Raw genomic sequence first — 57,671 nt, 5'->3', positions numbered from 1 at the left:
GCGTGATGATGGCGAGCTTCGAGTTTTCCGTTCCGCGACTGATCCTTGCGGGCGCTTTCACGGCCGCGGTGGCCGCCGCCCCGCTGGTCGCCGTCCTCGCGATTCCCGGCCCGGCCGACATCACGGTGTCCGCCTGCCCGTCCGGTGAGGAAGAAGACATGTTCACCGGCAGTTGCCTGCCGCACACCGTGCCCAATTCCCCGGCCTCGCCATTCAGCGCGATTCCGGGCAACCCCGACCTGCCCGCCATCAACGGCATCCCCTGCACCGGCCACAATTCGGGCGAGTGCATCGGCCTGGCCGAGGATGCACCGCAGTTCGAACAGCCCCAGAGCAGCGTCAGCTCCAGCCCGTAACGGTGGCTGGTGACCGGAGCCGGGCCCGTCACCTAGAGTTGAGGGATGCCTGCAAAATCTGATACCGCCGAAATCGGCGAAGTCGAGCCGGTCGCCGACGACACCGCCAGCCAGGCGCGCCGAGTGGTGGCCGCCTATGCGACCGACGCCGACGAGTGCCGGACGTTTCTCGCCATGCTCGGTATTGGTCCGGCGAAGCAAGAGGCGTAGGTGGCATCCGGAGACGGAAAACTGACCGACTCCGAACCCATCGCGGGCGCCTCGGACTTCGTCGTGGTAGCCAACCGGCTACCGGTCGACCAGGTGCGACTGCCCGACGGCACCACCACGTGGAAGCGCAGCCCGGGCGGTCTGGTGACCGCCCTGGAGCCGCTGCTGCGCAAACAGCGTGGCGCCTGGATCGGGTGGCCGGGCGTTCCCGACGGTGACGAGGAACCCATCGTCCAGGAAGATCTGCACCTGTTCCCGGTGCGGTTGTCCGCCGAGGACGTGGCTGAGTACTACGAGGGATTCTCCAACGCCACCCTGTGGCCGCTGTATCACGACGTCATCGTCAAACCCATCTATCGGCGCGAGTGGTGGGACCGCTACGTCGAGGTGAACCGCCGGTTCGCCGAGGCCACCTCGAAAGCCGCGGCGCACGGGGCCACGGTGTGGGTGCAGGACTACCAGCTGCAGCTGGTCCCGAAGATGTTGCGGATGTTGCGTCCCGACCTCACCATCGGCTTCTTCCTGCACATCCCGTTTCCCCCGGTCGAGCTGTTCATGCAGATGCCCTGGCGTACCGAGATCATCGAAGGCCTACTGGGCGCGGACCTGGTGGGTTTCCACCTGCCCGGCGGCGCACAGAACTTCCTCATCCTGGCCCGCCGGTTGGTCGGGGCGAACACCTCACGCGGGACGGTGGGTGTGCGGTCCCGGTTCGGCGAGGTGCAGGTCGGGTTCCGGACCGTGAAGGTTGGCGCCTTTCCGATCTCCATCGACTCGGCCGAACTCGACACCAAGGCGCGTGACCGCGGGATCCGCCAGCGCGCCAAGGAGATCCGCGCCGAGCTGGGCAGCCCACGCAAGATCATGCTGGGCGTCGACCGGCTCGACTACACCAAGGGCATCGATGTGCGCCTGCGGGCGTTCTCCGCACTGCTCGCCGAGAAGCGCGCCGACCGCACCGACACCGTGCTGGTGCAACTGGCCACCCCCAGCCGGGAGCGGGTGGAGAGCTACATCGAGATGCGCGAGGACATCGAGCGTCAGGTCGGGCACATCAACGGCGAGTACGGCGAAGTCGGCCGGCCGGTGGTGCACTACGTACACCGCCCGGTGCCACGGGATGACCTCATCGCGTTCTTCGTCGCCGCCGACATCATGCTCGTCACGCCGTTGCGCGACGGGATGAACCTGGTGGCCAAGGAATATGTGGCGTGTCGCAGCGATCTGGGCGGGGCGCTGGTGCTATCCGAATTCACCGGTGCCGCAGCCGAATTGCGCCAGGCCTACCTGTGCAATCCGCACCACACCGACGGGGTGAAAGAAGCCATCGAGCAGGCGCTCGGCCAGACGCCCGACGAGGGCAAGCGCCGGATGCGAGCCATGCGCCGGCAGGTGCTGGCCCACGACGTGGACCGCTGGGCGCGCTCGTTCCTGGACGCGCTGGCCGGAGCGCGCGAGAGCTGACCGGCTACACCGGCTGGATGTACTTGATCAGCCAGTTCCCGTCGATCTTCTGATAGTCGACGCGAAGCCGGCTGCCGTCGTAGACGGGTTGTTTGGACTTGTCGGTGACCGTGCGATTCATGAACACCAGCACCGACGCCGAATCCCGTTGCGCGTCCAGCATTCCCGCCCCGACGACGTGTGCCTGGCTGACCACCTGCCGATCGCGCGCCTGCGGGATGATGTCCTTGTTTGCCCGGTCCTCGAACTCGCGCCGGTAGTCCGGCGTCAGCAGTGTCGCCGCCTCGGTCAGCGTGCGTTCCACCGTCTGGTAGTCGTAGCCGAATATCTTGGGTATCTCATCGGTGGCCCGCGACGGAAGATCTGAGCTGGCGGCCTGCACGGCGCGCATCTGCACCCGATCCCAGTACAGGGCGCCACCGACGGCGGACAAGCCGACCAACCCCAGTGCGAACACCAGCACCACGAGTGCAATGAGTTTGCCGCGCATCAGTTGCCACCCTCGGGGTACTTCAGGTCGTATCCGGTCATGTGTCCGTTGTCGTCCTCGTGCACCACAACCCGCATCCGGTAGGCCTGCGACGGCTTGTTGACCCCGTCGATATCGGTGACGGTGACCCGCACCGCCACCAGGACAGCGGCGTTGCGCCCCACCTCGTCGATCTTCTCCAGCGCCGCCCCACTGACGACGGCCTCGGAACTGGCCTGGGTATCGCGGAAGATGGCCTTCAAGTTGTCGACGTTCTTGCCCTGGCTCATCATGTCCCGCAACGGCCCGCTCGTGCCGTCGACGAACCGGTTCACGCTCTCGTCGATGTTGTTCTGGTTGTAACTGAACATGTTCAGCACCGTCTGCTCACCGGTGTCGACGAAGCGCTGCTGCCGCGCCGTCGCGGCCTCCGCATGCCGGTACTGCGTGAGTAGCGCCAGCACCACCGTCACGAGCACCGCCGCCGCAACCACCGCGGCCACGGCGGAAACCAGCGCCACCCGGCCACGGTTGGGCTGCCGGCGCGGCAGCACCGTCACCTTCGATTTTGCGGTGCGTGACGCGGTGGGTGCGCTCACCACAATCGCTTCAGGCACGTTCAGGGGCTTACCGCCCGCCGGGCCGGCCGCGCGCGACGCACGCCTGCGGCCCAGCTTCGGCTCGCCGGCTCCCGAAGCTTGTTCCTCAACCATCTAAGACCTGCCTAAACCTGCTTTGGCGCCATCATCAAATCCACCCAGTTCTCCGCCGGTGAGAACTTGTCGGAACCGGAGGCGAACACGCCGGTGCCGCCCGACGGATCGGCGAACACCCCGGTCCTCGGATCGTAGGTGGTGCTCGCCGGAGCGCTGGCTTGGGGTTGGGGTGCTTCGGCAGGCAACGGCGCGGGTGCCTCGGGCGCAGGCGCGCCGGGCGGGGGTGGCGGGATGCGTCCGTATGGGGGCACCACCTGGTCCGGTGGCGCGTAGAAGGTGCCGGGCGGCGCGGGCGGATTGTCATTGGGCGGCACCGGCAGCGGGAACGGAGCGTTCGGCGCCGGTCCGGGCCCCGGTTGCACGCCGGGCGGTAGCTGCACCGACGGTGGGCCCGGGTCGTAATCCGCGCTGGGCGGAATCATCGGAAATTTGTTGGGCGGCAGAATGTTACGGCCGTCCTCGACCGGGGTGCCGTACGGCACCGGCGGGCCGCGCCAGGGATTGCTGCCGATCGGCACATACCCGCGCGGGTCCCGGCAGAGCTGGATCGTCGGTGCCCGCTTGCCGGGGAACTCCTGGCAGGGATAGTTGCGGGCGCCGCGTACCACGGAGGGATCGCTCTGCGCGGTCTTGCAGTACAGATCGTTGGGCAGGTCACGCAACGTGGTGTCCGCCGGTGAGCGGACCTGGGTCGCGGGCAGGAAGCCGGTCAGGCATGGCGGCGCATCGCCGAGGTCGACCTTGAAGTCGAGCTTGCCGCCCTCGTCGAACGGCAGTCCACCGCCGACCGTGTTGAGCGCCGCGATCAACGCCGGGAAGATCACCAGCGCCTGCTCGATGGCCTTGTTGTAGATGACGCCGATCCGGCCGAAGTCGGCCAGGTTCGCCGCCAGCATCGGGAACGTCGGCCGGATCCCGGCGAAGGTGGTGTTGGCTTCGGCGACCGCACCCGGCACCGTCTGCAGCACCGAACGCAGCTGCGGGTCGGCCTTGTTCACCTCGGAGGTGAACCGGGCCAGGCCATCGACGGAGGATTTGATGTCGTCGCCGGCGCGGATTTGCGCATCCAGGAACGGCCCGGCCTGGTCGATCAGCTGGGTCGTCTGCCCGTAATTGGCGTTGGCCTCGTCGATCAGCTGGCGGGAGGACTGGATGAGCCGTGACAGCTCCGGCCCGGACCCGTTGAACGCTTTGAACGTTTCCTTGAGCAATTCCTGGATGCGGCTGTCTCCGACGCTGCTGACCAGATCATCGGCCTGCTTGAGCAGCCCGGCGATGTCCTGGCCGATCGCGGTGTGCGCGACACCGATGTTCGAACCATCCCGCAGCAGCCCCTTCGCCGGAGCTTCGTCTCCGGCAGGTGGCACCAGATCGATGTATTGCTCGCCCACTGCGGACACGCTCTTGACCGTCGCGGTCACGTTCTCGGGCACATCGATGTCGGTGTTCAACCGCATATGGGCAACGACACCGTTGTCGGTGAGGCCCACGTCTTCGACCCGACCGATGGTGACGCCCCGATAGGTCACGTTGGCGTTCTTGTACAGGCCGCCGCCCGCCACGAAATTGGCGGTGATGTTGTAACTGCCGATACCCAGCGCCGACGGCACATGCAGATAGAACATCGAGATCGCGGTCACGGTCAGCACGGTGACCACCGCGAAGATCGACAGCTGAAGTCGGGTCAACCTGTCCAGCATTACGGCGTACCTCCGTGCTGGGTGGCCGTACCCGGCGGAATCTTGAACGGATCCGCGGCTTGCCCGGACAGGTTCGCCAGCGCGCCGGTCAGGAAGTCCGGCGGGTTGATGACCTCGTTCAGGTGCTTCATGTTCGGGTCGAAGAACGATGTGGTGAAGATCGATTCGCCGAACCGCCGCACGGTGAGGTCGAACGTCACGAACGTGTTCAGATAGTCACCGCGTACCGCGTTGCGCAGGTACTTGTAGTGGAACGGGAAGGTCGGCAAGAGTTCCAGATCGACGATGACGTCGTCGGCGTTGTCGTTGAACGCCTTGATCACCGGGAACAGATCTTTCATGTCGGCGGCGAAGTCGGTCTTGGTCTCCGAGAGAACGCGGGCGCCCACCGTGGCGAACTTCCGCAGCGCGCCGAACGCGTCGACGATGTTGGACCGATTGTCGTTGAGCACCTTCAGCGCGTTGGGCAAAGTGTCCAGCGTCCGGCCCAGATTGTCCTTGCTCTGGGCCAGCATCGACGCGAACCGATTCAGACCGTCGGCCGCGGAGATGATGTCGTTGGTCTGCTGGTCGAGCGACGAGGTCAGTTCCGCCAGCCGCGGCAGCAACTCGGCGAAGCTACCCGCACGCCCGGCCACCGCCGCGTACGCCTCGTCGGTGATGTCCTGCAGCGCACCGAGATTGCCCTTGTTGACCACCACGCCGAGCGAGGACAGCACCTCTTCGGTGGTCGGATAGCGGCCGATGCGCCCGAGCGGGATGTTGGAACCCTCAGCGAGCTTGCCGACACCCTTGCCCTCCGGGGCCGTCAGTTGGACGTGCTGCGAGCCCAGCAGGGAGGTCTGCGCCACGGTCGCCGTCGAGTTGGCCGGCAGCTTGACGTCACCGTCCAGTGACAACTTCACCGCGGCGAAGAAGGTGCCGTCCGGCCGCTGGACCGCTTCGATACCGGACACGCTGCCGACGGTCACATCGTCGACCATCACCGGTGAGTTCTGCGGCAGGGTCGCCACATCCGGCAGTTCGACGGTGATCGTGTAGGAGCCGCTTCCGTGCCCGGCAGTACCCGGCATGTCCAGCGAGTTCAGCCCGCCGAACTGACAGCCGGCCAGCACCAGTGTGCCGGACGCCAGGGCGGTGCCCCGCAACAAGATACGCCTCATCCGCCCGCTCCCGCAGGTGTGACAGCCGGCGGTGGTCCGGGAAGCGGTCCCGCACCCATGGGCGGCGCCGGGTGCACCGGTCCGGCCGGCGAGATCTGCCCGGTGACCGCCGGCGGCGGCAGGATCAGATCACTGAGGTTTCCATCCGGAGTGGTGGTGGGCGGAGTGACGCCGGGCGCGGGCTGCCACTGCAGGTACGGCACCGGCGTCTGCGCCTTGGCCTCGGTCGCGGGCGTGTCGTAGATGATCTGCCCCTTGTAGGCGGTGATGCTGTCGATCGGATGGAACAGCACAGGCGGGTAGTTCATCGCGATGCGCTTGAATACCGGCCCCATTCGCTGACGGCACAACTCGGCCCGTTTGTAATTGTCCGGCGAGGCGCCGACGTCGAAGGTGCCACCGCAGATGAACTGCACCGGGTTGCCGAAGTTGGGTAGTGACAACAACCCGCCGACGGTGCCCTGGGCCGGGTTGTAGATGTTGTAGAAGTTGGCCAGGCCATTCGGCGTGACGTGCAGGATCTGCTCGATGTCATCGCTGTGGTCGTTGAGGATCTGGGTGAAGTCGGCCAGCTTGCCCACCGAGTCGATCAGCGATTTGTTCGAATCGTGCAGCAGCCCTTTGATATCGCCGAGCGCCTGGTTGAGCGCACCCAACGTGGTGTCCAGATCGGCCGAACTGGCGGCCAGCACCTGGGACACCGATGCCACGTGGCCGGTGAACTGCACCAGCTGCTCATTGCTGTTGGACAGGGCGTTCACCAACACCTGCAGATTGCGCACGGTACCGAACAGGTCGGTGCGCGAGTCACCCAATCGGCCCGCGGTCTGCGACAGCTCGCGCAGCGCCGCCCGGAACGAGTCGCCGTTGCCGTCGAAGGTGTCGGCGGCCTGATTGACCGCAGCCACCAGCGGCCCCTGCAGGCCGTTCTGCTTCGGCCCCAGCTGGGCGGACAGCGCGGTGAGCTGCTCCTTGACCTCGTCCCACTCGACCGGCACGCCAGTGCGGTCCAACCCGATCTGGGCGTTGTCAGCCAGAGCGTCACCACCGGTGTACGCCGGGGTCAGCTGAATGAACCTGGCCGACACCAGGTTCGGGGCGATGATCAGCGCACGGGCATCGGCGGGAACCTTGATGCCGTCGTCGAGGGTCATGGTGATCTTGACATCCGTCGCGCGCGGCTGGACCGAGTCGATCCGGCCGACCGGTACCCCGACCACCCGGATTTCGTCACCGGGGTAGAGCCCGACCGCGGTGGTGAAGTACGCGACCACTTTCTGACCGCCACGGTTCGGCCACACCAGGTAGACACCCACAGCAAGCAGGGCCACCAGCGCCACGGCGAGGCCGCCACGCAGCCACTTTCCGCGGGTCGAATTCGAATCGGGTTGTGTCATGGCGACTTCGGCCTCACGATCAGGCGTTCGGAGATGTATCCGCGCAGCATGTCGGCGAGGCTGTCGGGCAACTTGCCCGGCTGGAAGTAGGTGTCCAGGAGCACTTCGGACATGCTTGCCGGCGGCAGGCCGTAGAGGTTGATGTTGAAGCCGGGGCCGTTGCCGACCACCTCGGCCAGCGCGGTGGCATAGCCAGGCAGCCGCTTGAGCGCCTCGCCGATGTGCTCCCGCCGTTCCAGCAAGTTGGCCATCACCGCGTTGAGGCGCCTCAGCAAGGGCTCGAATTCGCGCTTGTTGTCGGCCACGAAACCGGAAAGCTGGTGTGACACATCGTCGATACCGGCGATCAGCGAACTCAGCGCCTGTCTGCGCTCGTCCAGCGCGGCAAAGAGCAGATTGCCATCGGTGACCAGCTTGTTGACCTGATCGGCGCGTTGCGCCAGCGTGTCGGACACCCGCTTTGCGTGGCCGAGCAGTTCCTCAAGGGCCTGGTCACGCTTGTTGAGGCTGCGGCTCAGGTTCGCGACACCGTCGAGCGCACCGCGCAGCTGGGGAGTGGCGTCGTGCAGGGTATCGGTGAGGGTCTGCAGTGCCTGCTCGAACTTCGGTTTGTCCAGGGCACTGACGTTCCCGCCGAGATCCTGCAGCGCGGTGTTCAACGTGTAGGGAGTCGTGGTGCGCCCCACCGGAATCACCGTCGAATCCCCACCGCCCTTGGGTGTCACCGACAGCGACTTCTGGCCCAGCACGGTGTCGGTCTTGATGGCCACCAGCGTCTGGTTACCGACCTTGATGTTCCGGTCGACGGTGAAGCCGACTTTGGCCTGATCCCCAGCCAGCGCCACCGAGGTGACCTTGCCGACCTTGATTCCGGACACCGCGACGTCGTTACCCGGCGAGATCCCACCGGCATCGGTGAAATAGGCCTCGTAGTTGCGGCCCTGGGGCCACCACGGCAGACCGGTGTAGCCGAAGGAGATCAACACCAGGCAGGCCACCACGAAGATGCCCAGGATGCCCGTCCGCAACGGGTTGTTGCCGTCAGGTTTAGCCATCGGTTGAGCACCTCCCCTTGGTCGGGTCCGGCGGACCGCCGAACGGGATCAGGATGTCACTTCCGGCAGGACCGTTGATCTTCATCCGGATGGAGCAGTAGTAGATGTTGAAGAACGACCCGTAGGCGCCCAACGCGTTGAGGCGCAGGTAATTCTCGGCGAGCGGCTCTATCACCTTGTTCACATCGGCCTTGCGCTCGTCGAGGCGCTGCAGGAAGGGCCGGGCGTTCTCGATGACCCCTTGCAGCGGCCGCCGCGAAGCCTGCAGCATCTCGGTCAGGTCGTTCTCGGCCGACGCCAGTGGCCCGATCGCACCGGCGATGGGATCACGACCTTCGGCCAGCCCCGTGATGAGCTTCTGCAGTTCGACGACGCTGGCATTGAACTGGGTGCCCTTCTCGTCCACGGTGCCCAGCACGGTGTTCAGATTGGTGATGACGTCACCGATCAGCTGGTCCCGGTTCGCCAGGTTCTGGCTGAACGAGCTCGTGCTGGCCAGCAGGTTCTGAATGGGACCGCCCTGGCCCTGCAACATCTCGATCACCGCGTTGCTGACTTCGTTGATCTTGGTGCCGTCCAGACCCTTGAGCACCGGCTTCAGCCCACCCAGCAGCGCGTCCAAATCCAGTGCGGGCTGCGTGTTCTGGCGCGAGATGGTGGCACCCGGCGCAAGCTTGCGCAGTTCACCCGGACCCGAGGTGATCTCCAGATAGCGGTCGCCGACCAGATTCTCGTAGCGCACCACCGCCCTGGTCGAGGTGTAGAGCTGATAGCGCTTGTTCACGTCGAACGCCACGTCGACGGTGTTGTCGGGGTTGAGCTTCACCGCACTGACGGAGCCCACCGGCACACCGGAGATGCGCACGTCCTGGCCCGCCTTCAGGCGGGAGGCCTCGGCGAAGTTGGCGTGGTATGAACTGCTGGACGCGAACCGGAACTGGCCGAAGACCACCACCAGGCCCGCGGCGACCAGGACCATCGCCACCGTGAACACGATGACGTTGATCAGCGTCCGTCTCTGGCTCTGCATCAGAAGTCATCCCGCTCGGCGTAGGCACCGTTGAACAGGAACTGCAGCGTCGACGGGGCGTTGAACGCTACTTCGGTGTTGGGCTGGTACGGCACGTAGGCGTTGTCGGTCACCAGGAACGGGGAGTGGTACCAACTGCCACCGAATTGCTTGCTCGGCACATCGGGCAGACCACGGCAGTTCGGACCACCGGACGCGTTCACCATCGGCAGGCTCTCCGGGAATGTGTAAGCGGGCGCGCCCGGCAGGAAGTTCGCCGCCACGAACAAACCCGGGCGGATACCACCGATGACGGGTGCGAAGGTGTCGTTGGCTTTTCTGACGCCCTTGAACAGACACCCGAATTCGGGCGAATAATCGGCGGCCACCTTGGCCAGGGCCCGCAACCGCTTGATCGCCGCGATGTAGTCGTCGGCAGCCGGCGCCAGCGTCGCGGTGCCGTTCTCGGCGAATCCGGTGGCGGCCAGCAGCGCGGCGTTCAGGTTGTCCTGTTCGTCGACGATCGTCTTGGACAGCTTGGGCGCGTTGTCCAGGACGGTGGCCAGATCGGCGCCGGCGTCGCCGTAGACGTTGGCGACCACGCCGGCCTTGGCGATATCGGACTGCAGCGTAGGCAACTTCGGGTTGAGCTGCGCCAGATAGGAGTTCAGTCCGGCCATGGTGGCGCCCAAGTCGTCACCATGGCCACGCAAGCCCTCACCCAACGCGGTCAGCGTGGCGTTCAGGTTGATCGGGTCGATCTTGTGCAGAAGATCGGTGAGGGTTTGGAACAGCGTGTTGACTTCCAACTGCACGCTGCTGGCTTCGATGTTCACGCCCGGCTGCAGCGCCGCCTTCTTCGGATCCTCGGGCGGTAGGAACTCGACCGATTTGGCGCCGAAAACCGTTGTGCCGCCGATCTTCACCACGGCATTGGCCGGGATGAAACGCATCTGGTTGCGGTCGATGTCCAGCGTCAGCTTGGCCTGGTCACCGGCATAGGCGATCCGGGTGACCTTACCGATCTGGATGCCACGGTATTTGACCTTGGCATCGGTTTCCATCACCAGGCCGGCGCGCGGCGAGGTCACCGTGACGGTGTCGGTCTGGGTGAAGGCCGCCGTATAGGACAGGTAGGTGAACACCACCGCGGCGACAACAATCGCAGCGAGGATCGCGGCCGCGATCCTCACATGACTGCGCTTCGCGTCACCGTTTGCCATGAACGTCCTTGCGTACTTCGGGGTCCAGTCGGGTTCGGAGAAGATTCAAGGTATCGGACGCAAACGGCTCGCTGCTCGAGATGGCCGAACTGTGTACTGGTTGTGTCACGGAACGAGCATCCCGGCGGACCGTACCCCATGACACGCCCTCGCGTGTCCGCCACGTCCCGGGCCGTGACTGCGGCGCACCGGCCCGCGGGCGGCGCCGGCAGCGGCCGGGCAGACGACATTGGTGAACAAACCCCGTTGGTTGGCTTTCACGCGCCCCCTTTGCCCGCCCACGCAGTCCTCATGTCGCCGACAGCATACTAACTAGAACGTGTTCACCGTAACAATTCCGGCAACTGCCCCGAGTTTTACGAGAAAGCCCAGGTGATGTCCGCGCGTTCAGCGATGAAATTGGAACGCGTTCTCGTTCGATGAAACGCGGCGCTCCGTGGGTGGCGCCACGGCGCCGGAGCGCTCTGCGTACTCGCCGCTCCGCATCCGCGATGTCGTTCAGCAAACGGCGAGGTGAGCGAGCCGAGGAGTTGCGCAGCATTGACAATATGCGCGTACAGCGGGCACGCTGCTTACCGCCCCTGGCGATTTCCATGACTCAGCAGCATGCGATCCCGAAAAGGCAGAGCCCCCGATGACGGACAACAAGACGATGGGCGTCGCCGACCTCGAGCGAATCACGGCCAAACTGGTCGGATTGCTGGGGTCCGACCCACAGTTCGCCTCCGCCATGCCCGTCTCCGCGATCGCCGACGCAGTGAAAGCGCCCGGGATGCGCATCGCACAGATGGTCGCCGCAGTCATGGAGGGCTATGCAGATCGGCCGGCCCTCGGACAGCGCGCCCACAGACTCGTCTCGGGCAGCGACGGGCGAATACATCAAGAGCTCCTCGACCATTTCGACACCATCACCTACAGCGAGTTGTGGCATCGGGTCGGAGCCGTCGCCAGCGCCTGGCGACACGAGGTCACCGGGGTCAGCGCCGGCGACTTCGTGTGCACGGTCGGATCAGCCGGTGTCGACTACACCGTGGTGGATCTGGCGTGTATCCGGATGGGCGCGGTCGCCGTACCGCTGCCTGCAACCGCCGCCGCTGCCGATCTTTCGGCGATGTTCGACGAGGTCGAGCCCGTCGTCGTGTGTGCCGGGATCGATGCTCTCGAGCTAGCGGTGCAGGCTCTGCAGATCTGCGCGCATACCCCGGCACAGCTGGTCGTCTTCGACTACCTGCCGGAAGTCGATGCGCAGCGTGAAGTGTTCGAGACGACGATCAGCACACTTCGACAGCACAAGGCGGTCGGCGTCGTCACGCTGCCCTCGCTGGTCGAACGTGGTGTCCACCACCCCGCGGTTTCGCCTCACGTCGACGAACACGACGAAAACCCCATGGTGGCACTCCTTTACACCTCCGGAAGCACCGGCTCCCCGAAGGCCGCCATCTGCACCGAGCGCATGTGCGCGATGGCGTGGATATCGGCGTCACTGGCCCCGGCGATCGGGCTCACGTATATGCCGATGAGCCATTTCTACGGGCGAGGTTTTCTCTACACGACTTTGTCCGGCGGCGGCACCAATTACTTTGTCGCCCGAGCTGACCTGTCGACGCTGTTCGATGATCTCTCGTTGATCCGTCCGACCTCGCTGCCACTGGTCCCCCGAGTCTGCGAAATGATCGCCCACCGCTACCACGGCGAAGTCGAGCATCGCATCGCCGATGGCATGGACCGACCGACCGCCGAGAATGACGCAAAAGAGTTCGTCCGCAACGAATTGCTCGGGGGCCGTTACCTATGGGCCAGCTGCGCCAGTGCGCCGTTGTCCGCTGCGATGCACGAATTGATGGAAGACCTCCTCGATGCTCCGCTCGTCATCAGCTACGGCGCGACCGAGGTCGTCGGGATCACCATCGACGGCGCGGTCTCACGGCCGCCGGTCATCGACTACAAGCTGATCGACGTTCCCGAGCTCGGATACTTCAGCACCGACAAGCCCTTCCCCCGTGGCGAATTGCTGGTGAAAACCCAGAATGCGATGGCCGGGTATTACAAGCGGCCGGAACTGACGGCACAGTCGTTCGACGATGACGGTTACTACCGCACCGGCGACATCATGGCCGAGATCGCCCCTGACCGGCTGAAGTATGTCGATCGCCGCAACAACGTCCTCAAACTGTCCCAAGGCGAGTTCGTAGCGGTGTCCCAATTGGAGGCCTCGTTCAGCAGTCACCCGGACATTCAGCAGATCTTCATCTACGGCAACAGTGAGCAATCCTTCCTGCTCGCCGTCGTCGTGCCTGATCCGGAGCTTCCGTCAGCCGATATTCGAGTACGGATACGCGCGGCGCTGCAAGCGATAGGTCGTGACCAACGGTTGAACGCCTGGGAGATACCACGGGATTTCCTCATCGAAGCGCAGCCGTTCACCGCCGCGAACGGTCTGCTGACGACATCGAACAAACTGGCGCGCCCGAAACTACGGGTGGCATACGGCGCCCGGCTGGAGCGGCTCTACACAGATTTGTCGGCCCGAGCCGACGAAGCGCTTCGTGAACTGCGTTCCGGCAAATCCGATCGGACGATCCTGGAGACGGTCAGGCAAGCAGTCCAGATCACGCTGGACTTGCCGTCCGCCGATGTGGTCGCGGACATCAGATTTGTCGAATTGGGCGGCGATTCCCTGTCCGCACTGTCCCTTTCAGCTCTGCTGCGAGACGTCTTCGACGTCGACGTTCCCGTTGCCGAGATCATCGACCCCACCACCACCCTGTCTTGCCTGGCGGAGCGCATCGAAAATCGAGTGGACCGGCAGACGAGCACTGCGACATTCGAATCGGTGCACGCCACAGATACCGGGCGGATTTTCACCGGTGAACTGACATTGGACCGGTTCATCGATCCGGACACCCTTTCACCGGCCGCCGGCGCACACACTGTGGTGGATGAGCCTCACACGGTTCTGATCACCGGAGTCAACGGCTTTCTGGGCCGTTTCCAATGCCTGGCATGGATGGAACGCTTGGCTGCGGCCGGCGGTACCGTGATCGGCATCGCCCGGGGGACTTCCGACGCGGAGGCCCGTCGCCGGGTCATGGACGCTGTCGGCACCGATCCCGAGCTCGCCGAGCGATTCGCCGAGTTGGCCCGTGATCACCTCGAAGTTATCGCCGGCGATCTCGGGGTGGAGCGACTAGGCCTGTCGAAGCACAACTGGGACCGCCTCGCCGACGACGTGGACGCCGTCGTGCACACCGGCGCCCTGGTCAACCACATGCTTCCCTACCGTGAACTGTTCGGGCCGAACGTCTTCGGTACCGCCGAAGTTGTTCGACTGGCGCTGACGCGCCGACTCAAGCCGCTGACCTTCGTGTCGACCGTGGCTGCGGCGATCGGCGCCGACGGACAGCTGGTGGACGAGGAAACCGACATCCGGGCGGTGAGCGAACACCACGTCCTCGACCACTCCTATGCGAACGGCTATGCCGTGAGCAAATGGGCAGGTGAGGTCCTCTGCCGCGAGGCGCACGAGCGGTTCGGCCTGCCGGTTTCGGTATTCCGATGCAATATGCTGCTGCCGCACAGCGTTTTTGCGGGGCAGATCAATGCACCCGACGTCATCAGCCGGCTCATGGCCAGCATTCTGAGCACCGGACTCGCGCCCGTATCGTTCTACGTCGGCGACGCGTCGTCAGCACATTTCGACGGATTGCCCGTCGATTTCGTCGCCGAGGCCACCACGCACATTCCCGCCACGACGGGCTTCCACACCTACAACGTAGTGAATCCCCATCAGGACTCGGTGTCACTGGACAGCTTCATCACCTGGCTTGCCGAGTCGGGATGTCAGATTCATCGCATCTCCGATTACGCGGACTGGTTCACCCGTCTGCACACGAGTCTTCGGGGGTTACCGGAACGGCTGCGCCCGCACACCTTGCTCAGCCTGCCTGCCGCCCTGACCGCGCCCGCCCTGGCTGTCACCGGATCGGCGTTCACCGCCGACCGTTTCCGTGCGGCGGTTCGCGACCACAACGTGGCAGGCGGTGCGATCCCACAGGTGTCCAGGGAGCTGATCCTCAAATACCCTGCGGACCTCTCCGAACTGGGCGTGATCGAGGCGTGAGTCCGCGGATCACCAGGTAACGGGCAACTCGAAGAAGCCGCCGGTCAGACTGTCGGCCCGCATCGACAACTCGGACACGTCCTTATCGAGGCGCAGGGTCGGCAGTCGCGTGAGCAGCTGAGTCAACACCTCGGTGATCTGCAGCCGTGCGAGCGGTGCGCCGACGCAGTAGCGCGCACCGTACCCGAACGTCACATGAGCTGCGGTGGACCGCTCGACGTCAAGCCGATCTGGACTGTCGAAGACCGCGGGATCATGATTCGCTGCACCGACGTCGAGCAAAAGCAGGTCGCCGGCGGCTATCTCGACTCCGGCCAGCTCGAAATCCTCCCGCGCGTAACGCGGGATCTCGCCACCGCCGGTCCGGGAAGCGCGCAGCGTCTCCTCCACCGCGTTGGGCACCAGATCAGGCTGTCCGACCAGGGCTTCCCATTGATCCCGGTTCGTCAACAACAGCAGAGTCGCCAAGCTCAGCTGAACCACCGTGGTCTCATGGCCGCCCAGCAACAGCGCCATTGACTGCGAGGCGATCTCGTGATCGGCGACATCGTCGATCGCACATAGCCGCGAGATGACATCATCGGCAGGCTCGCGTCGCTTTCGGTCCACGAGCTGCAATCCGTACATGAACAACTGGCCAATTCCCGACTCGGACAGTGCGTTGTCTTTGGTGTTGGTCGCGGCCGACGTCCACTCACGGAACAGTTCTCGGTCCTCGTGCGGGACGCCGAGCAACTCACAGAGCACCACCATGGGCAGCGGAAGCGCAACGGAGGCATAGAGATCGGCGGGAGGGCCCTGCTCGATCATCGAATCGAGCAGTGCAGTCGTGTGTTCGCGCACCCGGCCTGCGAGAGACCGCATCTGCTTGGGCGAGAAGTGCGGCTGCATCAGACGCCTGCCACGCGCGTGGTCGGCAGATTCGGTTGCGAAGTCGCCGATAGGTCCGCCGAAGAATGCGGATTTTCCTGTGCGCGAGGCGATCTCCGGCTGCGCGTGAGCGCGTCCGACGCGGTCGTCGTCGAAGAGCAGTCGGACCGCCGCGTGGCTGGTCACCAACCACGCCGGATCTCCGACTGCGGTCCGGACCGGATGGACGGCGCCGGCCCGTTGCAACCGCCGATGTTCGGGCGACGGGGCGAACAATCCGTCGCGCGGAAACGGAAGCTGCGGCGGCTCAGGTGTAGTCATCGATTCCCCAGATTATGGCTACGCTGTCTAGTCGGATTTCATCACCAGGATATGCGCGGGAACGGCGCCCGCACAGGCGATCGACCAAAGGCGAAAGACGGAGTTGATCGCCAGACATTCCCTTTCAGCCGCATTGGCACAGTTGAGAACTACTGGGGAAGGCCAGCCGGCCGCGTTGACGGCATTCAGTGCGTCGCCACCCCGAAATTCGACAATCCGTGCGGCCCGCACCCATACCCCTTGGCAAAGAACGGTAACACGTTCTAGTATGCCCGTATTGTCTTCGGCGCAGACTCTCGCGTGCCGACGGCCTCGGGGAACAATCAGCGCACCACACCCAGGGGGGGGTTGGACAGGTGTTCGAAGCAGCGATTTCGCGTCCCGAACCGAACACGAACTACGTCGGACCCGCACGACTGCGTGCGGCGCGCACGCTGTCCAGGGCGATCCCTCGACTGGGCGACACGATCGGGCTGATGATGGACCCGACCCTGTACCTGTACGAGAAGTATCTTCAACACGGTCCGGTGTTCACACTCAAGATGCCGTACCTGACATACACCGTCATTGCAGGTACCGAGGCGGCCAACTTCATGAGCAGCAAACAAGGCCGGGAATGCCTCACCGTCGGAAGTTCGTGGCGCTTCGTCGAGGAAGAGTTCGGCGGCAAGGATTCACTGGTCGCCGTCGATGGTGACCCACACAAGCAGTGGCGCACGCTGCTGCAGCGCGGCTACTCGCGCGAGGCGATGAGTGGCCGCTATGCCGAGGCCGTCGAAGTCATCGACGCCGCCGTCGACAAGAACTGGCTCCCGGGCAACGTGGTGCCGGTTCTTCCCGCCATGCAGAAGCTCTCGATCGCCCAAGTCGGCACGTTCGTCGGCGGCGTTCGGCCGACGGACGCAGAGATCGACGACATCGCGCTGGTCACTCGCGAGATACTCAAGATCGCCCCGGTGCAACATATTCCGAAGACGATGCTGCGGCTGCCGCGGTATGTCAATGCACGGTCGAGAGTGAATAAAGTCGCGGAGTCGGCGATCGCCCTGGCACGCCGATCACGAGACGCCGGCGGGACCGACCGATCCATACTCCTGCGCGACATCCTGGAGGCATCCGGTGGCGAATCCGGCACCGCCAGCCAGCGCAACATGTTGTTCCACTGCGTTCTCCCATACTTCGCCGGAGTCGAGACAACTTCCGCCAGTGCGACTTTCGCGCTGTACCTGATCCTCAAGCACCCGGACGTGTTAAGACGCATCCAAACCGAGGTCGATGGCCTTTTCAGCGAGCCGATCCTCAACAACGAAACACTGTTCAAGTCCACCCCCGTCCTACATGGCGCGGTTACCGAGGCGATGCGCCTGCATCCGATCGCATCGTTCCTGATCCGGGTGGCCGCACGCGATTTCGAGTTCCAGGGTCACCCTGTCCGGCGTGGCGAACACGTGTTCATCGGCACCACCGTCCCGCATTTCCTCGGTGAACATTACCCGGATCCCATGAGGTTCGACGTCGACAGACACGGCTCGTCCGCGATACCCAACCGCACACCAGGTGCGTACTCACCGTTCGGTCGCGGGCCGCACATGTGTATCGGCAAGGGCCTGGCGGAGACACTGATGCAGCTGACGCTAGCCCGCATCATTCATCGCTGCGAGCTGGAGTTGGCGGATTCGTCGTATCGACTTACCAATCGGATGTCGTCGAGCTCGCCGTCACCCAAGTTCGCCGTCAAGGTCGTCGGTGCGCGTCGGTGAGCACAGGATCCAGTCTGAAGACTCGCGGCTGCCGCCCCGATTTGCGCTCGCAGTTCGCCTGGTACGGCGATCCCCGCAGAATCTGCGTCCATACAAAGTCACGAGCATCGTCGAGCAGCAGGGTTGCCCGACAATCGAATTCGTCACCGCCGATGTTGACGCGGCATTCTGGCCTCTTGATCAGCCACGCCGACCACAGCGGATGGTTGGGCCGCGACCAGTTGGTGCCCACGATGTACCGCTGCTGGTCGATCGCGATGTACTGCAGCGGAACGACGACAATCGCACCACGCGGATTCGAGACCATGAGCGTCAACGCCGGAATCCGGGACACCGCGGTCACCGTCCAGCGTCCACGGGTGAACCTGAACAGGGCGCGGTCGGCGGCCACCGATGCTCGCCGGATCGGGGCCGCCCGGTCGTGGTGTCCGACGGCCAGCACGGCACGACGGATGAGGCCGACGATCCCGCCGCGTTCCGGTGATGCCGCAGCCGGTGAGTCCATTTGCACTCCAACCTTTCTCAAGCTCGCCATCGTGGTCATGACGATAGCGTTCGACGGTGCCGTAGATCCAAAGATAGGGGCTTGCGAATGGAGCAGCTGACCGGATACGACGCGAGCTTCCTCTATCTCGAGACCCCGACCCACTATCACCAAGGATGTGGCGTACTGATCCTGGACACCTCGACGATGCCCGGCGGGTACAGCTTCGCCGCGGTCCGGAACTGGTTGGCCGAGCGTATCCGGGAGATACCGACTTACACCGAGATCGCCTTCGATCCTTGGTACAACCTAGGACACCCGTTCTGGGTCAAAGACCCGTCGTTCGATCTGGACCGTCACCTGAGCCGTGTCGTCATCCCGTCTCCGGGAACCGTCGATGAACTCGTCCTGGCATGTTCAGAAATCGCCTCGATTCCGCTGGATCAGCGGTACCCGTTGTGGACCATCACCGTCTTCGAGGGCTTGGCGGATGGCAATGTCGCAGTGCTCATCAAGCGGCACAACGCCAGTTTGGACGGTGTCCGCGGCAACTCGCAGCTCGGACAGCTGTGTGGAACCGAAGCGACCCGGTATGCCGTGGTACGAGACGCGGGAGCCGCCCGGCCGGCGGCAATCGCGATCGGCGGCTTGCGCACTCTGGCCCGCAAGCCGGTCAATCTGGGCAGGTTGGTCCTCGAGGCATTGCGGGCTCGTCGCCGTCGCGATGTTCCCGAACTACCACCCGGCGTCCCCGAGCCGATGTCGGCGCCCAGGACGTCCTTCAACACCACCCTGACATCGAATCGGAACCTGGCTTGGGCCAGCCTGCCGATGAGCGACGTCCTTGCAGCCAAAAACCGCCTCGACATGAAACTCAATGATGTGATGCTGGCGCTGACGGCAACCGTCATGCGGCGATACCTGATCGCTCGAGACGAGTTGCCCGACCGTCCGTTGCAGGCCTTCGTGCCCGTGTCTGTGCACGACAAACCGGGACAGCACGGGAGGAATCGGACCACCGGCCTGTTGACGAGCCTGCAGACACTGACCGAAGATCCGCTGCGACGAGCCGGTGAGATCGCGGCCATCACCGATGCGGCCAAGCAGCATGCGGAGGCGCTGGGGCCAGGGCGCATTCACGATTGGTTCGACTTCAGCGCCCGCTATTGGAACGTGCCGTTCCGGTGGTATTCGCGGCTCAGGCTGGCTGACCGTCACCGCGTCATGCAGAACCTGGTGCTTTCCAACATCGGCGGCCGCCACCACGATCTGTTCTTCGCGGGTGCACGGGTCGCCGAGTTCTATCCCTTCGGTGCCCCGTTCGACGGCGGCGCACTGTTCCTGACCATCGCTTCACACGAAGACCGGCTGAACATCGGATTGATCGCGTGCCCGGAGCTGGTACCTGCGCTGGGCGATCTCGCCGCCGAATATCCGGTTGCACTGGCCGAACTGGTGGCCGCACTCGACGTCGCAGCCGCAGCCAACGACTGACTGATCCGCAGGAACAGTCAAGGAGAAGCCGATGCCCACGGAACGGTATTGCCCCACCACCGCATCCACCATCGACATTTTGATCGACCTCAATCGGAACAAGCGTCCGAACATCCTGGTATCCGGCTTGGCGATCACCGCTGAAAGCGCCCAGGTGGGGTATCTGCTCGACCAGATTCTGCCCGGCCGCGGCGATCACGTCACCTATTACGCGAACTCGCTGGAGGAGGCGCTCTCCGGTGCGATCCGGCTGATCCGGCACACCAGCAAGATCGACGCGGATGGTGATCCACACAGCTGGATTCTGGTGGTTGACCCGTCCCGACGGCTGCGCCGGTACTTCGATCCCCTCGATGAAGCCGGGCACGCAGGACTGGTCCGGCATCTGCACTTCGTGACCTCACCTTCGGACGGGTTACAGGCACTCGACAGGCGTAAGTGGTCGGCGCTGATCACACTGGACGCAGACGAGAACACCGGTGAACTGCTGACCGCGGCCCATCGCCGAGGGGTACTCCGGGTGGTGGCCGAGAGCCGCCCGCTACCCGCCGCCGCGGAGTGGCCGGGCCGAATCGTCGAGGGCGACGTATATGTGTTGGGCGAGAATATGACCGACTTCCAGGTGCCGTTCGGGTGCTATTCGATGTCGCCCGCGTCCTACCGGGTGTGGGATAACCCGCTGGACGCCATGGCACAGACGTCGACATTCGCCGCCAATGCCAGCTCACTGACGCTGGTGATCGCTACGCTGCGCAGCAACGGCTATCTCACCGCCGGGCACGAGGACGTGCTGGCTCAGATCGACGCGTCCCGGCGGGTGCGCAATGACAACTTCCGCCGGTTCTCCAATCCGTCCGCAGCGGACTTGATGGAAGCGTTCGGATTGGACTTCGACTTCGCCGGGGCAGAGGGTGCGGAGATCACCCTCCGGGATGGCACCACCCTCCTCGACTGCGCGTTGGGAAACGGAGCCAACCTTCGCGGACACAATCCGCCTGACCTTGCCGGTGAACTGACCGCACACGACGACGGTGTGGATTACACCAGCCTGCTCGCCGGGTTGCTGTTCGAACTCAGCGGTTTCGAGGTGACCATTCCCGCTGTCAGCGGGGCCACCAGCGTGGAAAACGCGCTGTATCTGGCCAGAATGGCGCTGCCGCATCGCCCTCGGATCGTCACCTTCCGCGGCAATTTCTCCGGCAAGACCGCAGCGACCCTGAATGTCAGTCGCTACGGACCGCAACGGTCGGCAAGTATCGACGGAGCCTTCGAACCCTATTACCCAGACGTCGTGTTCATCGATCCGTTCGGAGCGGGCGCAGCTGAGGAGCTCAGCGCTGCTCTCAACGACCCAGAGGTCGGCCTCGTCTGGTGTGAATTGATCCAAGGCATGTCGTGCCAGGGCATCCCCACAGAACTTCTGAACATCATCGCGGAGGGCAAGCACGGCGGCGGGTTTCTCGTCGGTATCGACGAGGTACTGACCGGCATCTGGCGCAGCTCAGACACCTTTCTGCTTCAGCAGTCCTGGCTGCCTCACCTGGCGGACATCGTGTCGATAGCGAAACCACTGTCCGACATGATGATTCCGATGGCGGCCACGCTCACCACCCCGGAAGTACTCGACGCGTGCCGGCGTACGAACGCCGAGGCCGTCAGCGAATTACAGGGCCGTTATCGAAACAACCTGGGTTCACACGTGGCGTGGCATGCGCTTCGGCGGGTGAACAACGCCGAGGCGCAGCACCGTCGACGCACGGAGCAAACGGCACTCAAGGAAGGGCTCGACCGGATCGCGGCGCGCTCACCACTGTACGAATCCGTACAAGGCCACGGAACACACCTGCGATTGATCGCCAACTCACGGTACTTCCCGTTCAAGGAGAACGGCGTCATGGGCGAACTGCTCGGACAGGCATTCGAGGATCTCATTCTTCGACGGTGCCGGGTGATCCTGGGCCGAGGCCGGTTCTTTCCCCCGCTGTTCCCGCCAAGCGGGACACTCGCGCAAGCCGTCTACCGCTTGGAAACGGGTCTGGACGGCGTGACGGCGGCGACTGTCTACGCCACACTGGTGCGCAACGTCGCCGGGCTGGCCGCGTTCGCCGCCAAAAGACAGTTTCAGCGACTGCTTCTCATCGCGACCAGGGACCGAACGAGGTGACAGCGGTGCGGATTTCGTGTGCACCGCGCCTTTCAGCTGTCCGACCTGCCGGATCCAGGCGCCCACCACCACGGCGCCGTCACATCGGTGGTGATACCGGCGACCGAATTCACCTCGTCGAACACACCGAGCGCCCGCGCGGCCTGCGATGCGGTGGCCGGCCACGGTTCGTACTGGTCGATTTTCGCGTACAACAGCCTGGACGGAAGCTCGGCTCGCGTCAAGTGCTCGTGCAACCACGCCGCCGACCGCTCGGGAGAGCTGAACCCACTCATACCGTTGAACTTCGTCATCAGATGCCGGAACGACCACCGGGACAACCAGTTCAAGTTGCGGGCGATATTGGTTTGAGCCATGATCCCGGGGTCGTAAGACAGCACCCCCAGTCCCTGCGGAGCGCGCTCGGCGTAGGCCCTGCACAACTGTACGGTCGCCCTCTTGCTGGCCACATAGGCCTGCGGACCGCTCGATATCCCGGAGCGTTCTACCGGCTCCATCGACAGCGTCGCCGGTGCCGGCAGTCCCGTCCACCAACGCCTTCGAGCATGGGCACCCGACCCCACGAACACTACCCGGACATGGTGTGCCACATCGGCATGTCGAAGCAGGAGCGCCAGAAGAAGGTGCGGGGCAATGAGATTCGTGACCAACGTCGCGTCGAGGCCGTCCGGAGTCCGATCGGTGCGGGCCCCGGGGTGCACAGCGGCGTTGAGGACCACAGCGCCCAGCGGTGCGAGCTCGTCGGACAGCAGCCAGTCATTTACATCGGCTGCCGCCCGCCTGACGCCGGCCAGGTCGGACAGATCACAGACCACGTACCGCGCGTCCCTCGCCCCGAACCGTGCACGCAACTCGGCGTGCCGTTTCTCGTTGCGGCACAGAAAGACCGCTTGGTGCGATCCGGAATCCATGATGCGCTGGGCCAGTGCCAGGCCAAGTCCGGACGTAGGACCCGTCAGCACCAACGAACGCCGGGGAACATGAGTGCTCATACACCGACAGAGTACGGCCAACGACGCGCCAACAATGCGGAGATCAGATGAACAGTGAAGCAGCAAGGCACCTCGACGTCGTGGTGGTGGGAGCCGGCATCGCAGGAATCAGCGCGGCATGGCACATCAGGAAGTACTGCCCCACACTGAATATGGCCGTCCTGGAGGGACGTTCGGAACTCGGCGGGACGTGGAGCCTGTTCCGCTACCCCGGCGTGCGATGCGATTCGGACATGTACACGCTCGGGTTCTCCTTCTCACCATGGACCCAGCAGGAGTCCATCGTTGACGGAGAGGCCATCCTGCAGTATCTGAAACAAGTCGCCGATGACGAGAACCTCACACCTTTCCTTCGATTCGACCACCGGGTACGCGAAGCGCGGTGGTCATCGCGGGACAACAAATGGACACTTCTGGTCGAGACCACCCAGGGCTGTCGATCGATCACCTGTACGTTCTTCGTGGCTTGCACCGGGTACTACCGCTACGACGGCGGTTACCAGCCGGAGTTTCGTGGCGTTGAGGAATTCAGCGGACCGGTGGTGCATCCACAACAATGGCCAGACGACCTGGACGTCGAGGGCAAGCGGATAGCCGTCATCGGCAGCGGGGCAACAGCCATGACGCTCGCACCCCGCCTGGCCGAGGACGCCGAACACGTGAGTGTGATCCAGCGGTCGCCGTCCTATGTGGTGAGCCGACCCGGCCGTGACAGGTTCGCCAATCTCCTCCTCCGCCGGATCCCCCGGCGGGCAGCGTATTCGGCGATCCGGGCAAAGAACGTCTCGATGATGACGCTATCGCTGTACATGGCCCGCAAGGCGCCACGCCAGATGGGTGAAGCCATCATCGATCGCGCCAAGAAGGAGCTACCTGACGGGTACGACGCGGAGACACACTTTCGTCCGAGGTACAAGATCTGGGACAACCGACTCTGTCTCATTCTCGACGGCGACCTGTTCAAATCGATCGACCGGGGTGACCTCACCATGGTTACCGGAGAGATCGATCGCTTCGACTCACGGGGGGTGATGTTGTCCAGTGGAGATCACATCCCCGCCGACATCGTGGTGACCGCAACAGGCTTCCACATGAGGCTGTTCGGCGGTATAGACATGTACCTGGACGACCGACCCCTCGTTCTGGCCGACACGGTGTGTTACAAGGGCATGATGCTGGATGGGGTGCCGAACTTCGCCTTCACCGTGGGGTATCAAGCCGCCACTTACACCCTCAAGGCCGACATAGTGTCCCGATACGTGAGCCGGTTGCTCAACTACATGTCCGAGAATCAGATCTCCAGTGCGACACCACATCTCGACGATGACTCGGTGTCGCTCGAACCGTTCACCCAGTACCGTCCGGGTTACATGCAGCGTGTGCTGGACACGTTACCCCGGCAGGGTTCCAAACCGCCGTGGCGTTTGAGTATGAATTTCTACCGGGATTCGTGGATGGCGCGCGTCCAGCCGATTGCCGACGAGCACCTTCGGCTGTCGTGAGAACCGACGGATTCGGCATCTCGAGTCCGCGGCCGGTGCGCCTGTTGAACGCCATGGCCGCGCCCCTGAGTAGCTTCGGTGCCGCCCCTCGCCTCGACGGGAGGTGGTTGCGCGTGGCCGCCTGCCGGGCAGCGCACTCCGAGTGGATCGACGATGCGTATCTCGACGAAGCGCTCGACGTGCTCGCGCATTCATTGTGCACCGAGGCCCGGCTCAGCTTCATGGGTCGAAAGATGGCTCAGGTGAGGTTGGTCCGGATGCTGAGTACCCGCCTGCAGCTGCGACAGCTGCTCGAACGCCGGCCCGAGATCACGTCCAGGCCGGTCGAGCCCCCGATCGTCATCGTGGGCTTGCAACGTACCGGTACCACGCTGCTACATCGCCTCTTGGCGGCCGATCCCGGGTCGGGCTCCATGCTGTCGTGGGAAGGCGCACATCCACTGCCTGACCCGCGCCAGATCCCCGGACGTCCGGACCTGCGAATCATGCAGGCCGGCAAAGAAGAACGGGCGCTCAGATACCTGCAGCCGCAGTTCTTCGCGATTCACTCGTTGGAATCGACCGCACCCGAAGAAGACGTCCTGCTGCTCGACTATTCCTTGCACAGCCAGATGCCTGAGGTCATGTTCCATGTACCGACATACGCGCGGTGGCTGTCGGAACAAAACATGGCCGACGCATACGAGTTGCACCGTCTGCTTTTGCAGGTGCTCGACTGGCAGCAACCCCGCGGCCGGTGGGTGCTGAAATCTCCCGCCCATCTGGAACACCTGGATGTCCTGCTGCGAACCTTTCCCGGCGCGGTCGTGGTGTGGACGCACCGGGATCCGGCACAGACCACCGCGTCGTCATCGAGCATGCTGGCGCACTACCAAGCGCTGTTCAGTGACCGCGTCGATCACCATGAGGTGGCCAGGTACTGGCTCGACAAGAATGCCAACATGATCGAACGTGCCATCGACTTCCGCGAAACCAGCGATGCCACATTCGTGGACGTGCACTACCAGGATCTGCTGGCCGACCCGATGCACATCGTCGACCGGATATACGAGGCGGAAGGACGTCAGTTGACCGACATCGCCCGCCGGGCCATGCAGGACGAACTCAGCGCCCATCGGCAGCACCAACACGGCGAACACCGATACAGCTTGGAGCAGTTCGGCTTGACGGCGACCGAAGTGGACGACGCCTACGCGCGCTATGTCGAACATTTCTCCGTTCCCGCCGAACCCGGAGGTGTACGTGACCTTTGACGATGCAGTGACCCGCCCCTTTGCCGAAGCGATCGCCGAGGCCGAAAGCCTCATCGCGTCGGCGCCTCATATCGAGTCCGAAGCCGATTTGCTCGAAGGGCTCCAATATCTCGCCGGCGGCATAGCCGCATCCGTGCATCTGGTGTTCAATTTCAGTGAGGACCATCCGACGCTGCTCAGTGGCACCGGACCGTTCACCAAAATGGGGTTGGACAACCCCGACTTCTTGTATTTCGCGACGCAACTCGACGGCCGCCACACATACCTGCTCAGCGGCATCCGCGGTAGCACAGTCGATTTGAATTTTCAGCTACTGGACGGGTCCTACAGCGACAGCTCACTGCCGGCAGACCTGACCGCTTTCGACGATCGCGCCCTTCCGATCACCGAAGACGGCACCTACCGGGTCAGCATCGGTGCCGAACCGATCGCCGGCTGCGAAGTCCATTTCGCGATGCGGCCGGGACCGGCTCAGCTGATTGTCCGCGAGGCCTATAACGACTGGACGGAACGACGCGGCACCGTGGCAGTCAATCGGGTGGACACCCTCGGCCGTGGGGCACCCACGCTCACCGAGGACTTCATCGCATCTCGATACACCGGCGCCGGAATGCACCTCATCAACCGGATCAAGACCTGGTTGCAGTTTCCGCAGTGGTTTTATCTCAACAACCCGCCGAACGTGTTCGAACCGCCCCGAGTCACCCCAGGTGGACTGACAACACAGTTCTCGGCGGTCGGATATTTCGAACTCGAGCCACACCAAGCTCTCGTCGTCACGGTTCCCCTGTCGGACGCGCCCTATCAAGGATTTCAGCTGGGCAGCATGTGGTACATCTCGTTGGACTACATCAATCACCAGACGTCCTTGAATGCCCATCAGTCGAACGTCGACCCCGACGGCAACATCAGACTGGTGATCAGCGAACACAACCCGGGCGTTGCGAATTGGATCGAGACAGTCGGGCACCGCCGCGGTTTCATGAAATTTCGATGGCAACGCACCGACCGCGACATTGTGCGCACGGACGGTCCTCGTGCCGAGGTGGTGGATTTTGACCGGTTGCCCGGTGCGTTGCCCTTCTTCGAGGACAACACCGTCACGACGGCGCAGTGGGAGGCGCGCATAGCCGCTCGACAGTTGGCGGTCGCCACTCGGATGCTCGGTTAGCCTCGGCCTACCCGGAGAGATTGAAGTTGCCGGACGCGCCGTAGACGGCGAGTGAGATGAACAGGGTGATGGTCACCACCACGATGAGCGAGGTGCGCACCGCCTGGCCGACGGCGATGCCCACGCCGACCGGCCCACCGGAGGCGTTGTAGCCGTAGTAGGTGTGCACCAGCATCACGGCGATCGACATCACGATCGCCTGCAGGAACGACCACAGCAGATCGGTCGGGATCAGGAAGGTGTTGAAGTAGTGGTCGTACAAACCCGCGGACTGCCCGTTGATGAACACGGTGGTGAACCGGGCCGCGAAGAACGCCGCCAGCACCGACAGTGAGTACAGCGGGATGATCGCGATCAACCCGGCGATGAGGCGGGTGGACACCAGATACGAAACGGCATGCACCGCCATGGCTTCCACCGCGTCGATCTCTTCGGCCACCCGCATGGCGCCCAGCTGTGCGGTGGTACCGGCGCCGATGGTGGCGGCCAGGGCGATACCGGCGATGACGGGCGCGACGATGCGGACGTTGAGGAAGGCCGACAGGAAGCCGGTCAGCGCCTCGATACCGATGTTGCCCAGCGAGGAGTAGCCCTGTACGGCGATGACGCCACCGGAGGCCAGCGTCAGGAAGGCCGCGACGCCGACCGTGCCGCCGATCATCACCAAAGCACCGGCACCCATGGTCATCTCGGCGACCAGCCGGATGGTCTCCTTGCGGTAGCGGGTGAGTGCGTTGGGGATGTAACGCATGGTCTCGCCGTAGAACAACGCCTGCTCGCCGACGTTGTCCACGGCTCGGGGCACGCCACGGAAGAACCGGCGCACCCGCAGTGTCACGTCATAACTCATGCTCGCCTCACCGCTCCAGCACCCGGACGCCGACGGCGGTCAAGATGACATTCACGACGAACAAGCAGATGAAGGCGTAGACCACCGTCTCGTTGACCGCGATGCCCACGCCCTTGGGTCCGCCCTGCACGGTGAGGCCGCGGTAGCAGCCGACCAGACCGGCCAGCAGGCCGAACAGCACGGCCTTGAACATCGCGAGTACCAACTCGCCCAGCCCGGTCAAGATGGTCAGCCCGTTGATGAATGCGCCCGGGTTCACGCCCTGCAGGAACACCGAGAAGACATAGCCGCCGGCCAGGCCGATCGCGCAGACCAGACCGTTGAGCAGCAGCGCCACGAAGGTCGAGGCCAGCACGCGCGGCACCACCAGGCGCTGGATCGGGTCGATACCCAGCACCCGCATGGCGTCGATCTCTTCACGGATGGTGCGTGCTCCCAGGTCCGCGCAGATGGCGGTGGCCCCTGCGCCGGCGACCACCAGCACGGTCACCACCGGACCCAGCTGGGTGATGGTGCCGAACGCGGTGCCGGCACCGGACAGGTCGGCGGCGCCGATCTCGCGAAGGAGAATGTTGAGCGTGAAGGCCACCAGCACCGTGAACGGGATCGACACCAGCAGCGTCGGGACGAGTGAGACTCGGGCGATCATCCACGTCTGGTCCAGGAATTCACGGAACTGGAACGGTCTCCGCCACATCTTGACGAAGGTGTCGATGGTCATCTCGAAGAACCCACCCACGGCCCGCGCCGGAGCCGCAAGCTGTTCGATCAACCTCGGCTCCGTTCTTCGGTTGGGGAAGATTTATCCGCGTTGGCGAAGAGCCCGAATATAGCGGGTATCTGTTCGCTCCGGCGGCCTTTCCACCCCTGGTCTGCACCCTGCGCTTAGTGAGCGGGCTCATAGTAACTAGAACACGTTCACAGTGTCAAAGAACCGCAATTTTGGCTAAAACTAGTTATTTCCGCTGGTGAGGGCGTGTGTGACGGACATCATTTTAGAACGTGTTCTAATCCTCATCAGTCACGCGAGCACGGTGTTCTCGATTTCAAGAATCCATTAGCGCAGCGGCGGAGAATCCGATTTCCGGATCCCGTTCAGCAAAGAAACCGCCGAGGGCCGAACTCAGCGCCGCCGGGTCCCACGCGTCGCCGGCGGCCTCGAAGCGCTGGGCGACCGTCGGCGCGGCAACCAACGTGACCGTCGGGCCGTAGACGATGAACAGCTGCCCGTTGACCGCCTCGGCCGCCGGCGAGGACAGGTAGGTCACCAGCGTCACCACATGCTCGGGCGACAGCGCGTCGATCTGTCCGTCGGCCAGTGCCGGGGCGTCACCGAACACGTCGGCGGTCATCGCGGTGCGGGCCCGCGGCGCGATCGCATTGGCCCGCACCCCGTAGCGGCCCAGCCCGCGCGCGGCGGTCAGCGTCAGTGCCGTGATACCCGCCTTGGCCGCACCATAATTGGCCTGACCCACCGGGCCGGCCAGCCCGGCCTCCGACGAGGTGTTGACGATCCGCCCGTACACGGTGCCGTTCCCGTCGTCCCCGCCGGCTTTGGCCTTGGCCCGCCAGTAGGTCGCGGCGTTGCGGGTGAGCAGGAAGTGCCCCCGCAGGTGCACGGCGATCACCGCGTCCCAGTCCTCGTCGGACATGTTGAACAGCATCTTGTCCCGGGTGATACCGGCGTTGTTGACGACGATGCTCAAACCACCGAGGCCGTCGGCGGTGGCCACCAGTTCGTCGGCGGTGCTGCGTGCGCTGATGTCACCGGCAACGGCCACGCCCTTGGCGCCGACGGTGGCGATCTCGTCGAGCACGTCCGATTTGTCCAGGGCCGAGGCGATGTCGTTGACCACCACCGTGGCGCCCGCGCGGGCCAGGCCGACGGCTTCGGCCCGGCCCAGCCCGGCCGCGGCGCCGGTCACCACGGCGACCTTCCCGGACAGGTCGATCGCGGCGGAATTCTGCGCTGATGAACTCAATTTATGAATACCTCTAGTCTTTTCGGATCAGGGCTGCCCGCGGGCATTCGGCGATCGACTGCTCGGCCAGGTCCTCCTGGTCGGCCGGCACCGGGTCGGCCTTGATCACGGCATAGTCATCGTCATCCAGATCAAACAGGTCGGGGGCGATACCCACACATACCGCGTTGCCCTCACAGCGATCGCGGTCGACTTCCACACGCATGACAACCTCCTGATGTCCGGGTCGTTCACAACCCGCCGATGTGCCGGCTAACCATACCGCCCTGGACCCCAAGACTAGAACGTGTTACAACCGGTTGAGATAAAGGTGCCCGTGAGCACCTCCTATAACAGCACGGCACGCCACCAGCCCTACAGTGAGGACGTCGAAGATGCGGATCGGTTATACCGCCGAGCAGGAGGAGTTGCGCCGCGAACTGCGGTCGTACTTCGCCAAACTGATGACACCCGAACGGGCTGAGGCCCTCGCCGCCAGCGACGGCGAGATGGGCCGCGGCAACGTGTACCGCGAAACCGTCGCGCAGATGGGCAAGGACGGGTGGCTGACGCTGAACTGGCCCAAGGAGTACGGCGGTCAGGCGCGCACGCCGATGGAGAGCCTGATCTTCAACGACGAGGCCTCCATCGCGAATGTCCCGGTGCCCTTCCTGACTATCAACAGCGTCGCGCCGACGATCATGCACTTCGGCACCGATGAGCAGAAGAAGTTCTTCCTGCCCAGGATCGCCGCCGGTGAACTGCACTTCTCCATCGGCTACTCAGAACCGGGCGCGGGCACCGACCTGGCCTCGCTGCGCACCACCGCGGTTCGCGACGGCGAGGACTACGTCATCAACGGCCAGAAAATGTGGACGTCGCTGATCGCCTACGCCGACTACGTATGGCTGGCCGTGCGGACCAACCCGGAGGCCAAGAAGCACCGCGGCATCTCCATGCTCATCGTGCCCACCACCGCCGAGGGCTTCTCCTGGACACCGGTGCACACCATGTCCGGTGTCGACACCAGCGCCACCTATTACCAGGACGTCCGCGTCCCGGCCACCAGTCTGGTCGGCGAGGAGAACGCCGGCTGGAAGCTGGTCACCAATCAGCTCAACCACGAGCGGGTCGCCCTGGTGTCGGCGCAGCCGATCTTCGTGGCGCTCAACGGTGTTCGTGAATGGGCGCAGAACACCAAGGATGTGCACGGCAAGCGGCTGATCGACTCGGAGTGGGTGCAGCTGAACCTGGCCCGGGTGCACGCCAAGGCCGAGGTCCTCAAGCTGATCAACTGGGAGCTCGCCTCCGCCGAGGATGTCGCCCCCTCCCCCGCCGATGCGTCCGCGGCAAAGGTGTACGGCACCGAGCTGGCCACCGAGGCCTACCGGCTGCTGATGGAGGTGCTGGGCACCTCGGCGACCCTGCGCACCGGATCCCCCGGTGCGCTGCTGCGCGGGCGGGTCGAACGCATGCACCGCTCCTGCCTGATCCTCACCTTCGGCGGCGGCACCAACGAGATCCAGCGCGACATCATCGGCATGGTCGCACTCGGCCTGCCCCGAGTGAACCGATAAGAAAGGCCGCAGACCATGGATTTCACACCCACCGAGGCCTCCACCGATCTGGGCGGCCTGGTCCGCACCATCACCGAGTCGGTGTGCACGCCGGAACATCAGCGCGTGCTCGACGGCCTCGACCAACGCTTCGACCGCGACCTCTGGGCCAAGTTGATCGACGCCGACATCCTGTCCACCGCCGCACCGGAATCCGTCGGAGGTGGCGGATTCGGCGTGCTGGAGCAGGCCGCCGTGCTGACCGCACTCGGCCGCCAGCTGGCCGCGGTGCCCTACCTGGAGTCTTCGGTGCTGGCCGCCGGCGCGCTGGCCAAGTTCGGATCGCAATCCCTGCAACAGGATTGGGCAGTGCCTGCGATCAACGGTGCCAAGATCGTCACCGTGGCCCTCGACGGTGAGATGGGCCAGGGCCCGGTCCAGGCCACCTCAGAAGGGCAAGCCGGCTTCCGCCTGACCGGTTCCCGCACCCAAGTGGCCTACGGACCGGTCGCCGACGCCTTCCTGGTACCGGCCGAGACACCGTCGGGCGTCAAGGTGGTGCTCATCACCGCGGCCGATCCCGGGGTCACGGTCACCGCGCTGGACACCACCGGCCACGGCACCGTCGGCCACCTGGAACTCGGCGGCACCGCCGTTGCGGCAGCGCGCGTCATCGGCGGTGCGGACGTGCTCGACTGGCTGACCGTGCACAACGCCCTGGGCCGCGCCGCATTCCAGCTCGGCGTGCTGGAGCGCGCACTCGAGCTGACCGCGGTCTACGCGCGCGAGCGTGAACAGTTCGACCGGCCGATCGGCAGTTTCCAGGCGGTGTCGTCCCGGCTGGCCGACGGCTATATCGACGTCAAGGCGCTGCGGTCCACCCTCACCCAGGCGGCCTGGCGGCTCTCCGAGGAACTGCCTGCCGATATCGACGTGGCCAGCGCCGCGTTCTGGGCGGCCGACGCCGGCCATCGCGTCGCGCACACCACGGTGCACGTGCACGGCGGTGTCGGCATCGACATGGATCACCCGATCCACCGGTACTTCCTGGCCGCCAAGCAGACCGAGTTCGCCCTCGGCGGCGCGACCGGACAACTGCTGCGCATCGGCCGCGAACTGGCCGACACCCCGGCGTGACGTGACGGACACCGTCGGTGAGCTGCTCGCCCCCTTGACCGGGGTCACCGATCGCGGCATCCATCACGGCGACGAGTTCACCAGCTGGCGAGACCATATCGCCGCGGGTGCGCAGCTGGCCGCCGCGCTGCGGGCCCGGCTGGACCCGGACCGGCCCCCGCACATCGGTGTGCTGCTGGGCAATACGCCGTTCTTCTCCAGCGTGCTGGTGGCGGCGGGATTGTCCGGTTTCGTGCCGGTCGGGCTGAACCCGACCCGCCGGGGGGCGGCACTGGCCCGCGACATCGGCCGCGCGGACTGCCAGTTGGTGCTCGCCGACTCCGGCGCCGAGGTCCCCGCCGGGGTGGATCACATCGACGTCGAATCCCCGCAGTGGGCAGCCGAACTCGCCAGCCATGCGGGCGCCGCGGTGACCTTCGCCGAGCTGTCCCCGGACGACCTGTTCATGCTGATCTTCACCTCGGGGACCAGCGGTGAGCCCAAGGCCGTCCGGGTCACCCAGGACAAGGTGGCCTTTCCCGGCCGGATGCTGGCCGAGCGGTTCGGCCTGGGCCCGGCCGACGCCTGCTACCTGTCCATGCCGCTGTTTCATTCCAACGCGATCATGGCGGGCTGGGCGGTCGCGGTCGCTGCGGGTGCCTCGATTGCCTTGCGCCGCAAGTTCTCCGCATCGCAGTTCATCCCGGATGTGCGGCGCTACCGAGCCACCTACGCCAATTACGTCGGCAAGCCGCTGTCCTATGTCCTCAGCACACCCGAGCGGCCCGACGATGCGGACAACCCGCTGAAGTTCCTCTACGGCAACGAGGGTGCGCCGCGCGATCTGGTCCGGTTCGCGCAACGATTCGGCGTGCTGGTGGTCGACGGGTTCGGCTCCACCGAGGGCGGCGTGGCCATCGCGCGCACCCCCGACACCCCGGACGGATCCCTCGGCCCGCTGACCGACGAGGTCGCCATCGTCGACGTGCAGACCGGGCAGCCGTGCCCGCCCGGCGTGGTCGGTGAGCTCATTAATCCGGCTGGTGCTGGTTGGTTTCGGGGCTACTACAACTCGCCCGAGGCACAGGCCGAGCGGATGGCGGGCGGCGTCTACCACACCGGTGATCTGGCCTACCGGGACGAGGCGGGCTTCGTGTACTTCGCGGGGCGTCTCGGTGACTGGATGCGGGTGGACGGAGAAAACCTGGGCACCGCGCCGATCGAGCGGGTCTTGTTGCGGCATCCCGATATCGCCGAGGCCGCCGTCTACCCCATCCCCGACCCGGCGGTCGGCGACAGGGTGATGGCCGCGGTGGTGCCGGCACCGGGTGCGTCCTTCGACGCCGAGACATTTGCGGCATTCCTGCGCGAACAGGCCGACCTCGGCCCCAAACAGTGGCCGTCGTTCGTCAGGGTCAGTACCGAGCTGCCCCGGACCGAGACGTTCAAGGTACTCAAACGGGAATTGTCGGCCCAGGCGACCGACTGTGCCGACCCGGTGCACCCGATCAGGCGTTAAAGTCCGCTGATGGCCATCGACCCGTCCGCCGTCTCACTGCAGGGTCGGGTCGCGGTGGTCACCGGTGGCGGCGAGGGCATCGGCCGGGGTATCGCCGCCGGCCTGCGCGCATTCGGGGCGCAGGTGGCGATCTGGGAACGCAACCCACAGACCTGCGCCGGCACCGCGGCCGATATCGGGGCACTCGGCCTGACCGTCGATGTGCGCGACGCCGACGCCGTCGATGAGGCGTTGCGCCGCACGGTCGCCGAGCTCGGCCCGGTCCGGATCCTGGTGAACAACGCCGGTGGCACCTTCTCCTCGCCGCTGCTCGAGACATCGGAGAACGGGTGGGATGCGCTGTACCGGGCCAATCTGCGCCACGTGCTGCTGTGCACGCAGCGAGTTGCGCGGGTGATGGCCGACACCGGCCGGGGCGGCAGCGTCGTCAACATCACCTCCATCGAAGGCGTGCGCGCGGCACCGGGCTACGCCGCCTATGCGGCCGCGAAGGCCGGGGTCATCAACTACACCCAGACCGCGGCCCTGGAACTGGCCGAGCACAATATCCGGATCAACGCGTTGGCACCGGATTTCACCGTGACCGAGGGCCTGTCGCGGATGGCGTCCCAGCAACGTTTGCAGAACGCCGCACGGATGGTGCCATTGGGGCGCGGCGGCGATGTGGATGAAATGGCCGGAGCGGCGGTTTTTCTGGCATCGGATTTGTCGGCCTATATCACCGGGCAGACCATTCACGTCGACGGTGGAACCCATGCCGCCGGCGGCTGGTACCGCCATCCCGAAACGGGGTCGTACCAGCTGGGTCCGGGCTGACCGGGCCAATTATCGTAAAAGTATTTGCCGGATCAGGCGAGCCTTTTCCGGCTCGCAAATTCGAGTAGTTCTACTCAGCACGTCGAACCCTTTCCTGGGCTACGCTTCCGATCGGAAATGCAAAGCGGTGACCTTTGCCGTGTCTGCACCCGATCAGAATTCGACCCTCGAGGAGTTATGTCATGAGAGCATCTGCGCTCACCGGTCTGGCGGCCGCGGCCACCGCCCTCGCCGTGGTCCTGTCGGGCTGCGGCTCGGACACCAAGACCACTGCGACCAGCAGCGAGAAGACCACGTCGTCGTCGGAGAAGACGTCGACCAGCAAGGCGACCGCCACCACCAAGCCGAAGGTGGCCCCGCGCGACGAGGACGCGACCGGTCCGAACGAGACCATCGCCGGCTACATCAAGGCGAACAATATTCAGGAAACCCAGGTCAGGCGTGGCGATCCGGGTTCCCCGACGATCGACTTGCCGCTGCCGGACGGTTGGGAGTCCGCCGGGGAAGACACCCCCGAATGGGCCTACGGCGCGATCGTCTACACCGGACCGGAAGCCGCCGAGTACACCCCGAGCGTCGTCGCGATCGTGTCGAAGCTGACCGGCAACGTCGACCCGCAGAAGATCCTCGACCTGGCGCCGGGTGAGCTGCAGAACCTGTCCGGATATGAACCGCTCAACGAGGGCGCCACGAGCACCCTCGGCGAGTACCCGGCCTTCCAGCTTGGCGGCACCTGGGTGCAGGACGGCCAGAAGAAGATCGTCGCGCAGAAGACGGTGGTGATCCCCGGCAGCGACGGCCTGTATGTGCTGCAGCTCAACGCCGATGGCCTGGAGAACCAGAAGGAGATCGTCGGCGCTGCCACCGACGCCATCGATTCCGGTACCACCATCACCCCCTGACTCGACCGATTGAGTTTGCCTCCACGGGTGCGCCCGTGGAGGCATTCTCGTATCCGGCTGCGGTGCGCGTCGGATCGTGGTTCAGCGCAGGTCAGGGTCCGTCTGCGGGCCGGCCCATGAATGAATCGGACACACTCTCTTTGCGGGACCGCCGGTACCGGGTAGGTTTGGCCTAACCGCTAGTTACTCACCAGTAAGGGAGAGTCGACCATGCCCGCTCCATCCACCGCGGACTTCGCCCGTCTGCGCAAGCTGGTCGCCATTGCCGATATGGACGCCCGCCCCACCAAGCAGATCGACGAGGTGTTCACCGGCCGGGAACTGACCACCATCCCGATCGGGAACGCCGAGGACGTCGCCGCGGCGTTCGCCAAAGCCCGTGCCGCGCAGGTCGAATGGGCCGCGCGTCCCGTCACGGAGCGGTCCGCGATCATCGAGCGGTTTCGCGATCTGGTGATCGCCAACCGCGATTTCCTGATGGACGTCGCCCAGGCCGAGACCGGTAAGGCCCGCTCTGCCGCCCAGGAAGAGATCGTCGACATGATCCTCAACGCGCGCTACTACGCGCGCGAAGCGGTCAAGCTGCTGGGCACCAAGCGGGTGCAGGGCCTGCTGCCCGGGGTGGTCAAGACCGTGGTCAACCACCATCCCAAAGGTGTCATCGGCGTGATCTCGCCGTGGAACTATCCGATGGCGCTGTCCATCTCCGACTCCATCCCCGCGCTGCTGGCCGGCAACGCGGTGGTGGTCAAACCGGACAGCCAGACCCCCTACTGCACGCTCGCCAACGCCGAATTGCTGTACCAGGCCGGGCTCCCGCGGGATCTGTTCGCCGTGGTTCCGGGCCCCGGTTCGGTGGTCGGCACCGCGATCGTGCAGAACTGCGACTACCTGATGTTCACCGGTTCCACCTCGACCGGCCGGACCCTGGCCGAGCAGTGCGGCAGCCGGCTGATCGGATTCTCCGCCGAACTGGGCGGCAAGAACCCGATGATCGTGGCCGAGGGCGCCGACCTGAACGTGGTCGCCAAGGCCGCCACCAGGGCCTGCTTCTCCAACGCCGGGCAGCTGTGCATCTCGATCGAACGGATCTACGTCGAGCGGGCGATCGCCGACGAGTTCGCCGCCAAGTTCGCCGAGCAGGTCAAGGCGATGAAGCTCTCCACCGCCTACGACTTCAGCGCCGACATGGGCAGCCTGATCTCCGAAGACCAGATCAAAACGGTGTCCCTGCATGTCGATGACGCGAAAGCCAAGGGCGCCAAGGTCATCGCCGGGGGCAACGCCCGGCCCGATATCGGCCCGCTGTTCTACGAACCGACGGTGCTCACCGATGTCAACGACGAGATGGAATGCGGCCGCAACGAGACGTTCGGCCCGTTGGTGTCGATCTACCCTGTCGACTCGGTGGACGAGGCGATCGCCAAGGCCAACGACACCGAGTACGGGCTCAACGCCAGCGTGTGGGCCGCCAGCAAGGCCGAGGGTGAGGCGATCGCGGCCCGGCTGCAGGCCGGCACCGTCAACGTCGATGAGGGCTACGCGCTGGCCTTCGGCAGCACCGCCGCACCGATGGGCGGCATGAAAGCCTCCGGCGTCGGCCGCAGGCACGGCGCCGACGGCATCCTGAAATACACCGAATCGCAGACGGTGTCCACCGCGCGGGTGCTCAATCTCGACCCGCCCCTTGGCATTCCGTCAGCCTGGTGGCAGAAGGCACTGACCCCGATGATCCAGGCCGTGCAGAAGCTGCCCGGCCGGTAACCCGTTCGCGGCGGATTACCCGCCGGCGATACCGTCGAGGCGCTTGGTGGCCTGCTCGAATCCGGCCACCAACTCCTCGATGATGTCGGCCACGGGGCGGATCTGGTTCATCCGGCCGACGATCTGGCCCACCGGCATGGACACCGTGTCGGGATTGTCCGACTCGTTCATCCGCTGGTGTGCCTCGCTGACGAGGATGTTCTGCAGCGGCATCGGTAGCGGCTCCGGGGCGTCCGGGGCGTCCCAGGCGTCGGTCCACTTGGTCTTGAGCAGCCGCGCCGGCTTACCCGTGTAGATCTTGCGGCGCACGGTGTCCGCGGTGGTGGCGCGCAGCAGCGCGTCCTGGATGGTCGAGGTGCCACCGGGCAGCCGGTGCCCGAGATCGTATTCGGCGGCGGTCAGGAAGGCCGAGCCCATCCACACACCCTGGGCTCCGAGTGCCAGTGCGGCGGCGACCTGGCGGCCCGAGCCGATTCCGCCGGCGGCCAGCACCGGTGCCTTGCCGTCCAGCGCGTCGACGATTTCCGGCCACAGCACCACCGAGCCGATCTCACCGGTGTGCCCGCCGGCCTCGTGGCCCTGCGCGACGACGATGTCGACGCCGTTCTGCACATGACGCAACGCGTGTTTGGCGCTGCCGGCCAATGCGGCCACCGGTACACCCGCGGCGTGCGCCTGCTCGATGACGTCCACCGGCGGGGAGCCCAGCGCGTTGGCGATCAGCTTGATCGGATGCTTGAGCGCCACGTCGACGTGGCTGCGCGCCACCGAGTGCAGCCAGCCCAGCACCCCCTCGTTGCGCTCCTCATCCTCGGGCAGCGGTGGAACACCCAAGTCGGCAAGGGTTTTCGCGACGAAATCACGGTGACTCTGCGGGATGAGCTTGTTGATGTCCACGGCCGTGCCCTCGGTGGGGATCTTGGCCGGCATCACGATGTCGACACCGTAGGGCTTGCCGTCGGTGTTGGCATCCATCCACTGCAGAACCTCTTCGAGGTCATCGGCGTCGTTGAACCGCACGCAGCCGAGCACACCGAGACCGCCCGCCTTGCTGACCGCGGCGGCCACCTTCTCCGACGGGGTGAAGACGAAGATCGGGTACTGGATCCCGAACCGTTCGCATAATTCGGTTTTCATCTCTACTTCGCTCCCACATGCTTGGCGTGCACTTCATCGGCCGGCCGGGCTTCGGTGGTGTCCTTGGCCCAACGATAGTCGGGCTTACCCGCCGGTGACCGTTTCACCTCGTCGACCAGCCAAAGGCTGCGCGGCACTTTGTATCCCGCGATCTCGCTGCGGACGAACTCATCGAGTGCGGCCAATGTCGGCCGGGTGCCGGCGCGCGGCGCCACGACGGCGGCGACGTGATTGCCGAAGCGCTCATCGGGCACCCCGACCACCAGCGCGTCGAACACGTCCGGATGGCCCTTGAGTGCGGCCTCCACCTCTTCGGGATAGATCTTCTCGCCACCACTGTTGATCGACACCGAACCGCGGCCCAGCATGGTCACGCTGCCGTCGGCCTCGACCGTGGCGTAGTCGCCCGGAATCGCATACCGCACACCGTTGATGGTCTGGAAGGTCTCGGCGGTCTTCTTCTCGTCCTTGAAGTAACCGACCGGGATGTGACCGCGCTTGGCCAGGATGCCGCGCACCCCCGAGCCGGGTACCACGGGGTTACCGTCCTCGTCGAGCACCGCGGTGTTCTTGTCGATGGTCACCCGCGGCCCGCCCGTGTGCGACTGGCCTTTGGCCACCACGCTGGTGCCGCCGAAGCCGGTCTCCGACGAGCCGATCGAGTCGGTGATGACCCGGTTGGGCAGCAGCTCCAGGAATTTCTCCTTGAGGCTGGTGGAGAACAGCGCGGCGGTGCTGGCCAGCAGGAAGAGGCTGGACAGATCGAACTCGTTTCCTTTTTCCTGATGTGCGAGAAGCGAATCCAGCAGTGGCCGGGCCATCGCGTCGCCGGTGAAGAACAACAGGTTGACCTTGTGCTGATGGATGGCGCGCCACACCTCGTCGGCGTCGAACTCGGGGACCAGCAGCACGGTGCCGCCGGAGAACAGCGCCATCCAGGTGGCCGACTGGGTGGCGCCGTGGATCATCGGCGGGATCGGGTAGCGCACCATCGGCGCACTGCTGGCGGCCTGCTTGGACAGGTCGTACTCGTCGGCCAGCGGCTCGCCGGTGGCGAAGTCGGTGCCGCCGAGCAGCACCCGATAGATGTCCTCGTGCCGCCACATCACACCCTTGGGGAAACCGGTGGTCCCCCCGGTGTAGAGCAGATAGATGTCATCGGCGCTGCGCGGGCCGAAATCGCGCTCCGGGGAGTGCCCGGCGATGGCGGAGTAGAACTCGACGCCGCCGTAACGCGAGAAGTCGCCGTCCGCTCCATCTTCTACGACCAGCACGGTCTTGACGTTCGGCGTCTCGGGCAGCACGTTGGCCACCCGGTCGGCGTATCGGCGCTCGTGCACCAGCGCCACCATGTCGGAGTTGTCGAACAGGTACTTCAGTTCACCCTCGACATAGCGGAAGTTGACGTTGACCAGGATGGCGCCCGCCTTGACGATGCCGAGCATCGCGATGACGATCTCGATGCGGTTGCGGCAGTACAACCCGACCTTGTCGTCCTTCTGGATGCCCTGGGCCAGGAGGTAGTGGGCGAACCGGTTCGCCTTCTCCTCCAGTTCGGCATAGGTGAGTTGGTCGTCCGCACTGATGAGGGCGACACGGTCTGGCACAGCATCGATGGCGTGCTCGGCGAGATCGGCGATATTCAGGGCCACGGGACCTAAACTAGAACGTGTTACATTTCGTGACAAGTCTGAGGTTGACGAGCAGGGAGGCCAATTGTCGTGAGCGAGACCCAAAAGGGCCCCGACGCCCTCATTGAGCAGCGCGGACACACTTTGATCGTCACGCTCAACCGGCCGGAGGCCCGCAACGCTCTTTCCGGCGAGATGCTCTCGATCATGGTCGAGGCATGGGACCGGGTGGACAGCGATCCGGAGATCCGTACAGCCATCCTGACCGGCGCCGGCGGCTATTTCTGCGCCGGCATGGACCTCAAGGGCGCCACCAAGAAGCCCCCGGGCGACTCGTTCAAGGACGGCAGCTACGACCCGTCGCGGATCGACGGCCTGCTCAAGGGTCGCCGGCTGACCAAGCCGCTGATCGCCGCCGTCGAGGGCCCGGCCATTGCGGGCGGCACCGAGATCCTGCAGGGCACCGATATCCGGGTCGCCGGACAGAGTGCAAAGTTCGGCATCTCCGAGGCCAAGTGGAGCCTGTACCCGATGGGCGGCTCCGCGGTGCGCCTGGTGCGCCAGATCCCGTACACCATCGCGTGCGACATGCTGCTGACCGGACGGCACATCACCGCCCAGCAGGCGCTGGACTACGGGTTGATCGGCTACGTGGTGCCCGACGGCACGGCGCTGGACAAGGCGCTGGAGATCGCGGACGTGATCAACAACAACGGGCCGCTGGCCGTGCAGGCCATCCTCAAGACCATCCGCGACACCGAAGGCATGCACGAACTGGACGCCTTCAAACCGGATACGGCCAACGGCATTCCGGTGTTCCTGTCCGAGGACGCCAAGGAGGGACCGCTGGCGTTCAAGGAGAAGCGCGCCCCTCAGTTCAAGATGAAGTAACGCGAGGCAGGAACGCATCGCCCTGCTCGCGGTCCAGGTAGGTGGTGGCCTTGTTCTTCAGGAAGAACAGGTACACCACCAGTGATACGGCGATACACACCGTCACGTAGCCGATGAAGAGCGGCACCTGATCGCGCGCCTTGAGCGCCTGATAGATCAGGGGTGCGGTACCGCCGAACGCCGAATTCGCCAGCGCGTAACCGACTCCCACACCCAGCGCCCGGATATGCGCCGGGAACAGTTCGGATTTCACCAGGGCATTGATCGAGGTGTAGCCGGTGAGGACGACGTACCCCGCGGCGACCAGCAAGAACGACATCACCGGCGAACGGGTCTGCGGCAGATACGTGTACAACACGTAGGTGTAGACCACACCCCCGACACCGAAGAACAGCAGCAGCGGTTTGCGCCCGATCCGGTCGCTGATGATCCCGCCCACCGGCTGGATCAGCATCAGGAAGATCAGCCCGACCAGGTTGATCCAGGTGGCCGTCATCGCCTCGTTCTTGTAGGTGGCCTTGACGATCGCCGGCGCGTTGACGCTGTACGCGTAGAAGGCCACGGTGCCACCGAGGGTGATCAGGAAGCACAGCAGCAGCGGCTTCCAGTAGTCGGTGAGCAGGGCCCTCATCGATCCCGCGCTGTTGTCCTTGCCTTCCCTGATCGCCTCCAGTTGCTCGGCGGACAGCGATTCGTCCATGGTGCGGCGCAGCCAGAACACCACGATCGCCGCCACACCGCCGACGGCGAATGCGATGCGCCAACCGAATTCGTGCACCTGCGCGGTGCTCAGAGTGGTGAGGATGATCAGCAGGGTGAATTGCGCCAGCACGTGACCGCCGACCAGGGTGACGTACTGGAACGACGAGAAGAAGCCTCGTCGTTCCCTGGTCGCGGCTTCGGACATGTACGTCGCCGAGGTGCCGTACTCACCGCCGGTCGCGAAACCCTGCACCAGCCGGCACAGGATGAGCACGACGGGCGCGGCCGCCCCGATGCTGTCCCGGCCCGGCACCAGCGCGATCACCAGCGAGCACAACGCCATCAGCGACACGCTGATGGTCAGCGCGGCACGCCGGCCCCGGCGGTCGGCGAACCGGCCGAAGAACCACGAGCCCAGCGGCCTGGTGAGGAAGGTGACCGCGAAGATCGCGTACACGTAGACGGTCGAATTCTGGTCGGCCTCATCGAAGAACTGCTTCTCGAAGTACGTGGCGAAGACGGTGTAGACGTAGACGTCGTACCACTCGACCAGGTTGCCCGACGACCCCCTGACGGTGTTCCAGATGGCGCGGCGGGTATCGGCCCGGCTCGATGTGGTCATTGCCCCATCTTCGGCGCTCGCCGGCGCGGCGGGTGCAGGCTCTGCCGGATGTCGCCCGTTTTCTTGCCGAGCCCTTACCTTCGCGGGGTCGGGGTGAACACCACCGGCATCGCCTCGGGGCCGCTGACGAAGTTGGCCGGCCGCAGCGGCACCTCGGCGCCGTCGGCCAGCCGAAGATCCGGCAGCCGGCGCAGCACGCGTTCGGTCATCAGTTTCAGCTCGAGGCGGGCCAGCTGATTGCCCAGGCAGAAGTGGCTACCGAACCCGAACGCCAGATGGCTGTTCGGGTTCCGGTCGATGCGGAACTCGTGCGCGTTCTCGAACGCCGACTCGTCGAAGTTGGCGGCTTCGAACATCAGCATGATCTTCTCGCCGGCTTTGAGTTCGGTGCCGTGGAACTCGGTGTCGGCCGTGACGGTGCGGCACATGTTCTTCACCGGTGACGTCCAGCGCAACATCTCCTCGATGGCGCCCGGCAGCAATGTTTCATCCGCCACCAGCGCTTCCCACTGATCGCGGTGCCGCAGCAGTTGCTCGGTTCCACCGGACAATGTGTGCCGGGTGGTCTCGTCACCGCCGATCAGGATCAGCAGGGTCTCCATCACGATTTCGTCGTCGCTCATCCGCTGCCCCTCCACCTCGGAGTGCACCAGGATGGAGAACAGGTCCTCGGTGGGATCGGCGCGCCGCTTGGCGATGACGTCCATGGTGAACGCGGTGTACGCGGCGAACGTGTCCATCAGCTTCTGGATGGTCAATTCGTCGACGTGTGACGACAATCCACACACCAGGTCATCGGACCACTGCAGCAGCATGTCGCGTTCCTCGGGCAGCACGCCGAGCATGTCCCCGATCACCGCCATCGGCAGCGGGGCGGCGATCTGCCGGACGAAATCCGCCTCGCCCCGCTCACATATTCCGTCGATCAGGGTGTCGCACAGCCGCTCGATCGACGGCAGCTTGTCCATCACCCGCTTGCGGGTGAACCCGGCGTTGACGAGTTTGCGCCGGAGCAGGTGCGCCGGATCGTCCATGTCGATCATGTACGGCATACCGGGCTGGTCCGGCCGGATTCCGCCCGCGCTGGAGAACAGTTCCGGGTTGCGCTCGGCGTCCAGCACCGCCTGATAGCTGGCGGCGGCGGCCTGTCCGTTGCGGTCCCGGAACACCGGCTGGTTGGCCCGCATCCAGCGGTACGCCTCGCGCGCGGCGTTACCGTCGGCGTAGAAACGCCCGTCGGCCAGATCCACATCGGGTTTGGCGATAACTGTTGTCACGCAATCTCCTTGGCGTCACCGAAGGTCATGTCGACGTTCCTGGCCGAACCAGAGAACAGGGCCCGCTTCGGGAAGCCCAGCTCCGCGAGCTCCCTGGCGTAGGGGTGATCACCGAGGCGCACCGCGACGCCGCCCGGCCGGTAGCGCACCCCGGTCATCCTCATCTCCCCCGACGTCAGGCGCGTGACACCGTCCAGGTGTGAGTAGGTGGGGTGGACCCGGGGGCCGGAGGTGAACGCTGCCGGGATCGGCAATCCGGGGCTGAAATCCATCCCGACCGCGTGCCTGCCGTCGATGGTCACATCGAAAGAGAATGTCCTGCCGTCGGCAATGCTGAAGTCCGCCATCACCTTCGGGTAACCCCAGATGGTCCGCCCGGCCTCCAGGGTGAAAGATTGGTCGACCGGCAGGTGATGGATGAACGCTCCGGCCGACTGCAGTGCGCGCAGGCCGGTCGCGGTCACCCCGGGCGGATTGACCATCACATTGGTGCCGTACTCGTAGTACCGGCCCAGATCGGTGTCCAGGTAGTGCATCAGCATCAGCACGACGATGGCCTTGTCGGGCCGGTACCGGCACACCTGCAGACCGCTGTAGTCGATCATCCGCTGCGCAGCGCCGGCGTCCACCGAGAACATCGCCATGTGCTGCTGCGCGGTACGCACCCGCACGGGCATGGTCAACAACGTGCCGGCGATGGTGTACTCAGTGGCGTGGCTCACACGCCAAATCTAGAACGCGTTCTAGACAACTGCAAGAAAGTGTCTACACCAATGCCGCGAGATCACGGATCTGCTCCACCGACCGGGCACCGACCACCATCATCGTGACGCCGGCGGCCTCCCAGGCCTTGATCTGCTCCTTGACGTAGTCCAGGTTGCCCACGATCGCCGAATCGTCGACCAGCTCATCGGGAATGACCTTGGCCGCCTCATCTTTACGGTCGGTTCGGAACAACTTCGTCACGTCGTCGACGACCTCGGCGTAGCCCATCCGGCGGTACACGTCGGCGTGGAAGTTGGTGTCCTCGGCCCCCATCCCGCCCATGTACAGGGCCAGGTGCGGTTTCATCAGTTCCATGATGGCCGGGCGGTCGTCGGTGACCACGACCTGCGCCGTCGCGCAGATCTCGAAGGTCTCGCGGGTGCGCCGTGCGCCCGGCCGGGCGAATCCCTCGTCCAGCCATTCGTTGTACATGCCCGCGATGCGGGGCGAGTAGAAGATCGGCAGCCAGCCGTCGGCGATCTCGGCGGCCAGCGCGACGTTCTTGGGCCCCTCGGCGCCCAGCATCACCGGGATGTCGGCGCGCAACGGGTGGGTGATCGGCTTGAGGTTCTTGCCCAGCCCGGTGGTGCCTTCGCCGGTGATCGGCAGCGGGTAGTGCGGGCCGTCGCTGCGCACCGGGGCCTCGCGGGCCCAGACCTGGCGCAGGATGTCGATGTACTCGCGGGTGCGGGCCAGTGGCTTGGGGAACTTGGCGCCGTACCAGCCCTCGACCACCTGCGGCCCGGAGACGCCGAGGCCGACGATGTGCCGCCCGCCGGAGAGATGATCCAGTGTCAGCGCGGCCATGGCGAGCGCGGTGGGGGTGCGGGCCGAGAGCTGCAGCACCGAGGTACCCAGCCGCATGCGCGTGGTCTCGCGTCCCCACCACGCCAGCGGGGTGTAGGCATCCGAGCCCCACGCCTCCGCGGTGAAGACGGTGTCGAAGCCCTCGGCTTCGGCCGTGGCGACGAGTTCGGCATGGTCGGTCGGCGGCTTGGCGCCCCAGTATCCGAGCTGAAGACCCAACTTCATCTAACTCACCTCTCGACCCATGGTTGAAACCATTCTTAGAACCTGTTCTACTCGATGCCGTGACCACAGGCCAAAGCAGCCCGGTGCAGATCGACAAGCATGAGCGGCCGTTGTCAGCGCCGCTGAAGCTCGCATTCGACTACACCCGTTCAGTCGGACCACTGCTGTCCCAGTTCTTCACCGCCCTGCGCGAGCGACGCATCGTCGGCGTGCGCGGGTCCGATGGCCGGGTGCACGTGCCGCCCGCTGAGTATGACCCGGTCACCTACGCGGCCCTGACCGAGGTGGTACCCGTCAGCAGCGTGGGCACGGTGCAGTCCTGGACGTGGCAGTCGACCCCGCTGGAGGGACAGCCGCTGGACCGCCCGTTCGCCTGGGCGCTGATCCTGCTCGACGGCGCGGACACCCCGCTGCTGCACGCGGTGGACGCCCCGGAGGGCACCCTCAAGACCGGTGACCGGGTGCACGCGCACTGGATCGACGAGCCGGTCGGCGCGATCACCGATATCGCCTGGTTCGTGCCCGGGGACCAGGAGGAGCCAGTCGAGCCCTCCTCCGATGACCGCGATCCGGTCACCGTGCAGGTGAGCCCCAGCTTCATCGAGATCCAGCACACCGCGTCGTTGCCCGAGACCACCTTCCTCAAGGCGCTGGAAGAGGGCAAGCTGCTCGCCGGCCGGACCCGCAGCGGTCGCGACGGTAAGCCGGGCAAGGTCTACTTCCCACCGAAAGAGGCTGATCCCGCAACGGGATTGGCGCTCGACGAGTTCATCGAGTTGCCGGACAAGGGCACAGTCACCACGTTCGCGATCATCAACATCCCGTTCCCCGGGCAACGCATCAAACCGCCTTATGTCGCGGCGTACGTGCTGCTCGACGGCGCCGACATCCCGTTCCTGCATCTGGTCGTCGAGATCGATCCGGCCGATGTCCGGATGGGCATGCGCGTGCAGGCCGTGTGGAAGCCCCGCGAGGAGTGGGGCCTCGGCATCGACAACATCGACTACTTCAAGCCCACCGGCGAACCCGATGCCGAATACGACACCTACAAGCACCACCTGTGAAGGACCCGAACTGATGACCGAAATCGCAGTGGTGGGCTTCGCACACGCGCCCCACGTCCGCCGCACCGACGGCACCACCAACGGCGTCGAGATGCTGATGCCGTGTTTCCACCAGCTGTACACCGAGCTCGGCCTCAAGCAGACCGATATCGGTTTCTGGTGCTCGGGATCCTCGGATTACCTTGCCGGCCGCGCCTTCTCGTTCATCTCGGCCATCGACTCGATCGGCGCGATTCCGCCGATCAACGAATCGCACGTCGAGATGGATGCGGCGTGGGCGCTGTACGAGGCCTACATCAAACTGCTGACCGGCCAGGTGGAGACCGCCCTGGTGTACGGGTTCGGCAAATCCTCGGCAGGCACTCTGCGCCGGGTGCTCGCCATGCAGACCGACCCGTACACCGTGGCGCCGCTGTGGCCGGACTCGGTGTCGATGGCCGGCTTGCAGGCCCGCGCCGGCCTGGACGCGGGCAAGTGGACGGCCGAGCAGATGGCTCAGGTGGCCCTGGATTCCTATGCCGCCGCCGGCCGCACCGACCGGGAGGAGGTCACCGGCAGCATCGACGAGCTGCTGTCCCGGCCCTACTTCGCCGATCCGCTGCGCCGCCACGACATCGCACCGATCACCGACGGTGCGTCGGCGATCGTGCTGGCCGCCGGCGACAGGGCCCGTGAACTGCGCGAGAACCCGGCCTGGATCACCGGTTTCGAGCATCGCATCGAAACGCCGATCCTGGGCGCACGTGACCTGACCACCTCGCCGTCCACCGCATCGTCGGCGGCCGCCGCGACCGGCGGTGATCTCGGGTCGATCGACGTCGCGGAGGTCTACGCGCCGTTCACCCACCAGCAGCTGATCCTCACCGAGGCGATCGGGCTGCCGTCGTCGACCAAGATCAATCCCTCGGGTGGCGCGCTGGCGGCCAACCCGATGTTCTCGGCCGGACTGGAACGCATCGGCTTCGCCGCGCAACACATCTTCTCTCGTTCCGCGCAGCGGGTGCTGGCGCACGCCACCAGTGGTCCTGCGCTGCAACAGAATCTCGTCGCCGTGCTGGAAGGGAAATAACTGATGGCAGGTGCGCTCGCCGCGGTTCTGGGAACCGGGCAGACGAAGTACGTCGCCAAGCGCCATGACGTGTCGATGAACGGCCTGGTGCGCGAGGCCATCGACCGGGCGCTGGCGGACTCGAATTCCACGTTTGACGATATCGATGCCGTGGTGGTCGGCAAGGCGCCCGACTTCTTCGAAGGCGTCATGATGCCCGAACTCTTCATGGCCGACGCCACCGGAGCGACGAACAAGCCGCTGATCCGGGTGCACACCGCCGGTTCGGTGGGTGGCTCGACCGCCATCGTCGCGGCCAGCCTGGTGCAGTCCGGCAAGTACAAGCGGGTGCTGACCATGGCCTGGGAGAAGCAATCGGAATCGAATGCCATGTGGGCGTTGAGCATTCCGGTGCCCTTCACCAAGCCCGTCGGCGCGGGAGCGGGCGGGTATTTCGCTCCGCATATCCGCGCGTACATCCGGCGCTCCGGCGCTCCCAATCACATCGGCGCCATCGTGGCGGTCAAGGACCGGCGCAACGGCGCGAAGAACCCGTTGGCGCATCTGCATCAGCCGGACATCACCGTCGAGAAGGTGATGGCCTCACCGATGTTGTGGGACCCGATCCGCTACGACGAGACGTGCCCATCGTCCGACGGTGCGGCGGCGATGGTGATCGGCAACGAGGAAGCGGCCGAAGCTCACCTCGCCGCGGGCAACCCGGTGGCCTGGATCCACGCCACCGCCCTGCGCACCGAACCGCTCGCCTACGCGGGCCGCGACCAGGTCAATCCGCAGGCCAGCCGGGACGCCGCCGCCGCGCTGTGGAAGGCGGCCGGGATCACCAGCCCGATCGACGAAATCGACGCCGCCGAGGTGTACGTGCCGTTCTCCTGGTACGAGCCGATGTGGCTGGAGAGCCTCGGCTTCGCGCCCGAAGGCGAGGGGTGGAAGCTGACCGAGGCGGGCGAGACGGAGATCGGCGGCCGTATCCCGTTCAACGCCTCCGGTGGCGTGTTGTCGAGCAACCCGATCGGCGCATCGGGCATGATCCGGTTCGCCGAGTCGGCGATCCAGGTGATGGGCAAGGCCGGTGATCACCAGGTTCCCGGTGCACGCAAGGCACTCGGCCACGCCTACGGCGGCGGCGCACAGTACTACTCCATGTGGGTGGTCTCCAGCGACAAACCGGCAGGCAAGTCGCAGTGACCGCCCCGGTGACCCTCGCCGGCCGGCGGTCCCGGGAGGCCGCCGTCGCAAAGGACAAAGAGGCGTGGCTGGCGTTGTTCGCCGATGACGCCATCGTCGAGGACCCGATCGGCCCGTCGCATTTCGATCCCGAAGGCGTGGGCCACCGCGGTAAAGAGGCGATCGCCAAATTCTTCGATATGGCGATCGCGCCGAGTCAGCTGGAGTTCCACTTCGACAAGTCCTATGTCTGCGGCGACGAGGAAGCCAACGTCGGCCACATCACCATTCGCTCGCACGGGTATGAGGTCGTCGCCGAGGGTGTGTTCACCTATCGGGTGAACGCCGACGGCAAGATCGCCGCACTGCGCGCCTACTGGGAACTGGCGGCCGCGACGGCGGGCGCGCGCAAAATCTGACGCCTTCGCGTAGCGTTTTGGGAGACATTCGATCCCTCGTTCTCAAGAGTCAACAGATCACTTTGCTGCGTTTCATCTTTCCCACTGTCCTGATCGCGTTCGTGGTCAGCGGCTGTGCCGGCACCAACGGCGGCACACCGGCCGCGACCAGCCTTCCCGGCTTCCCGGCACAGCCGTCGTCATCGACGACCACGACACCGACATCGCCGGCGAAAGCCGCCCCGGACTACCAACGCCTGCTGATCACCGCCGCCGACCTGAGTGACGGCGAGGACACCTTCCACCAGCAGTCCGTGCAGTCACAGCCCGACGGTGTGCCCGGCGCAAGCGCGTTCTTCGTCAACGACAAGGACGACCGCGCGATCAGCAGCGTGGTCCTGATCTATCCGGATGCCGCCACCGCCGCGGCGACGTTGAAGCAGGCCGTGACGACGCTGCCGTCGTTGGTGGCAGGCGGGACGCCACAACCCGTCCCGGTGGGTGCCGGTGGCGTGGTGATCAAGGGTGCCAAACCCGAAGAGGACAAGTCGGTCACGCTGATGTTCTTCACCGTGGACCGGGCGCTGGTGCGACTGGAGTTCCAGAGTGCCATCGGCGATGCCACCACCGACCGATTCGTCAACGCCATCGGCAAGATGCAGGCGATCGCACTGCGGACCGGGCTGGCTACCGGGCCCTGAGCCCCGGTCGGCGCGATGAACGCGGTCGGATCCACCACGGGGTACGGCCCCGAACTCACAAAGAGGCATGGTTCACATATACCGCAGGTGGGCATCCATGCATTGCGCTAACGAGGACCAAAACTGTAACGTGTTCTAGTTAGGAAGACCGATACGGGAGGCCCACCGTGAGTACCGAATCTGCCGCGATCCGCGAGATCGACACCGGCGCGCTGCCGGACCGCTTTGCGCGCGGTTGGCACTGCCTGGGACCGGTGAAGGACTACCTGGACGGCGAGCCGCATTCCGTCGAGGCGTTCGGCACCAAACTCGTGGTGTTCGCCGACTCCCAGGGTGAGATCAAGATCCTGGACGGGTACTGCCGGCACATGGGTGGCGATCTGTCGAAGGGCACCGTGAAGGGCGACACCGTCGCCTGCCCGTTCCACGACTGGCGCTGGGGCGGTGACGGCAAGTGCAAGCTCGTCCCCTACGCCAAGCGCACCCCACGACTCGCCCGCACCCGCGCCTGGACCACCGATGTGCGCGCCGGCCTGCTGTTCGTCTGGCACGACCATGAGGGCAACGCACCGACACCCGAGGTCCGGATCCCGGACATCCCCGAGTTCGGCTCCGACGACTGGACCGAGTGGCGCTGGAACACCATGCTGATCGAAGGCTCCAACTGCCGCGAGATCATCGACAACGTCACCGACATGGCGCACTTCTTCTACATCCATTTCGGGTTGCCGACGTACTTCAAGAACGTCTTCGAGGGCCACATCGCCAGCCAGTACCTGCACAACGTCGGGCGCGCGGACATCAACGACCTGGGCACCTCCTACGGTGAGGCGCATCTCGACTCGGAGGCCTCGTACTTCGGTCCGTCGTTCATGATCAACTGGCTGCACAACAATTACGGCGGCTTCAAGGCCGAATCGATCCTGATCAACTGCCACTACCCGGTCAGCCAGGATTCGTTCGTCCTGCAGTGGGGAGTCATCGTCGAGAAGCCCAAGGGTCTGGACGAGAAGACCACCGACAAGCTGGCGCGAGTGTTCACCGAGGGTGTGAGCAAGGGTTTCCTGCAGGACGTGGAGATCTGGAAGCACAAGACCCGCATCGACAACCCCCTGCTGGTCGAGGAGGACGGCGCGGTGTATCAGATGCGCCGCTGGTACCAGCAGTTCTATGTCGACGCCGCCGATGTCACCCCGGATATGACCGATCGTTTCGAGATGGAGGTCGACACCACGGCCGCCAACGAGAAGTGGCATATCGAAGTCGAGGACAACCTCAAACGGCAGAGCGAAACGCAGGCCCAACCGACCCAATGAGCACCAGCAAGGATCGGGCCCAGACGCCCGACGGCACGCCGCCTGTCGGCCCAGACCCGGGCCCGACTGTCGGCCCCGCCGACGTCGACCGTCTGGCCCGGTCCATGCTGCAATTGCTCGGTCACGATGACGACGAGCACGCCACCGGTCACGGCCCGGCATCCGGCTCGTGGTCCAAAGCACCCGATTTCGCCAACGATCCGCGCCGCGCCGCGTCCGTCCGCGAGGGCACCGCGCGGGATCGGGACCGCTACCTGACCTCGGGGCTGGTGTCGGTGGACTGCCGGTTCTGCCACGTCGCAGTGCAGGTCAAGAAGCTCGGACCCGAGCACACCTCGGTGCAATGGAGCAGCGAGGCGACGCGGCGCTGTGCGGTGTTCAGTGAGCTGCGCGCGGCGGGTGAGGATCCCGCCCGAGCACGGTCCTGCCCGAAGCTGACGGATAGCATCAGGCATGCCGTCGCGGAAGGCTGCCTGGAGGAAGTGTCGAGCGCGCCGTCGCCGGGTGACGGCTAGTCACCTGGCCCGGGCCGTCGCCGTCCTGATGTGCGCGCTGGCCGTGGCGCTGACCGGGTGTACCCGGGTCCTCGATTCGGCCCAGTCGCGATCGGCTCCCCAGGTGGGTCCGATTCTTGCGGGCCAGGTCGCCGATCTGCTGAGCAAGCGGGCTCAAAGCGACAAAGACGGCAACCGGTTCGTCACCGTCACTCCCGATACCTGTGCCGCGGTGGCGCAGGAGAAGGACGCTCCCCTGATCGCCGAACACCACCCGGCGGCCACCGATGGTGGGCACTGGGTGACCAACGACGGGCGGACGGCTTACGTCGAGGAGATCGTCGCCGTGTACCCGGCCGACTTCGACGCCAAATCGGCGGTCGCCGGCGCCAGGGCAACGCTGGAGAAATGTCGCACCCCGTTCACGGTCACCGACATGAAAGGCCGCGAGTACCACTTCGCGATGGGCGGCACCGACCCGGGTTCACCGCACATCGCGGCATGGTCGTTCCACGCTGCGGACTGGGCGTGCGACAACGCACTGGCCGCCGCGCACAACGCCGCCATCGAGATCACCACCTGCGGTCCGGTCGGCGGTTACAACGTCACCGCACTGGCCCGCGATGCGCTGAAACGCATTGAGGCACTTGCCAACAGCAAGGCCTGACTCAGAGCCCGGCGAACCTCTCCTTGACCTGGTCGGCGGTCAAACCGTAGTCGGCCAGTGAGTAGGTGTGCTTCGGCGCGCGCGGCCCCTTCTTGCTCTGCTCGTGGCTGTCCGAGATCGCCTGGCGGGCATCGTCGGTGACGTCGATGCCGAAGGTGCGGTAGATGCCCTCCACAGCACCGACCGGGTCCTTGATGAACTCGAAGTAGTCGACATCACAGAACTGGGCCGGGTCGTGTTTGGCCCGTTCGGCGTCGAACAGTTCCAGACCACGCGACCAGGTCTCCAGTGAGTCCTCGCCGATCACCTTGCCGGAGAAGCTGTTCGACCAGCCCTCGGTGGTGTGCTGGGCCAGTGAACACATCGAGGCCATGATGGTCTCGGCGGGCCGGTGACACTGCACCACCAGCGCGTCGGGATACGTGGCGAACAACGCATCGAGCGCGAACAGGTGACTGGGATTCTTGAGCACCCAGCGTTTCTCGGGCTCATTCAGACCGATCAACTGCAGATTGCGCCGGTGCCGCTGATAGGACTTGGTCCAGTCCTGCCGTGCCAGCCACCGCGAATAGGTGGGGATGTGAGCCAGCGTCTCATACGACACCGAATGCAGCGACTGACGCAGCAGTTGCCAGCATTCCTCGACCTCATCGGCGGTCATGTAGTGCAGCCCGGTGTAGTCCGGATTCTCCTCGTGTGCCTTGCTGAACTGCGCGTCGAGTTGCTGGAACACCGGATTCTGCGACCAGGTTTCGCGCGGCGGGCGCGGCTGCGGGAACTCGGCGAGCCACAGTTCCAGACCCTGGTGCCGCGGATCGGCGGTGAGCAGGCGGTGGATCACCGTCGTCCCGGTGCGCGGCAGCCCGGTCACGAAGATCGGCCGCTCGATCGGCACGTCGGCGTGCTGCGGGAACTGCTTGAACGCAGCCTCCGACACCAGCCGGGCCACCAGCGCGTTACGCACGAAGAAGCGCTGCATCTTGCTGCCGAACTCGGTCAGATCGGCGTCGCGCTGATAGGACTCCAGCAGGACGCTCAGCGCCTCTTTGTAGTTGTCGTCATCGGAGCCGAAATCATCCAGGCCGCAGGCTTTCACGGCCGATGCGTGCAGGTCCTCGACGGTGCCGACGTTTGTGCGAGTCATCAGAACTTGTACTCTCCGCAGTTGACATCCAGCGTCTGCCCGGTGATGCCACTGGACAGGTCGCTGGCCATGAACAGGATGGCCGAGGCCACCTCGTCTTCGGTCGGCAGCTTCTTCAGATCACTGTTGGCGGCCGCCGCCTTGTAGATCTCGTCCACCGTGGTGCCGTACTTGCCGGCCTGGTGCTCGAAATAGCTCTGCAGCGTGCCGCCCCAGATATAGCCAGGGAGAACGGAATTCACCCGGATGCCGGCCTCACCGAGCTCACTGGCAAGTGACTGCGACATCGCCAGCAGCGCCGACTTGGCCATCTTGTACGCGCCCTGTTTGGGGTCGGAATGCCGAACCACCATCGAGTTGACGTTGACCACCGAACCTTTCGACTCGGTGAGTGCGGGGGTGAAACCCTGGATCAGCCGCAACGCACCGAGCACGGTCAGCTCGATCGTGTCACGGATGTGGTCGAAACTGGTCTTGGCGAACGGTTTCATCGACGGCACCCGGAACGCGTTGTTGATCAGGACGTCGACCTTGCCGAACTCCGCTATCGAGGTAGCCACCAGATTGTCGACCTGCGCCGCATCGGTGATATCGGTGCCGACCGCCAGCGCACGCCGGCCCAGCGCGGTCACCTGGGCGGAGACCTCTTCCAGCCGCTCCACGGTGCGGGCGGCCAGCACCAGGTCCGCGCCGGCCTCCGCGCAGCGCCGGGCCAGCGTGGTGCCCAGCGCCGGACCCACACCACTGATGACGACCACCTTGCCGGTCAGCAAGTCACTCATTGTCAACCCACCATTCTCTCGCCGATCAGCTTCTGGCGCAGCGCGATCCGCGCCCGCCAGTCGTCGTCGGAGATCTTGTTCGATTCGTAGTACGGCAGTACGCCGGGCACCTCGGCCAGGTCGACGACCTGCAGGGTCGGGCCGTCGGCTTCGGTCAGGGCACGCGACACCCGCTGCCACCGGAATTGCAGATACCCCTTGCCGTGGCCCAGGGTTTCACACCAGTTGGTCACGCCGGGGTTCGCGTCGGACACCACGATGCGGATCTTGCCATCCGGATCCGCCTGTGCCTGAGTCCCGTTCAGCGACGTCTGGTGGTTGATGTAGTCCAAGGAGATGTACCACAGGCTGCCCAGCTGGAAACCGAGGTAGGGCGCATCGGTGACCGGCAGGGTGATGACGATCGCCTGGTCCGGCGTGAGCTCGTAATGCCCGACCGAGGAGTACTGGGTGGCCAGCCCGCCCGGCGTCAGTCGCGGTGCGGTCAGGGAGTTGACCGGCAGATTGTCGTAGAACCACTTGGGGAACTGCAGCCAGGTCTTGACCCGCTGCACCAGCTGCTTGCCCGCCACCGCGTAACGCTTCTCGATCAGTTCTCCGGTCAGCGCCGGCGGGGCGGTGCCGGCCGTGTCGGTGCGGGCGATGGCGAACGTGCCGCGCTGCGCCGCCCAGTCGTTGTAGACCTCCCGGATCACCAACTGCGCGGGTTTGTCCGGCGTGAAACGCCATTCAAAGGTGCCGTCGGCCGCGATGTCGAGCTTGCGGTCGTCGAAGGCCGTCTCACTGTCGGGCACGACCTCATCGGTGTACTCGCCGCCCAGCAACTGGAAGCTGACATCGGTGGTGCTGCCGCGGCGACCGGTCACCACATATTCGTGGCCGGGCTGCACCCTGGTGCCGAAGTACATGGTGTCCGGGTTGTCCAGGCCCATCTTGGTGAACGGACCGGTTCCACTGTGCAGGAACGGATGGTCGCGGTCGTAGTCGAAGGCCACATGTGTGCAGGCCGCGATGCAGCCGGCCAGATACTGCAGGCCTTCGAGCAGGTCGGCTTCGGATTCGATGAATGGCGCGGCCGCGACAAGGCTCTCGGCTTCGGTGACCGCATCCAGGAAAGGCTGTGTGTACATCCCTATCCGTTCCTTGCGGTCCAATATTGGACCGTAGTGGTAGAGTTTCCGACCTAAGACTAGAACCTGTTCTAGTTGGAGTCAACGATGGGGGTGCGCCGATGACGGTCGCGGAACCGGCGGGGCGCGCCTCACCGCCCACCGCGCGCGTGGTGGCGGTCCTCGAATTCCTGGCCAGGCATCCACACGACCGGTTCGGACTGTCCGAGCTGGCTCGCAGGGTGGGTCTGAGCAAGCCCACCTGCCTGGGAATCGTCGCCACCCTTGCCGAGAGCGGATACCTGGTGCGCGAAACGTCGGACAAGACATACCGGTTGGGGCCGGCGTTGATCGCCCTCGGCCACACCGCCCAGGAATCGATGCGCGTCAGCCCGGCCGCCCGCACCGAACTGGGACGACTCAGCGAGAAGTTCAGTGCGACCGCTGCGTTGTCCGGTGTCGTCGACGACCGCATCACCCTGCTGGAACTCGTCGCCCCCACCGGCACCCCGCCGTCGGTGCGGGTCGGGCAGAGTTATCCCTTCGCCCCACCCGTCGGGCTGATGTTCGTGCTGTGGGATGAACAGGCCGTACGCGAATGGCTGGCCAAAGAACCGACCATTCCCCTGCGCACCGACAGCGAGCGCCTGGAACGGGTGATCTCCGAATGCCGGCGGACCGGCTATCTGGTGGAACGACTGACACCCGGCGGCCGTCGGCTGTATGCGCTGATGGCCGGGATGTCGAGCACACTGCCCGACGAATTGCGGGCCCTACTGGGCGAATTGGTCTCCGATATCGGCGAACGCGTCTACCTGCCCGACGATGAGCCGCTTGCGCGAAGCGCAGACGGTGGCGAGTCGGGGCCACGGGCCCGGCACGACATCAGTGTCATCGCCGCGCCGGTGTTCGACCATCACCGGCGCCAGGTCATGGTGGTCTCGCTGCAGATCGGGCACGCGCTCACCGACAGCGAGATCACCGAACGCGCCCACGAGGTGATGAGCACCGCCGCCGCGCTGACCGCCCAGCTGGGCGGGTCGAAACCGGCCTGACTTCCGGCCGGTGCGTGGGTGTGGCGAAAATCGGTTCCGCCGCGCCCGCCGGGTGTGCTGCGATGGTCACCATGACCGATCCGATCTGGCCGCTGCGGGACCTGGAGGTGAGCACGCCTACCCTCACGCTGCGCTACATCACCGACGAGCTGGCAGCCGAACTCGCGCGGCTGGCGGCCCGCGGTATCCACGACCCGGCGACCATGCCGTTCACCGAACCCTGGACCGATGCGAAATCACCTCAGCTGGAACGCAATACGCTGCAGTACTTTTGGCGCACCAGAGCGCAGACCTGTGCCGAACACTGGGATGTTCCGCTGGCCGTCGTCACCGGCGGGCAGACGATCGGGGTGTGTACCGTGCATGCCGATGATTTCCCGGCCCAGCGGTCGGTGACCACGGGTTCGTGGCTGGGCCGCGACTACCAGGGCCACGGTTTCGGGCGCGAGATGCGCCAGGCCGCGTTGCACCTGATCTTCGCAGGTTTCGGCGCCACCGAGGCGAAAACCCGTGTATGGCACGACAATGCCGCATCTCTGGGCGTCACTCGGTCACTTCCCTATGCGCCGTCCGGTGTCTCACAGGAGAGCCGCCGCGACCGGATCGACACCATGCTCGCGTTCTCGATGAGCCGGAAGGCGTGGAACACCGTTCGCCGCAACGATATTGAGATGCGCGGTGTCGCCGAGGTCACCACCCAGCTGGGATTTGCCTCACCGAACCCCGGCCAGCGCGAAGGGCAGCACCGCTGAGGCGCCGGCATGACGCACCACCCGGGCCGCCATGGTGAGCGTCCACCCGGTGTCGGCCAGATCGTCGACCAGCAGCACCGGTCCCGGGCCGATGCCGGCCGGCGCTTCCCATGCATCGCGCAGTCCGGCCACCCGGTAGGCCGAATTGGCCGCGGTGACCGGCCGGTGCTCGGGCCGGTACCGGAGCACCCCGAGGTCGGTCAGCTTGCCGATCTGCGCAAGGCGGGCCGCCATCGACTGGATCAACCGTGGCCGGGTGGCCGAATCCAGGGCCAGCACCGCGGTGGGCCGGTGCTGCCAATCCCACGCCTTGAGCACCGCGATGGCCGCCTGCACCAGATCGTCGGGCACCTCACCGTCGGGCTCGCCGAGCTGCCTGCGCAGCCGGGTCCCCCAGCCCAGGTCGGTCAGCCGTCCGATCACCCGGCCGGTTTCCGGCCCGTCACCGATACGGCCGGACAGCTCGACACCCAATGACGCGAGCCCGGTCGGCCACTGTTTGCGCGGGGCGAGTTCCAC

General features: G+C 65.2%; 52 protein-coding genes (1 of these 52 cut by a window edge). 27 read left to right on the top strand and 25 right to left on the bottom strand.

The window, feature by feature from the left end; translation table 11 throughout:
• The first annotated feature begins 8 nt into the window (after positions 1-8).
• The 3 genes from ACXPWS_RS03085 to ACXPWS_RS03075 are packed head-to-tail and all read left to right on the top strand — an operon-like array spanning position 9 to position 2,030.
• Entirely contained in the window at positions 9-356 is a 348-nt protein-coding gene (locus ACXPWS_RS03085; protein WP_458711029.1) for an intersectin-EH binding protein Ibp1, read from the top strand.
• Positions 357-401: 45 nt separating this feature from the next.
• Entirely contained in the window at positions 402-566 is a 165-nt protein-coding gene (locus tag ACXPWS_RS03080; RefSeq protein ID WP_458711028.1) for a hypothetical protein, read from the top strand.
• Positions 567-2,030, top strand: coding sequence for an alpha,alpha-trehalose-phosphate synthase (UDP-forming) (locus tag ACXPWS_RS03075; RefSeq protein ID WP_458711027.1), 1,464 nt, complete (start codon positions 567-569; stop codon positions 2,028-2,030). It abuts the gene before it with no gap.
• Between the two features lie 4 nt (positions 2,031-2,034).
• On the opposite strand, the gene ACXPWS_RS03070 is transcribed toward ACXPWS_RS03075, so the two are convergent.
• From ACXPWS_RS03070 to ACXPWS_RS03035, 8 genes are read right to left on the bottom strand one after another with little or no spacing between them, the layout of a single operon-like run.
• On the bottom strand, positions 2,035-2,520 hold the full coding sequence (locus ACXPWS_RS03070; RefSeq protein WP_458711026.1) for a mammalian cell entry protein: 486 nt from the start codon (positions 2,518-2,520) through the stop codon (positions 2,035-2,037).
• Entirely contained in the window at positions 2,520-3,212 is a 693-nt protein-coding gene (locus ACXPWS_RS03065) for a mammalian cell entry protein (RefSeq protein WP_458711025.1), read from the bottom strand. The genes ACXPWS_RS03070 and ACXPWS_RS03065 overlap by 1 nt, the downstream gene beginning before the upstream one ends.
• Positions 3,213-3,223: 11 nt before the next feature.
• Positions 3,224-4,915 (bottom strand): virulence factor Mce family protein, encoded by a 1,692-nt coding sequence (locus ACXPWS_RS03060; protein ID WP_458711024.1) that lies wholly within the window; start codon positions 4,913-4,915, stop codon positions 3,224-3,226.
• Positions 4,915-6,078, bottom strand: a complete 1,164-nt coding sequence (locus ACXPWS_RS03055) for an MCE family protein (protein WP_458711023.1) — start codon at positions 6,076-6,078, stop codon at positions 4,915-4,917. The genes ACXPWS_RS03060 and ACXPWS_RS03055 overlap by 1 nt, the downstream gene beginning before the upstream one ends.
• Complete coding sequence (locus ACXPWS_RS03050; RefSeq protein ID WP_458711022.1) at positions 6,075-7,475, bottom strand: MCE family protein; 1,401 nt, start codon at positions 7,473-7,475, stop codon at positions 6,075-6,077. The genes ACXPWS_RS03055 and ACXPWS_RS03050 overlap by 4 nt, the downstream gene beginning before the upstream one ends.
• On the bottom strand, positions 7,472-8,530 hold the full coding sequence (locus ACXPWS_RS03045) for an MCE family protein (RefSeq protein ID WP_458711021.1): 1,059 nt from the start codon (positions 8,528-8,530) through the stop codon (positions 7,472-7,474). Before ACXPWS_RS03045 ends, ACXPWS_RS03050 begins: the two co-directional genes overlap by 4 nt.
• Positions 8,523-9,560, bottom strand: a complete 1,038-nt coding sequence (locus ACXPWS_RS03040; protein WP_458711020.1) for an MCE family protein — start codon at positions 9,558-9,560, stop codon at positions 8,523-8,525. The genes ACXPWS_RS03045 and ACXPWS_RS03040 overlap by 8 nt, the downstream gene beginning before the upstream one ends.
• A complete protein-coding gene (locus ACXPWS_RS03035; protein ID WP_458711019.1) occupies positions 9,560-10,762 on the bottom strand; it encodes an MCE family protein in 1,203 nt (400 codons plus the stop codon). Before ACXPWS_RS03035 ends, ACXPWS_RS03040 begins: the two co-directional genes overlap by 1 nt.
• 634 nt (positions 10,763-11,396) lie before the next feature.
• Between ACXPWS_RS03035 and car the strand changes: the two genes are divergently transcribed.
• Positions 11,397-14,882, top strand: coding sequence for a carboxylic acid reductase (gene car / locus ACXPWS_RS03030; protein ID WP_458711018.1), 3,486 nt, complete (start codon positions 11,397-11,399; stop codon positions 14,880-14,882).
• Positions 14,883-14,891: 9 nt separating this feature from the next.
• Here car and ACXPWS_RS03025 read toward each other — a convergent pair whose 3' ends face one another.
• The gene (locus tag ACXPWS_RS03025) at positions 14,892-16,073 is read right to left on the bottom strand and encodes a cytochrome P450 (RefSeq protein ID WP_458711017.1); all 1,182 of its coding nucleotides are present in this window, start codon (positions 16,071-16,073) and stop codon (positions 14,892-14,894) included.
• Positions 16,074-16,549: 476 nt separating this feature from the next.
• On the opposite strand from ACXPWS_RS03025, the gene ACXPWS_RS03020 reads away from it, so the two are divergent.
• The gene (locus ACXPWS_RS03020; protein WP_458713394.1) at positions 16,550-17,833 is read left to right on the top strand and encodes a cytochrome P450; all 1,284 of its coding nucleotides are present in this window, start codon (positions 16,550-16,552) and stop codon (positions 17,831-17,833) included.
• On the opposite strand, the gene ACXPWS_RS03015 is transcribed toward ACXPWS_RS03020, so the two are convergent.
• Positions 17,808-18,338 (bottom strand): nitroreductase/quinone reductase family protein, encoded by a 531-nt coding sequence (locus ACXPWS_RS03015; protein WP_458711016.1) that lies wholly within the window; start codon positions 18,336-18,338, stop codon positions 17,808-17,810. The genes ACXPWS_RS03020 and ACXPWS_RS03015 overlap by 26 nt on opposite strands.
• Before the next feature lie 87 nt (positions 18,339-18,425).
• On the opposite strand from ACXPWS_RS03015, the gene ACXPWS_RS03010 reads away from it, so the two are divergent.
• Positions 18,426-19,811, top strand: coding sequence for a wax ester/triacylglycerol synthase family O-acyltransferase (locus ACXPWS_RS03010; RefSeq protein ID WP_458711015.1), 1,386 nt, complete (start codon positions 18,426-18,428; stop codon positions 19,809-19,811).
• A gap of 31 nt (positions 19,812-19,842) precedes the next feature.
• Positions 19,843-21,975, top strand: a complete 2,133-nt coding sequence (locus tag ACXPWS_RS03005) for an aminotransferase class III-fold pyridoxal phosphate-dependent enzyme (RefSeq protein WP_458711014.1) — start codon at positions 19,843-19,845, stop codon at positions 21,973-21,975.
• A gap of 32 nt (positions 21,976-22,007) precedes the next feature.
• Here ACXPWS_RS03005 and ACXPWS_RS03000 read toward each other — a convergent pair whose 3' ends face one another.
• A complete protein-coding gene (locus tag ACXPWS_RS03000; RefSeq protein ID WP_458711013.1) occupies positions 22,008-22,967 on the bottom strand; it encodes an SDR family NAD(P)-dependent oxidoreductase in 960 nt (319 codons plus the stop codon).
• A 47-nt stretch (positions 22,968-23,014) separates the two neighbouring features.
• Here ACXPWS_RS03000 and ACXPWS_RS02995 point away from each other — a divergent pair, with 47 nt between their 5' ends.
• From ACXPWS_RS02995 to ACXPWS_RS02985, 3 genes are read left to right on the top strand one after another with little or no spacing between them, the layout of a single operon-like run.
• On the top strand, positions 23,015-24,469 hold the full coding sequence (locus tag ACXPWS_RS02995; protein WP_458711012.1) for a flavin-containing monooxygenase: 1,455 nt from the start codon (positions 23,015-23,017) through the stop codon (positions 24,467-24,469).
• A gap of 53 nt (positions 24,470-24,522) precedes the next feature.
• Positions 24,523-25,722, top strand: a complete 1,200-nt coding sequence (locus tag ACXPWS_RS02990; RefSeq protein WP_458713393.1) for a sulfotransferase family protein — start codon at positions 24,523-24,525, stop codon at positions 25,720-25,722.
• Positions 25,723-25,729: 7 nt separating this feature from the next.
• The gene (locus ACXPWS_RS02985; RefSeq protein ID WP_458713392.1) at positions 25,730-26,893 is read left to right on the top strand and encodes a hypothetical protein; all 1,164 of its coding nucleotides are present in this window, start codon (positions 25,730-25,732) and stop codon (positions 26,891-26,893) included.
• A 7-nt stretch (positions 26,894-26,900) separates the two neighbouring features.
• On the opposite strand, the gene ACXPWS_RS02980 is transcribed toward ACXPWS_RS02985, so the two are convergent.
• The 4 genes from ACXPWS_RS02980 to ACXPWS_RS02965 form a co-directional block, all read right to left on the bottom strand.
• Positions 26,901-27,743: an MlaE family ABC transporter permease gene (locus tag ACXPWS_RS02980; protein ID WP_024453766.1), complete on the bottom strand. Its 843-nt coding sequence runs from the start codon at positions 27,741-27,743 to the stop codon at positions 26,901-26,903.
• A gap of 7 nt (positions 27,744-27,750) precedes the next feature.
• Positions 27,751-28,515, bottom strand: a complete 765-nt coding sequence (locus ACXPWS_RS02975; protein WP_458711011.1) for an MlaE family ABC transporter permease — start codon at positions 28,513-28,515, stop codon at positions 27,751-27,753.
• Positions 28,516-28,789: 274 nt separating this feature from the next.
• On the bottom strand, positions 28,790-29,725 hold the full coding sequence (locus ACXPWS_RS02970) for a 3-oxoacyl-ACP reductase (RefSeq protein ID WP_458711010.1): 936 nt from the start codon (positions 29,723-29,725) through the stop codon (positions 28,790-28,792).
• 13 nt (positions 29,726-29,738) lie between these two features.
• Complete coding sequence (locus ACXPWS_RS02965) at positions 29,739-29,930, bottom strand: ferredoxin (protein ID WP_458711009.1); 192 nt, start codon at positions 29,928-29,930, stop codon at positions 29,739-29,741.
• Positions 29,931-30,099: 169 nt separating this feature from the next.
• Between ACXPWS_RS02965 and ACXPWS_RS02960 the strand changes: the two genes are divergently transcribed.
• The 6 genes from ACXPWS_RS02960 (at position 30,100) to ACXPWS_RS02935 (ending at position 37,377) form a co-directional block, all read left to right on the top strand.
• On the top strand, positions 30,100-31,281 hold the full coding sequence (locus ACXPWS_RS02960; protein ID WP_458711008.1) for an acyl-CoA dehydrogenase family protein: 1,182 nt from the start codon (positions 30,100-30,102) through the stop codon (positions 31,279-31,281).
• 15 nt (positions 31,282-31,296) lie between these two features.
• Positions 31,297-32,397: an acyl-CoA dehydrogenase family protein gene (locus ACXPWS_RS02955; RefSeq protein WP_458711007.1), complete on the top strand. Its 1,101-nt coding sequence runs from the start codon at positions 31,297-31,299 to the stop codon at positions 32,395-32,397.
• Between the two features lies 1 nt (position 32,398).
• The gene (gene fadD17, locus ACXPWS_RS02950) at positions 32,399-33,895 is read left to right on the top strand and encodes a long-chain-fatty-acid--CoA ligase FadD17 (RefSeq protein ID WP_458711006.1); all 1,497 of its coding nucleotides are present in this window, start codon (positions 32,399-32,401) and stop codon (positions 33,893-33,895) included.
• Positions 33,896-33,904: 9 nt separating this feature from the next.
• Positions 33,905-34,711, top strand: coding sequence for an SDR family NAD(P)-dependent oxidoreductase (locus ACXPWS_RS02945; RefSeq protein WP_458711005.1), 807 nt, complete (start codon positions 33,905-33,907; stop codon positions 34,709-34,711).
• A 182-nt stretch (positions 34,712-34,893) separates the two neighbouring features.
• Positions 34,894-35,613, top strand: coding sequence for an envelope biogenesis lipoprotein LpqN (gene lpqN / locus ACXPWS_RS02940; RefSeq protein WP_458711004.1), 720 nt, complete (start codon positions 34,894-34,896; stop codon positions 35,611-35,613).
• Positions 35,614-35,823: 210 nt separating this feature from the next.
• Positions 35,824-37,377: a succinic semialdehyde dehydrogenase gene (locus tag ACXPWS_RS02935; RefSeq protein ID WP_458711003.1), complete on the top strand. Its 1,554-nt coding sequence runs from the start codon at positions 35,824-35,826 to the stop codon at positions 37,375-37,377.
• Between the two features lie 15 nt (positions 37,378-37,392).
• Here ACXPWS_RS02935 and ACXPWS_RS02930 read toward each other — a convergent pair whose 3' ends face one another.
• Both ACXPWS_RS02930 and ACXPWS_RS02925 read right to left on the bottom strand, forming a co-directional pair.
• On the bottom strand, positions 37,393-38,514 hold the full coding sequence (locus tag ACXPWS_RS02930; RefSeq protein WP_458711002.1) for an NAD(P)H-dependent flavin oxidoreductase: 1,122 nt from the start codon (positions 38,512-38,514) through the stop codon (positions 37,393-37,395).
• Between the two features lie 2 nt (positions 38,515-38,516).
• On the bottom strand, positions 38,517-40,166 hold the full coding sequence (locus tag ACXPWS_RS02925) for an acyl-CoA synthetase (protein ID WP_458711001.1): 1,650 nt from the start codon (positions 40,164-40,166) through the stop codon (positions 38,517-38,519).
• A gap of 69 nt (positions 40,167-40,235) precedes the next feature.
• Here ACXPWS_RS02925 and ACXPWS_RS02920 point away from each other — a divergent pair, with 69 nt between their 5' ends.
• A complete protein-coding gene (locus ACXPWS_RS02920) occupies positions 40,236-41,036 on the top strand; it encodes a crotonase/enoyl-CoA hydratase family protein (protein WP_458711000.1) in 801 nt (266 codons plus the stop codon).
• Here the strand turns inward: ACXPWS_RS02920 and ACXPWS_RS02915 are convergent.
• The 4 genes from ACXPWS_RS02915 to ACXPWS_RS02900 form a co-directional block, all read right to left on the bottom strand.
• Complete coding sequence (locus ACXPWS_RS02915) at positions 41,023-42,360, bottom strand: MFS transporter (RefSeq protein ID WP_458710999.1); 1,338 nt, start codon at positions 42,358-42,360, stop codon at positions 41,023-41,025. The two genes, ACXPWS_RS02920 and ACXPWS_RS02915, sit on opposite strands and share 14 nt — an antisense overlap.
• Positions 42,361-42,434: 74 nt before the next feature.
• Positions 42,435-43,625: a cytochrome P450 gene (locus ACXPWS_RS02910; protein ID WP_458713391.1), complete on the bottom strand. Its 1,191-nt coding sequence runs from the start codon at positions 43,623-43,625 to the stop codon at positions 42,435-42,437.
• Positions 43,626-43,633: 8 nt separating this feature from the next.
• The gene (locus ACXPWS_RS02905) at positions 43,634-44,314 is read right to left on the bottom strand and encodes an acetoacetate decarboxylase family protein (protein ID WP_458713390.1); all 681 of its coding nucleotides are present in this window, start codon (positions 44,312-44,314) and stop codon (positions 43,634-43,636) included.
• A gap of 88 nt (positions 44,315-44,402) precedes the next feature.
• Positions 44,403-45,434 (bottom strand): LLM class F420-dependent oxidoreductase, encoded by a 1,032-nt coding sequence (locus tag ACXPWS_RS02900; RefSeq protein ID WP_458710998.1) that lies wholly within the window; start codon positions 45,432-45,434, stop codon positions 44,403-44,405.
• A 59-nt stretch (positions 45,435-45,493) separates the two neighbouring features.
• Between ACXPWS_RS02900 and ACXPWS_RS02895 the strand changes: the two genes are divergently transcribed.
• From ACXPWS_RS02895 to ACXPWS_RS02860, 8 genes are all read left to right on the top strand, one after another.
• Positions 45,494-46,498, top strand: coding sequence for a Zn-ribbon domain-containing OB-fold protein (locus tag ACXPWS_RS02895; RefSeq protein ID WP_458710997.1), 1,005 nt, complete (start codon positions 45,494-45,496; stop codon positions 46,496-46,498).
• A gap of 13 nt (positions 46,499-46,511) precedes the next feature.
• Positions 46,512-47,567 (top strand): thiolase domain-containing protein, encoded by a 1,056-nt coding sequence (locus ACXPWS_RS02890; protein ID WP_458710996.1) that lies wholly within the window; start codon positions 46,512-46,514, stop codon positions 47,565-47,567.
• Between the two features lie 3 nt (positions 47,568-47,570).
• Positions 47,571-48,755: a thiolase domain-containing protein gene (locus ACXPWS_RS02885; RefSeq protein ID WP_458710995.1), complete on the top strand. Its 1,185-nt coding sequence runs from the start codon at positions 47,571-47,573 to the stop codon at positions 48,753-48,755.
• Positions 48,752-49,153 (top strand): nuclear transport factor 2 family protein, encoded by a 402-nt coding sequence (locus ACXPWS_RS02880; protein WP_458710994.1) that lies wholly within the window; start codon positions 48,752-48,754, stop codon positions 49,151-49,153. The genes ACXPWS_RS02885 and ACXPWS_RS02880 overlap by 4 nt, the downstream gene beginning before the upstream one ends.
• A gap of 62 nt (positions 49,154-49,215) precedes the next feature.
• Entirely contained in the window at positions 49,216-49,833 is a 618-nt protein-coding gene (locus ACXPWS_RS02875) for a hypothetical protein (protein WP_458710993.1), read from the top strand.
• Positions 49,834-50,000: 167 nt separating this feature from the next.
• On the top strand, positions 50,001-51,149 hold the full coding sequence (locus ACXPWS_RS02870; RefSeq protein WP_458710992.1) for a Rieske 2Fe-2S domain-containing protein: 1,149 nt from the start codon (positions 50,001-50,003) through the stop codon (positions 51,147-51,149).
• Positions 51,146-51,664 (top strand): hypothetical protein, encoded by a 519-nt coding sequence (locus ACXPWS_RS02865; RefSeq protein ID WP_458710991.1) that lies wholly within the window; start codon positions 51,146-51,148, stop codon positions 51,662-51,664. The genes ACXPWS_RS02870 and ACXPWS_RS02865 overlap by 4 nt, the downstream gene beginning before the upstream one ends.
• The gene (locus ACXPWS_RS02860; RefSeq protein ID WP_458710990.1) at positions 51,654-52,310 is read left to right on the top strand and encodes a sensor domain-containing protein; all 657 of its coding nucleotides are present in this window, start codon (positions 51,654-51,656) and stop codon (positions 52,308-52,310) included. The genes ACXPWS_RS02865 and ACXPWS_RS02860 overlap by 11 nt, the downstream gene beginning before the upstream one ends.
• Position 52,311: 1 nt before the next feature.
• On the opposite strand, the gene ACXPWS_RS02855 is transcribed toward ACXPWS_RS02860, so the two are convergent.
• The 3 genes from ACXPWS_RS02855 to ACXPWS_RS02845 are packed head-to-tail and all read right to left on the bottom strand — an operon-like array spanning position 52,312 to position 55,366.
• Positions 52,312-53,454, bottom strand: a complete 1,143-nt coding sequence (locus ACXPWS_RS02855) for a sulfotransferase family protein (protein ID WP_458710989.1) — start codon at positions 53,452-53,454, stop codon at positions 52,312-52,314.
• Complete coding sequence (locus ACXPWS_RS02850; RefSeq protein ID WP_458710988.1) at positions 53,454-54,236, bottom strand: SDR family oxidoreductase; 783 nt, start codon at positions 54,234-54,236, stop codon at positions 53,454-53,456. The genes ACXPWS_RS02855 and ACXPWS_RS02850 overlap by 1 nt, the downstream gene beginning before the upstream one ends.
• Before the next feature lie 2 nt (positions 54,237-54,238).
• A complete protein-coding gene (locus tag ACXPWS_RS02845; protein WP_458710987.1) occupies positions 54,239-55,366 on the bottom strand; it encodes a hypothetical protein in 1,128 nt (375 codons plus the stop codon).
• A 101-nt stretch (positions 55,367-55,467) separates the two neighbouring features.
• On the opposite strand from ACXPWS_RS02845, the gene ACXPWS_RS02840 reads away from it, so the two are divergent.
• Both ACXPWS_RS02840 and ACXPWS_RS02835 read left to right on the top strand, forming a co-directional pair.
• Complete coding sequence (locus ACXPWS_RS02840; RefSeq protein ID WP_458710986.1) at positions 55,468-56,400, top strand: IclR family transcriptional regulator; 933 nt, start codon at positions 55,468-55,470, stop codon at positions 56,398-56,400.
• Between the two features lie 71 nt (positions 56,401-56,471).
• Positions 56,472-57,152 carry a GNAT family N-acetyltransferase gene (locus ACXPWS_RS02835; protein ID WP_458710985.1) on the top strand — a complete coding sequence of 227 codons (681 nt, stop codon included), beginning with the start codon at positions 56,472-56,474 and terminating at the stop codon, positions 57,150-57,152.
• Here the strand turns inward: ACXPWS_RS02835 and ACXPWS_RS02830 are convergent.
• A protein-coding gene (locus ACXPWS_RS02830) for a RecQ family ATP-dependent DNA helicase (RefSeq protein WP_458710984.1) crosses the window boundary here: on the bottom strand, positions 57,114-57,671 show its final stretch. It continues 1,545 nt past the right edge of the window; 558 of the gene's 2,103 nt are visible here — the last part of the coding sequence; its start codon lies off the right edge, out of view; its stop codon occupies positions 57,114-57,116. The two genes, ACXPWS_RS02835 and ACXPWS_RS02830, sit on opposite strands and share 39 nt — an antisense overlap.

It is taken from the genome of Mycobacterium sp. BMJ-28 (genome assembly GCF_054404835.1).
The sequence above is the reverse complement of the archived record's forward strand: the minus strand, read 5'-3'. Positions and strand labels throughout refer to the sequence as shown.

Coding starts and splice junctions, on each gene's coding strand:
- ACXPWS_RS03085 (WP_458711029.1), top strand. CDS start 9: ATGGCGAGCTTCGAGTTTTCCGTTCCGCGACTGATCCTTGCGGGCGCT.
- ACXPWS_RS03080 (WP_458711028.1), top strand. CDS start 402: ATGCCTGCAAAATCTGATACCGCCGAAATCGGCGAAGTCGAGCCGGTC.
- ACXPWS_RS03070 (WP_458711026.1), bottom strand. CDS start 2,520: ATGCGCGGCAAACTCATTGCACTCGTGGTGCTGGTGTTCGCACTGGGG.
- ACXPWS_RS03065 (WP_458711025.1), bottom strand. CDS start 3,212: ATGGTTGAGGAACAAGCTTCGGGAGCCGGCGAGCCGAAGCTGGGCCGC.
- ACXPWS_RS03060 (WP_458711024.1), bottom strand. CDS start 4,915: ATGCTGGACAGGTTGACCCGACTTCAGCTGTCGATCTTCGCGGTGGTC.
- ACXPWS_RS03055 (WP_458711023.1), bottom strand. CDS start 6,078: ATGAGGCGTATCTTGTTGCGGGGCACCGCCCTGGCGTCCGGCACACTG.
- ACXPWS_RS03050 (WP_458711022.1), bottom strand. CDS start 7,475: ATGACACAACCCGATTCGAATTCGACCCGCGGAAAGTGGCTGCGTGGC.
- ACXPWS_RS03045 (WP_458711021.1), bottom strand. CDS start 8,530: ATGGCTAAACCTGACGGCAACAACCCGTTGCGGACGGGCATCCTGGGC.
- ACXPWS_RS03040 (WP_458711020.1), bottom strand. CDS start 9,560: ATGCAGAGCCAGAGACGGACGCTGATCAACGTCATCGTGTTCACGGTG.
- ACXPWS_RS03035 (WP_458711019.1), bottom strand. CDS start 10,762: ATGGCAAACGGTGACGCGAAGCGCAGTCATGTGAGGATCGCGGCCGCG.
- car (WP_458711018.1), top strand. CDS start 11,397: ATGACGGACAACAAGACGATGGGCGTCGCCGACCTCGAGCGAATCACG.
- ACXPWS_RS03025 (WP_458711017.1), bottom strand. CDS start 16,073: ATGACTACACCTGAGCCGCCGCAGCTTCCGTTTCCGCGCGACGGATTG.
- ACXPWS_RS03020 (WP_458713394.1), top strand. CDS start 16,550: ATGATGGACCCGACCCTGTACCTGTACGAGAAGTATCTTCAACACGGT.
- ACXPWS_RS03015 (WP_458711016.1), bottom strand. CDS start 18,338: ATGGACTCACCGGCTGCGGCATCACCGGAACGCGGCGGGATCGTCGGC.
- ACXPWS_RS03010 (WP_458711015.1), top strand. CDS start 18,426: ATGGAGCAGCTGACCGGATACGACGCGAGCTTCCTCTATCTCGAGACC.
- ACXPWS_RS03005 (WP_458711014.1), top strand. CDS start 19,843: ATGCCCACGGAACGGTATTGCCCCACCACCGCATCCACCATCGACATT.
- ACXPWS_RS03000 (WP_458711013.1), bottom strand. CDS start 22,967: ATGAGCACTCATGTTCCCCGGCGTTCGTTGGTGCTGACGGGTCCTACG.
- ACXPWS_RS02995 (WP_458711012.1), top strand. CDS start 23,015: ATGAACAGTGAAGCAGCAAGGCACCTCGACGTCGTGGTGGTGGGAGCC.
- ACXPWS_RS02990 (WP_458713393.1), top strand. CDS start 24,523: ATGGCCGCGCCCCTGAGTAGCTTCGGTGCCGCCCCTCGCCTCGACGGG.
- ACXPWS_RS02980 (WP_024453766.1), bottom strand. CDS start 27,743: ATGAGTTATGACGTGACACTGCGGGTGCGCCGGTTCTTCCGTGGCGTG.
- ACXPWS_RS02965 (WP_458711009.1), bottom strand. CDS start 29,930: ATGCGTGTGGAAGTCGACCGCGATCGCTGTGAGGGCAACGCGGTATGT.
- ACXPWS_RS02960 (WP_458711008.1), top strand. CDS start 30,100: ATGCGGATCGGTTATACCGCCGAGCAGGAGGAGTTGCGCCGCGAACTG.
- ACXPWS_RS02955 (WP_458711007.1), top strand. CDS start 31,297: ATGGATTTCACACCCACCGAGGCCTCCACCGATCTGGGCGGCCTGGTC.
- ACXPWS_RS02945 (WP_458711005.1), top strand. CDS start 33,905: ATGGCCATCGACCCGTCCGCCGTCTCACTGCAGGGTCGGGTCGCGGTG.
- lpqN (WP_458711004.1), top strand. CDS start 34,894: ATGAGAGCATCTGCGCTCACCGGTCTGGCGGCCGCGGCCACCGCCCTC.
- ACXPWS_RS02935 (WP_458711003.1), top strand. CDS start 35,824: ATGCCCGCTCCATCCACCGCGGACTTCGCCCGTCTGCGCAAGCTGGTC.
- ACXPWS_RS02930 (WP_458711002.1), bottom strand. CDS start 38,514: ATGAAAACCGAATTATGCGAACGGTTCGGGATCCAGTACCCGATCTTC.
- ACXPWS_RS02915 (WP_458710999.1), bottom strand. CDS start 42,360: ATGACCACATCGAGCCGGGCCGATACCCGCCGCGCCATCTGGAACACC.
- ACXPWS_RS02905 (WP_458713390.1), bottom strand. CDS start 44,314: ATGCCCGTGCGGGTGCGTACCGCGCAGCAGCACATGGCGATGTTCTCG.
- ACXPWS_RS02900 (WP_458710998.1), bottom strand. CDS start 45,434: ATGAAGTTGGGTCTTCAGCTCGGATACTGGGGCGCCAAGCCGCCGACC.
- ACXPWS_RS02890 (WP_458710996.1), top strand. CDS start 46,512: ATGACCGAAATCGCAGTGGTGGGCTTCGCACACGCGCCCCACGTCCGC.
- ACXPWS_RS02885 (WP_458710995.1), top strand. CDS start 47,571: ATGGCAGGTGCGCTCGCCGCGGTTCTGGGAACCGGGCAGACGAAGTAC.
- ACXPWS_RS02865 (WP_458710991.1), top strand. CDS start 51,146: ATGAGCACCAGCAAGGATCGGGCCCAGACGCCCGACGGCACGCCGCCT.
- ACXPWS_RS02855 (WP_458710989.1), bottom strand. CDS start 53,454: ATGACTCGCACAAACGTCGGCACCGTCGAGGACCTGCACGCATCGGCC.
- ACXPWS_RS02850 (WP_458710988.1), bottom strand. CDS start 54,236: ATGAGTGACTTGCTGACCGGCAAGGTGGTCGTCATCAGTGGTGTGGGT.
- ACXPWS_RS02845 (WP_458710987.1), bottom strand. CDS start 55,366: ATGTACACACAGCCTTTCCTGGATGCGGTCACCGAAGCCGAGAGCCTT.
- ACXPWS_RS02840 (WP_458710986.1), top strand. CDS start 55,468: ATGACGGTCGCGGAACCGGCGGGGCGCGCCTCACCGCCCACCGCGCGC.
- ACXPWS_RS02835 (WP_458710985.1), top strand. CDS start 56,472: ATGACCGATCCGATCTGGCCGCTGCGGGACCTGGAGGTGAGCACGCCT.